The sequence below is a fragment of the Bacteroides cellulosilyticus genome (assembly GCF_020091405.1).
In the GTDB taxonomy this organism is placed as follows: domain Bacteria; phylum Bacteroidota; class Bacteroidia; order Bacteroidales; family Bacteroidaceae; genus Bacteroides.
Genome location: NZ_CP081903.1, coordinates 6,057,480 through 6,115,150 on the forward strand (window position 1 = coordinate 6,057,480; position 57,671 = coordinate 6,115,150).

At 42.5% G+C, this 57,671-nt stretch carries 32 protein-coding genes and 1 pseudogene (2 of these 33 cut by a window edge); 20 read left to right on the forward strand and 13 right to left on the reverse strand.

The annotated features are described in order from the left end of the window. A protein-coding gene (locus K6V21_RS23400) for a diphosphate--fructose-6-phosphate 1-phosphotransferase (protein ID WP_044264258.1) crosses the window boundary here: on the reverse strand, positions 1–1,365 show its 5' portion. The gene continues 282 nt to the left of window position 1, outside the view; 1,365 of the gene's 1,647 nt are visible here — the first part of the coding sequence; the start codon lies at positions 1,363–1,365; the stop codon falls past the left edge of the window. Between the two features lie 182 nt (positions 1,366–1,547). Between K6V21_RS23400 and K6V21_RS23405 the strand changes: the two genes are divergently transcribed. The 6 genes from K6V21_RS23405 to K6V21_RS23430 all read left to right on the forward strand — a co-directional run bounded on the left by K6V21_RS23405 (position 1,548) and on the right by K6V21_RS23430 (position 13,803). Then, complete coding sequence (locus K6V21_RS23405) at positions 1,548–1,817, forward strand: hypothetical protein (protein ID WP_007214429.1); 270 nt, start codon at positions 1,548–1,550, stop codon at positions 1,815–1,817. Positions 1,818–1,826: 9 nt separating this feature from the next. Continuing rightward, complete coding sequence (locus tag K6V21_RS23410) at positions 1,827–2,381, forward strand: 1-acyl-sn-glycerol-3-phosphate acyltransferase (protein ID WP_195653575.1); 555 nt, start codon at positions 1,827–1,829, stop codon at positions 2,379–2,381. A 227-nt stretch (positions 2,382–2,608) separates the two neighbouring features. Then, positions 2,609–3,421 (forward strand): amidohydrolase, encoded by an 813-nt coding sequence (locus K6V21_RS23415; RefSeq protein WP_224320046.1) that lies wholly within the window; start codon positions 2,609–2,611, stop codon positions 3,419–3,421. Positions 3,422–3,441: 20 nt separating this feature from the next. Beyond that, on the forward strand, positions 3,442–9,060 hold the full coding sequence (locus tag K6V21_RS23420) for an alpha-2-macroglobulin family protein (RefSeq protein WP_224320047.1): 5,619 nt from the start codon (positions 3,442–3,444) through the stop codon (positions 9,058–9,060). Between the two features lie 9 nt (positions 9,061–9,069). Continuing rightward, positions 9,070–11,415: a penicillin-binding protein 1C gene (pbpC, locus tag K6V21_RS23425; RefSeq protein ID WP_224320048.1), complete on the forward strand. Its 2,346-nt coding sequence runs from the start codon at positions 9,070–9,072 to the stop codon at positions 11,413–11,415. Between the two features lie 396 nt (positions 11,416–11,811). Then, positions 11,812–13,803 carry a glucosamine-6-phosphate deaminase gene (locus K6V21_RS23430; RefSeq protein WP_044264264.1) on the forward strand — a complete coding sequence of 664 codons (1,992 nt, stop codon included), beginning with the start codon at positions 11,812–11,814 and terminating at the stop codon, positions 13,801–13,803. Positions 13,804–13,943: 140 nt separating this feature from the next. On the opposite strand, the gene K6V21_RS23435 is transcribed toward K6V21_RS23430, so the two are convergent. From K6V21_RS23435 to K6V21_RS23450, 4 genes are read right to left on the reverse strand one after another with little or no spacing between them, the layout of a single operon-like run. Further along, positions 13,944–16,100, reverse strand: coding sequence for a polysaccharide lyase family 8 super-sandwich domain-containing protein (locus K6V21_RS23435; protein WP_224320049.1), 2,157 nt, complete (start codon positions 16,098–16,100; stop codon positions 13,944–13,946). Further along, positions 16,101–18,314, reverse strand: a complete 2,214-nt coding sequence (locus tag K6V21_RS23440; RefSeq protein WP_224320050.1) for a glycoside hydrolase family 3 N-terminal domain-containing protein — start codon at positions 18,312–18,314, stop codon at positions 16,101–16,103. A 4-nt stretch (positions 18,315–18,318) separates the two neighbouring features. Beyond that, positions 18,319–20,103, reverse strand: a complete 1,785-nt coding sequence (locus K6V21_RS23445; RefSeq protein WP_224320051.1) for a glycoside hydrolase family 2 protein — start codon at positions 20,101–20,103, stop codon at positions 18,319–18,321. 13 nt (positions 20,104–20,116) lie between these two features. Then, the gene (locus K6V21_RS23450; protein WP_224320052.1) at positions 20,117–22,117 is read right to left on the reverse strand and encodes a glycoside hydrolase family 97 protein; all 2,001 of its coding nucleotides are present in this window, start codon (positions 22,115–22,117) and stop codon (positions 20,117–20,119) included. A gap of 264 nt (positions 22,118–22,381) precedes the next feature. Here K6V21_RS23450 and K6V21_RS23455 point away from each other — a divergent pair, with 264 nt between their 5' ends. Further along, positions 22,382–23,800 carry a sialate O-acetylesterase gene (locus K6V21_RS23455; protein WP_224320053.1) on the forward strand — a complete coding sequence of 473 codons (1,419 nt, stop codon included), beginning with the start codon at positions 22,382–22,384 and terminating at the stop codon, positions 23,798–23,800. Positions 23,801–23,988: 188 nt separating this feature from the next. Here the strand turns inward: K6V21_RS23455 and K6V21_RS23460 are convergent, their stop codons facing one another. Continuing rightward, positions 23,989–27,873: a hybrid sensor histidine kinase/response regulator transcription factor gene (locus K6V21_RS23460; protein WP_224320054.1), complete on the reverse strand. Its 3,885-nt coding sequence runs from the start codon at positions 27,871–27,873 to the stop codon at positions 23,989–23,991. Between the two features lie 205 nt (positions 27,874–28,078). Here K6V21_RS23460 and K6V21_RS23465 point away from each other — a divergent pair, with 205 nt between their 5' ends. Continuing rightward, positions 28,079–28,486, forward strand: coding sequence for a LacI family DNA-binding transcriptional regulator (locus K6V21_RS23465; RefSeq protein WP_224320055.1), 408 nt, complete (start codon positions 28,079–28,081; stop codon positions 28,484–28,486). 621 nt (positions 28,487–29,107) lie between these two features. Here K6V21_RS23465 and K6V21_RS23470 read toward each other — a convergent pair. Beyond that, complete coding sequence (locus K6V21_RS23470) at positions 29,108–30,280, reverse strand: glycoside hydrolase family 88 protein (RefSeq protein WP_224320056.1); 1,173 nt, start codon at positions 30,278–30,280, stop codon at positions 29,108–29,110. A 32-nt stretch (positions 30,281–30,312) separates the two neighbouring features. After that, positions 30,313–32,154 (reverse strand): heparinase II/III family protein, encoded by a 1,842-nt coding sequence (locus K6V21_RS23475; protein WP_309493859.1) that lies wholly within the window; start codon positions 32,152–32,154, stop codon positions 30,313–30,315. A gap of 407 nt (positions 32,155–32,561) precedes the next feature. Between K6V21_RS23475 and K6V21_RS23480 the strand changes: the two genes are divergently transcribed. The 5 genes from K6V21_RS23480 to K6V21_RS26850 all read left to right on the forward strand — a co-directional run bounded on the left by K6V21_RS23480 (position 32,562) and on the right by K6V21_RS26850 (position 41,696). Next, positions 32,562–35,789, forward strand: coding sequence for a SusC/RagA family TonB-linked outer membrane protein (locus K6V21_RS23480; protein ID WP_224320058.1), 3,228 nt, complete (start codon positions 32,562–32,564; stop codon positions 35,787–35,789). Between the two features lie 12 nt (positions 35,790–35,801). Continuing rightward, complete coding sequence (locus K6V21_RS23485; protein ID WP_224320059.1) at positions 35,802–37,712, forward strand: RagB/SusD family nutrient uptake outer membrane protein; 1,911 nt, start codon at positions 35,802–35,804, stop codon at positions 37,710–37,712. A gap of 88 nt (positions 37,713–37,800) precedes the next feature. Next, a complete protein-coding gene (locus K6V21_RS23490; protein ID WP_224320060.1) occupies positions 37,801–40,155 on the forward strand; it encodes a T9SS C-terminal target domain-containing protein in 2,355 nt (784 codons plus the stop codon). A gap of 51 nt (positions 40,156–40,206) precedes the next feature. Continuing rightward, complete coding sequence (locus tag K6V21_RS23495; protein WP_224320061.1) at positions 40,207–41,367, forward strand: acetylxylan esterase; 1,161 nt, start codon at positions 40,207–40,209, stop codon at positions 41,365–41,367. Between the two features lie 11 nt (positions 41,368–41,378). Continuing rightward, positions 41,379–41,696 carry a hypothetical protein gene (locus K6V21_RS26850; RefSeq protein WP_408912629.1) on the forward strand — a complete coding sequence of 106 codons (318 nt, stop codon included), beginning with the start codon at positions 41,379–41,381 and terminating at the stop codon, positions 41,694–41,696. On the opposite strand, the pseudogene K6V21_RS23500 reads toward K6V21_RS26850, so the two are convergent. The 3 genes and pseudogenes from K6V21_RS23500 to K6V21_RS23510 form a co-directional block, all read right to left on the reverse strand. Further along, positions 41,642–41,815, reverse strand: a pseudogene (locus tag K6V21_RS23500) (nucleoside deaminase); the annotation flags it as partial. The gene K6V21_RS26850 and the pseudogene K6V21_RS23500 overlap by 55 nt on opposite strands. A 67-nt stretch (positions 41,816–41,882) precedes the next feature. Further along, a complete protein-coding gene (locus tag K6V21_RS23505) occupies positions 41,883–44,528 on the reverse strand; it encodes a T9SS type A sorting domain-containing protein (RefSeq protein WP_408912630.1) in 2,646 nt (881 codons plus the stop codon). A 364-nt stretch (positions 44,529–44,892) separates the two neighbouring features. Beyond that, on the reverse strand, positions 44,893–45,153 hold the full coding sequence (locus K6V21_RS23510; RefSeq protein ID WP_224320063.1) for a hypothetical protein: 261 nt from the start codon (positions 45,151–45,153) through the stop codon (positions 44,893–44,895). Positions 45,154–45,579: 426 nt separating this feature from the next. Here K6V21_RS23510 and K6V21_RS23515 point away from each other — a divergent pair, with 426 nt between their 5' ends. The 3 genes from K6V21_RS23515 (at position 45,580) to K6V21_RS23525 (ending at position 49,089) form a co-directional block, all read left to right on the forward strand. Continuing rightward, a complete protein-coding gene (locus K6V21_RS23515; protein WP_224320064.1) occupies positions 45,580–48,480 on the forward strand; it encodes a xanthan lyase in 2,901 nt (966 codons plus the stop codon). Positions 48,481–48,554: 74 nt separating this feature from the next. Further along, positions 48,555–48,869, forward strand: coding sequence for a hypothetical protein (locus K6V21_RS23520; RefSeq protein ID WP_007214455.1), 315 nt, complete (start codon positions 48,555–48,557; stop codon positions 48,867–48,869). 4 nt (positions 48,870–48,873) lie between these two features. Beyond that, positions 48,874–49,089, forward strand: coding sequence for a sulfurtransferase TusA family protein (locus tag K6V21_RS23525; protein ID WP_224320065.1), 216 nt, complete (start codon positions 48,874–48,876; stop codon positions 49,087–49,089). 124 nt (positions 49,090–49,213) lie between these two features. On the opposite strand, the gene K6V21_RS23530 is transcribed toward K6V21_RS23525, so the two are convergent. Beyond that, positions 49,214–50,398 (reverse strand): sensor histidine kinase, encoded by a 1,185-nt coding sequence (locus K6V21_RS23530; RefSeq protein ID WP_224320066.1) that lies wholly within the window; start codon positions 50,396–50,398, stop codon positions 49,214–49,216. 233 nt (positions 50,399–50,631) lie between these two features. Between K6V21_RS23530 and K6V21_RS23535 the strand changes: the two genes are divergently transcribed. Further along, positions 50,632–52,449, forward strand: a complete 1,818-nt coding sequence (locus K6V21_RS23535; protein WP_224320067.1) for a YgiQ family radical SAM protein — start codon at positions 50,632–50,634, stop codon at positions 52,447–52,449. A 17-nt stretch (positions 52,450–52,466) separates the two neighbouring features. Continuing rightward, complete coding sequence (locus tag K6V21_RS23540; protein WP_224322087.1) at positions 52,467–53,108, forward strand: outer membrane beta-barrel protein; 642 nt, start codon at positions 52,467–52,469, stop codon at positions 53,106–53,108. Between the two features lie 11 nt (positions 53,109–53,119). Here the strand turns inward: K6V21_RS23540 and mfd are convergent, their stop codons facing one another. Further along, positions 53,120–56,512, reverse strand: coding sequence for a transcription-repair coupling factor (mfd, locus tag K6V21_RS23545; RefSeq protein ID WP_224322088.1), 3,393 nt, complete (start codon positions 56,510–56,512; stop codon positions 53,120–53,122). 98 nt (positions 56,513–56,610) lie between these two features. On the opposite strand from mfd, the gene K6V21_RS23550 reads away from it, so the two are divergent. Together K6V21_RS23550 and K6V21_RS23555 are read left to right on the forward strand one after the other, a co-directional pair. Beyond that, the gene (locus K6V21_RS23550) at positions 56,611–57,363 is read left to right on the forward strand and encodes a polyprenol monophosphomannose synthase (RefSeq protein ID WP_007217660.1); all 753 of its coding nucleotides are present in this window, start codon (positions 56,611–56,613) and stop codon (positions 57,361–57,363) included. A gap of 26 nt (positions 57,364–57,389) precedes the next feature. Then, on the forward strand, positions 57,390–57,671 hold the start of the coding sequence (locus tag K6V21_RS23555) for a dihydroorotase (RefSeq protein WP_224320068.1). It continues 1,074 nt past the right edge of the window; 282 of the gene's 1,356 nt are visible here — the first part of the coding sequence; its start codon is at positions 57,390–57,392; its stop codon lies beyond the right edge, outside the window.

The window sequence follows — 57,671 nt, forward strand, 5'->3', positions numbered from 1 at the left end:
CATATAGCCTGTCTTGCCGTTAGCAATCAGAGAAGCAGCTGTATAACCCAGTGAATAGCAATAGTCAGCATCGTAGTTAGACGGAGCAGCGCAACGGCCTTCATAACCGAAGAAGTGGTGTTGGGAAGCGAACTTACCTACGAATTTACCTTCTTCTTTCCATGCAGCAAGCTTAGTAGCTACCATTTCCGACAACAGTTTTTCTGTTTCGATCAAAGATACCTGTACGTTTCCGTGCGGGTCGCGGTCCAGCGTCAGCTGACGTGCAACACCCTCAGGCAGACTGGCATAGATAGCCGCATTTTCCGGAGACAGTTTGCGGATGATATAATCACGTTGGTGAGACTTCTTAATCTGAGAGAATTCTTCAGCATTTTCAGCAAGGAAGTCGTTCAACTCAGCGATCAGACGTTTCATAGCCGGAATAAACTCGATCAAACCTTCAGGGATCAAAACCGTACCGAAGTTGTTGCCTTGAGCAGCGCGGTTAGCTACTATCTGAGCAATGTAAGTTACTACATCGTCCAGAGACATATCATTAGCTTCAACTTCTTCTGATACGATACAAACGTTAGGTTGCACCTGCAAAGCACATTCCAATGCAATGTGAGAAGCAGAACGTCCCATCAACTTGATGAAGTGCCAGTATTTACGAGCTGAGTTACAGTCACGTTGAATGTTACCGATAACTTCAGAGTAAACCTTGCAAGCAGTGTCGAAACCGAAAGAAGTTTCAATCATTTCGTTCTTCAAGTCACCGTCGATAGTCTTCGGACAACCAATTACCTGTACGCCGCACTTCTTAGCTGCATAGTACTCAGCCAGTACGCAGGCATTTGTGTTAGAGTCGTCACCACCGATGATAACCAATGCTTTGATATCAAGTTGCTTCAGGATTTCCAGACCTTTTTCAAACTGATCTTCTTTCTCCAATTTAGTACGGCCTGAACCGATGATATCAAAACCACCCGTGTTACGGTATTCGTCAATGATATCTGAAGTCAGTTCCATATAGTTATGGTCAACCAAACCACCGGGGCCAAGAATGAAACCATATAACTTACTGTCTTTATTCAAACTCTTGATACCGTCGAAGATACCGGAAATCACATTGTGACCACCGGGAGCCTGACCACCGGAAAGGATAACGCCCACGTTCATAGCTGGGAAGTTAACCACTTCGTCAGTAGCCTCAAACTTGATCAAAGGCATTCCGTACGTGTTAGGGAACAATTTTTGGATAGCTTCCTGATCGGCTACAGATTGAGTAGCTGCTCCAGCTACCGCCTTAACGGCACCCTTCAGCGCTTTCGGAAGTTTGGGCTGATAAGCAGCCCTTGCAATTTGCAATGCACTTTTTGTCATTTTATCTAATTATTTAAAGGTGTTAGTAAAGTTTCGTTCAAAAGCGTCGCAAATTTCGTGTTTTTTTCTGAATTATGAAAGGAAGCGCACATCAAAAAAAATATGAAATGTTGGTTTATACCGTGGAAAGTACTTATCTTTACCGGAAATATTTCAATTTATTCACTTAAAACGTAAAGATTATGGCAAGTAGAAGAGAACTCAAGAAAAACGTCAATTATATCGCAGGTGAACTGTTCATGGAGTGTTTGGTAAACAGTTTATACGTACCCGGAACCGATAAAACTAAAGCCGACGAGCTGATGGGCAGAATCCTGAGTGTGCAAGATGAATTTATCAGCCGAATCAGCCATACCGAACCTGGAAATGTAAAAGGTTTCTACAAGAAATTCCGCGAAGACTTTAATAAAGAAGTAGACGCAATTATTGACGCTATCGGCAACCTGAAGTAAGCACCGGGAATGAAAAAAGCAATATACAGCTTTATCTACTATCGCATTTTGGGATGGAAGACAAACGTGACGGTGCCGGATTATGATAAATGCGTGATAACTGCAGCACCTCATACATCTAATTGGGATTTATTTATCGGCAAACTATTTTACGGAGCTATCGGACGAAAAACATGCTTCATGATGAAAAAAGAATGGTTCTTCTTTCCGCTGGGATTAATTTTCAAAGCCGTAGGTGGCATACCGGTAGATCGGGGACGCAAAACATCATTGGTAGACCAGATGACGGAAAGATTCGCCAAAAGCAAGAAATTCCAACTCGCCATTACACCGGAAGGAACCCGTAAAGCAAATCCTAATTGGAAAAAAGGATTTTATTTTATTGCATTGAAAGCGCAAGTGCCTATCGTATTGATAGGTATGGATTATACCACTAAAACGATTTCTGCGACAAAGGCGATTATGCCATCGGGAGATATCGAAAAGGATATGCGCGAGGTAAAGCTCTATTATAAGGATTTCAAAGGGAAGAACCCGAAGAACTTTGCTTTAGGAAACATTTAAAGTTCTTAATTCCGTATCTTCCTTGTAGTTTCTCCGTATCAACTCCGTGTCTGCTCCGTAGTATCTCCGTATCCGGTCCGTATCATCTCCGTAGTATCTCCGTACTCTTAGATACGGAGTTGATACGGAGATGATACGGAGCAGACACGGAGCAGACACGAACCGGATACGCTTCTGACTGACAATTGAACGTATAAAACCGATAATCATTTTCTTAACTAAGTATTATGCGTGTAACTCTATTACAGACAGACATCGTTTGGGAAGATAAACAAGAAAATCTCCGCTTGCTCCGGGAAAAGCTGATAAAGCTTCGTGGAGTAGCGGAGATTGTTGTCTTGCCCGAAACCTTCTCTACCGGTTTCAGTATGGATAGCCGAAGACTGGCTGAGCCGGTATCGGGTGAAACCATTACCCTCCTGCGTCAATGGGCGGCAGAATTCCAATTCGCCATTGCAGGCAGTTATATAGCTTGTGATGAAAAAGCAGATGCAAATAAAAATGCTGTTCCCAGTCCTGATAAGTCTTATTATAACCGTGCTTTTTTCCTGACTCCCGAAGGGGAAGCTTATTACTACGATAAACGACATCTCTTTCGTATGGGCCAGGAAACGGAGCATTTTACAGCGGGTAGCCAGCGGTCTGTTATCTCCTACCGGGGGTGGAATATACTGCTGTTAGTCTGCTACGACCTTCGCTTCCCGGTATGGAGCCGGAACGTAAATAATGAATATGACCTTCTGATATACGTTGCCAACTGGCCTGTTCCCCGCCGCCGGGTATGGGACATTCTGTTACAAGCCCGTGCACTCGAAAATATCAGTTATGTTTGCGGTGTCAACCGTATCGGTACGGATGGAAATCAAATGCTATATAATGGCGGCAGCGTCATTTATTCACCAAAGGGCGATTTGCTTGCCAGCGTACCCGACCATGAAGAAGGAACCGCCACTGCAACTCTCGACCTCTCTGTCCTGAGAGAATTCAGACAAAAATTCCCCGCATGGAAAGATGCTGAATGTTTCCAAATTAAGAATTAATAATTAACAATTAAAGCACTATGGGACGAATGAAAGCTAAACACCGCATGGCTGACAGGTTATTCTTTCTGTTACTGACCATCTTAGTTTTTTCCTCTTGCGCAAACAGCAAAAAGGATATTGTTCCTTCTGCCGAGTATGCACCTTTTGTGAATGCATATACGGGAGGAGTTATCTCGCAAACTTCGAACATACGTATAGAACTGACGCAAGATCAGCCTATGGTAGATTTGAACAATGAACTGAAAGAAAATCCGTTTAGCTTCTCCCCGTCCCTGAAAGGTAAAGCGTATTGGATCAGCAACAATACGATTGAATTCGTTCCTGAACCAGGAACTTTAAAGCCGGGAGAGTTCTATGAAGGTACGTTCCAATTAGGCAGGTTTGTAGAAGTGGACAGTCGCCTGAAAGAATTCAAATTCTCTTTCAGAGTACAGGAACCCAATTTCACACTGTATATCGAACCACTGACAACCATCGACATAGATAGCCATGGCGACTTGGTGACATTGAAAGGTGAAGTACGTTTCAGTGATGCCACTCCCAAAGAAGCAGTTGAGAAAATGCTCTCTGCCAAAGGCGGAAACGGGCAAAGCTATCCGGTCAGTATCACTCCGACAGATCATCCGACGCGTTATCAGTTTGAAATAGCCGGTGTCATTCGCGCAGCGGAAGACTACCAGCTGGAAATCACCGCCAACGGCAGTCCTGCAGGAATCGACCGTAAACTGACAGAAAACGTACTGATCCCTGCCAAGAATGATTTCCGTTTCCTCTCTGCCAAACGCATTGACGAACCGGAGAATGGAATTGAAATAGTATTCTCCGATCCTGTTTCTACTACACAAGACCTGAACGGATTGATTGAAATCCCCGAAGTAGCATCTTCCATATTTCAAGTGGAGAATAATAAAGTATATGTCTACTTTGAAGCCAACCAACTGAGCAAACTGACTTTGAAGATACACGAAGGAGTGAAAAACAGCCGGGATAAATCACTCGGAACATCACACTCCATCGCATTCAGCGAACTGAATCTGAAACCACAAGTGAGCATGTCTACATCAGCCGCTATCCTGCCCAACTCCAAAAGTTTGATCATCCCTTTCCGGGCAGTCAATCTCTATGCGGTAGATTTAAGTGTAATCCGTATTTTTGAAAACAATGTACTGATGTTCATGCAGACCAATACGCTCTCATCAGCCAGTGAACTGCGTCGCTCCGGACGATTGGTTTATCAGAACACATTGTGGCTGAGCAAGGACAGTACAAAAGACGTGCACCGATGGGAAGATTATTCGATAGACCTTGCCGGACTGATTCGGCAAGAACCGGGTGCTATCTACCGTGTCATACTTTCTTTCCGGCAAGAATACTCAGCCTATCCTTGCAGCGGAACAGAAAAACAAGAGATGAGCTTTGCAGACAATACTGCTTCAGAGGGATTGACGAAAGTCAGCGGAAGTAGTACTTTCGAAGAAAATGAAGCTGAATGGGATACACCGGAAACTTATTTCTACTATAATGGTAATGTAAAGATGGACTGGAGCCAGTATAACTGGCGGGAACGCAATAATCCTTGTCATGCCTCCTACTATATGGACTCTGACCGGGCAGCATCGTGCAACGTATTTGCCTCCAATGTAGGAATGATTGTAAAACGGAATTCACTGAACAAGCTGTGGATTGCCGTAAGCAACATCTTGGATACCAAACCAATGGAGAAAGCGAAAGTGACCGTTTATAACTTCCAGTTGCAAGCCATAGGAACCGGTGAAACCAATAGTGAAGGATTTACGGAAATCACTCCGAAAGGTGTTCCTTTCATTGTGGTGGCCGAAGTAGAGAAACAGAAAGCTTATGTTCGTGTGGCAGATGGTGAAGAACAATCTGTCAGCCGGTTCGATGTAGGCGGAAAAGATATTCAGAAAGGATTGAAAGGGTTCGTCTATGGCGAAAGAGGGGTATGGCGACCGGGAGATACGCTGCATGTAAGCTTTATTATGGAAGACCGTGAAAAAAGAATTCCGGATAAACACCCTGTAGCATTGGAATTGTATAATCCGAGAGGACAATTCTATACCAAAATGATTTCCACGCAAGGTGTAAACGGTTTCTACACATTTGACCTGCCGACACGTCCGGAAGACCCAACGGGATTATGGAACGCTTACGTCAAAGTAGGCGGAACCGCTTTCCACAAAAGCCTTCGCATAGAAACTGTGAAACCAAACCGCCTGAAAATTAATCTGAAACTACCGGAGAAAGTAATCCAGGCTTCTACCAAAGAAATGCCGGTAATGCTTACTTCCACATGGCTGACAGGCGCCACCGCTTCACGGTTGAAAACCAAAGTGGAAATGTCCCTGTCAAAAGTAAATACGCAATTCAAGAACTACGGGCAATACATATTCAATAATCCGGCTACCGAATTTACAACTGTAAAAAACGATGTATTCGACGGAACACTGGATGCGGAAGGAAAAGCTAACTTTATGTTGAAACTCCCGGCTGCCACCAATGCTCCGGGAATGCTGAATGCAACCTTAACCAGCCGTGTATTCGAACCGGGAGGAGACGCCAGTATTTACACGCAAAGCATTCCATTCTCTCCATTCTCATCTTATGTAGGCATTAATCTGAACCAGCCGAAAGGAAAATACATCGAGACCGACCGGGATCATGTATTCGACATTGTCACCGTAAATGCGGAAGGACAATTAGTGAACCGCTCCAATCTGGAATATAAGATTTACCGTATCTCCTGGAGCTGGTGGTGGGAGAACCGGGACGAATCATTCGGAACTTATGTCAACAGTAGTTCCATCACTCCCGTAGCCAGTGGCAATATACAGACTACAGGCGGAAAGGCAACCTTTAAATTCCGGGTAAACTATCCGGACTGGGGACGTTACCTGGTTTATGTGAAAGATAAGGAAAGTGGGCATGCCACCGGCGGAACTGTTTATATAGACTGGCCGGATTGGCGCGGACGTTCAAGCAAGACGGACCCCAGCGGCATTAAAATGCTCGCTTTCTCTCTGGATAAAGACTCGTATGAAATAGGTGAAACAGCAACAGCCATCATTCCTGCCGCTGCGGGAGGACGTGCACTGGTAGCCCTGGAAAACGGTTCAACCGTTCTGCAACGTGAATGGATTGAAGTTTCCAACAATGGAGATACAAAGTATTCTTTCAAAGTGACTCCGGAAATGGCTCCGAACGTTTACCTGCACATCAGCCTGTTGCAACCTCATGCACAGACGGTGAACGATTTGCCGATACGTATGTACGGTGTGGTTCCGGTATTGGTGACTAATAAACAAACTATACTGCAACCGCAAATTAAAATGCCGGAAGTGCTGCGGCCGGAAACGGACTTCACCGTTACCGTCAGCGAAAAGAACGGCAAGCAGATGACATACACATTGGCCATTGTAGATGACGGATTACTCGACCTGACTAATTTCAAGACTCCCGATCCGTGGAATGAATTCTATGCCCGCGAAGCATTGGGCATCCGCACCTGGGATATGTATGACGATGTACTCGGAGCATCTGCCGGACGCTACAGCTCATTGTTCAGTACGGGTGGCGACGAGACATTGAAACCGTCCGATGCAAAAGCGAACCGCTTCAAGCCGGTAGTGAAATTTATCGGTCCGTTCTATCTGGATAAAGGAAAACAGAAGACGCACACGCTGAAACTACCGATGTACGTAGGTTCTGTACGTACGATGGTGGTAGCGGGGCAAGACGGAGCTTATGGAAAAGTGGAAAAGACTTCTTTCGTGCGGACACCATTGATGTTGTTGTCAACACTGCCCCGTGTGCTGAACACACAAGAAGAGATTACTGTCCCGGTAAATGTCTTTGCCATGGAGAAGGAAGTGAAGAATGTATCGGTATCCATCCAAGCTTCAGGTGGAGGTGTACAAGTGCTCGATCCCAATAAACAATCCATTACTTTCAGTCAACCAGGTGACCAACTCGTTTACTTTAAAATAAAGACCGAAAATAAAACAGGAAAAGCAACGATACATATCACTGCCAGCGGTGGCAGTCAGCAGGCGAAAGAGACCATTGAAATCGAAGTCCGAAACCCGAATCCGGCAGTGACCTTCCGTAACAGCCAATGGGTGGAAAAAGGAGAAAGTGTAACACTTCCTTATTCATTGAATGGTGCTACTCCAGCAAATAGCCGTATGCTGCTGGAAGTCTCACGTATTCCTTCGGTAGATATCAGCCGCAGGTTCGACTACCTGTATAATTATCAGCATCATTGCACGGAACAGCTGACTTCCAAAGCTCTGCCGCTATTGTTCGTCAGCCAGTTTAAAGCAGTGGATGAGGAAGAAACTCAAAAGATTAAGGCCAACGTACAGGAAGCGATACGGCAACTCTACGCACGCCAGCTTCCGAACGGCGGTTTTGTTTACTGGCCGGGAAATGCCAGTGCTGATGAGTGGATTACTTCTTATGCGGGCATGTTCCTTGTATTGGCGCAGGAGAAAGGCTACGCTGTCAACTCGAATGTACTGAATAAGTGGAAACGCTTCCAACGTGCTGCTGCCCAGAACTGGCGGATGCCGGATCAGGATGACAGTTGGGGTTACTGGCAAACGGGAGTGCAACAAGCATACAGATTGTACACACTGGCATTAGCCGGTGCACCTGAGCAGGGTGCCATGAACCGGATGAAAGAACAAGCTAACCTGCCTCTACAAGCCAAATGGAGACTGGCAGCCGCTTATGCCCTGACAGGTAAGATGAAACCGGCTGAGGAACTGGTATTTAAGGCAGAAACCACCGTTGCCCCTTATTCCTCACAGAACTACATCTATGGTTCGTATGATCGTGACGAAGCTATGATATTGGAAACTTTACTCCTGATGAACCGCGACCAGGCGGCATTGCAACAGGCGAAAAAGGTATCCAAGAATCTGGCCGAAGAGAATTGGTTCAGTACACAGTCCACAGCTTTCTCATTGATGGCGATGGGACGCCTGGCTGAGAAGCTTTCAGGTACTTTGGATTTCACCTGGACCTGGAACGGAAAGCAGCAACCCGTAGTGAAATCAGCCAAGGCTGTATTTACAAAGGAACTGTCCACTTCACCGGCTTCGGGTAATATTATAGTAAAGAATGAAGGTAAAGGTGCATTAAGTGTGGATCTCATTACACGCACGCAATTACTTAATGATACGTTACCCGCAATATCCAATAACCTCCGCCTGGACGTAAAATATACGGATATGAACGGAGCGACAATATCCATAGATGATATCAAGCAAGGAACAGACTTTATGGCAGTCATCACTGTAGGTAATATCAGTGGAACCACTGCTTACAGCAATTTAGCATTGACACATATCCTGCCGTCAGGTTGGGAAATTTACAATGACCGGTTAATGACTCCGGAAGCGACGCCTACCCGTGAGTATACCTACCAGGATATTCGTGACGACCGCGTGCTGACTTACTTCGACTTGCGTCGCAGCGAACTGAAAAAGTTCACCATAAGACTGCAAGCTACATATGCAGGTAATTTCATTCTGCCGGCTATCCAGTGCGAAGCCATGTATGACGGTTCGGCACAGGCACGAACCAAGGCGGGAAGAACGACTGTCAGCCGTTAAGTTCATTTCATGGGGACTAAGATTATAAAGTACTTCAAACAACTGTCTATCACCAGAAAAGTAATACTCATACTTATTACAATTCTGGTGATAGCCTATATCTTTTGCCTCCCCCGGCAACTTTTCCATGTGCCCTACTCCACCGTCGTCACTGACCGGAACGGTGAATTACTGGGCGCACGCATTGCATCCGACGGCCAATGGCGCTTTCCACCCCGGACCACTACTCCGGAGAAAATAAAGCAATGCCTCATCACTTTCGAAGACAGGCATTTCTATCACCATTGGGGAGTCAATCCTGTCTCCATTGGCAGAGCCGCCTACCAAAACCTAAAGAATAAGCGCATTGTAAGTGGAGGAAGTACCCTCACCATGCAAACGATCCGTCTGGCAAGAAACGAATCGCGTACTTTTGGAGAAAAGTTCATAGAAATGATCCTGGCCACCCGACTTGAGTTTCGCGCTTCAAAAGAGAAAATCCTGTCCATGTACATTTCACACGCTCCTTTCGGAGGAAACGTAGTAGGGCTCGATGCCGCTGCCTGGCGATATTTCGGACATCCCGCCGAAGAACTGTCCTGGGCAGAAGCAGCCATGCTGGCAGTACTTCCAAACGCGCCCGCTATGATTCATCTCTCCAAATCACGGCAATTATTACTCAATAAAAGAAACCGTCTGCTAAAACAACTATATGCACGAGAGATTATAGACAGCTCCACTTACGAACTGGCTATCAGCGAACCACTCCCCGACGAACCTCATCCACTCCCCCAAACCGCTCCCCATCTAGTCAGTCGCTTCTATCAGGAACGAAACGGGAAATATTCCGTATCAACCATCGACAGGGGTATTCAAACCCAAATAGAGAACGCAGCCAAACGTTGGAGCAATGAATTTAACCGGAGTGATATACGCAACCTGGCAATTCTGGTGATTGATATCCGAACCAATCAGGTTGTGGCTTATTGCGGCAATGTCAATTTCGAACGGAAGCAAGCCGGTAACCAAGTAGATGTTATTCAGGCACCCAGAAGCACGGGAAGTATTCTGAAACCATTTTTATATTACGCCATGTTGCAGGAAGGCAGTCTGCTACCTCATACGCTACTGCCCGATATACCGGTTAATATTAATGGTTTTACACCTCAAAACTTCAGTTTGCAATTCGAAGGTGCCGTTCCTGCTTCGGAAGCGCTTGCACGTTCATTGAATATTCCGGCAGTGACGATGCTACAAAGATATGGTGTTCCCAAGTTTCATACTTTCCTGAGGCAAATAGGCTTAAAAACAATCAACCGCCCGGCTTCCCATTATGGTTTATCACTCATTCTGGGCGGAGCGGAAGCTACCCTGTGGGATGTGACAAATGCGTATGCTTACATGGGGCGGAGTTTATTGCAGCTTCCACAAACAGAATGTAGTTTGCTGCTTGCGGACGCTGAAGGATCAGGAGAATCAGAAGTCTTCGCTTCGGAAAAATCGACGGATACTTTCCAACCGGGAGCCGTATGGCAAACCTTCAATGCGCTAACCGAGGTGAATCGTCCCGAAGAAATAGACTGGAAATCAATCCCCTCCATGCACCCCATTGCCTGGAAGACCGGAACAAGCCACGGATTCCGCGATGCCTGGGCCGTAGGAGTCACTCCTCACTATGCCGTAGGTGTATGGGTAGGAAATGCTACAGGAGAAGGTAAACCTGGTCTTGTAGGAGCACGGACAGCCGGTCCGGTTTTGTTTGATGTATTTAGTCTGCTACCTCCGACACGATGGTTCAGGCGTCCGGGAGATGTCTTTGTCAAGGCTGAGATATGCCGGAAATCCGGACACTTGAAGGGTAGGTTTTGCGAAGAAACAGATACTTTACTGATTCTTCCTGCCGGACTAAAGACGGAAGCTTGCCCTTATCATCACCTTATCACCCTTTCAGCCGATGAAACTCACCGTATCTACGAAAATTGCGCAAATTTGGAACCAACTATCCAGAAGTCCTGGTTCACTTTGCCACCTGTATGGGAATGGTATTACAAACAGCATCATCCGGAATACAATCCGCTCCCTCCCTTCAAACCGGGCTGCGGAGAGGATGCATTGCAACCCATGCAATTCATCTATCCATCTATGAATGCCCATATTGTGTTACCTAAACAAATGGATGGAAGTCCGGGCTTTCTAACCGCCGAACTGGCCCACGGCAATCCGAGTACCACCATCTTCTGGCACCTTGATAACACTTATCTTACCCAGACACAGGACTTTCATAAGATCTCACTACAACCCACGCCCGGAAAACATTCACTAACAGCGGTAGACGAAGCAGGAAATACAGTAACCACTACATTTTATATCAATTAGGGTTAATGAAACCGATTTTCCTAAAGACAGGTACGCGGACGACACGGATTGGGCGGACGAACGCGGATTTTTAATTCATTAATATTATTGTGCAATTCTTCTTTATCTGCGTTCGTCCGCCTAATCCGTGTCGTCCGCGTACCCATCCCCCCCTTGAACAGGTGATGTTTTTGTACAAAAAGATTCCATTTTAGTCTTTTTAATGAAAATACCTAAAAGAAGTGAGTGCATAGTTACCAAAAAGTGGCTACATTTGTATCCCGAAACAGTGTCAGAAGAAAACACCTTGTTCCGAAAAACAACCCCAACACTAGAATTAGTGAACATTGTTTTTTGTATATTTGTTAAATCTTAGAAGCGACAAGCTTTAATCAATTTATTAATACCAATTAAGTTATGAAAACCAATCTTAGTTCTCAAATCACTCTCAACAGAGTCTCCCCCAGGTATTATAGGCCTGAGAATGCATTTGAAAGGTCGGTATTGACCCGACTGGAAAAAATCCCAACCGACATCTACGAATCGGCAGAGGAAGGCGCCAACCACGTTGCCTACGAAATAGCTCAACTTATTCGTGATAAACAGAAAGCCGGACGTTTCTGCGTATTGGCATTACCGGGCGGTAATTCTCCCCGCAACGTATACTCAGCCCTTATCCGTATACATAAAGAGGAAGGTTTGAGTTTCCGCAACGTTATCATATTCAACCTTTACGAATATTATCCTCTTACATCAGATGCCATCAACAGCAACCTGAATGCCTTGAAGGAAATGTTCCTTGATCATGTGGACGTTGACAAGCAGAATATCTTTAGCCCGGACGGTACAATTCCTAAAGATACCATCTTTGAATATTGCCGCCTGTACGAGCAACGCATCGAAAGTTTCGGCGGATTGGATGCCGTATTACTGGGTATCGGGCGCGTAGGTAACATTGGTTTCAACGAACCGGGTTCTCGCCTGAACTCCACCACCCGTTTGATTTTACTGGACAACGATTCACGCAATGAAGCATCCAAAATGTTCGGTAGCATCGAAAGCACTCCGATCAGCTCCATAACAATGGGTGTTTCTACCATCCTGGCTGCCAAGAAAATCTATCTGATGGCATGGGGTGAAGACAAAGCCAAAATGGTAAAAGAGTGCGTAGAAGGTACTGTAACAGATACCATTCCGGCATCTTTCCTGCAAACTCACAACAATGCTCATGTAGTTATCGACCTTTCTGCTGCCGGTAACCTGACACGTATCCACCGTCCATGGCTAGTGACTTCCTGCGAATGGAACGACAAACTGATTCGTAGCGCCATCGTCTGGTTGTGCCAACTGACAGGCAAGCCGATCCTGAAACTGACAAACAAGGATTACAATGAAAATGGTTTGAGCGAACTGCTGGCTCTGTTTGGTTCGGCATATAATGTGAATATCAAGATCTTCAACGATCTGCAACATACCATCACCGGATGGCCGGGTGGTAAACCGAATGCGGACGATACCTATCGTCCCGAACGTGCGAAACCGTATCCGAAACGTATCGTTGTATTCTCTCCGCATCCCGATGATGACGTAATCTCCATGGGTGGTACAATCCGCCGCTTGGTAGAACAAAAGCATGACGTACACGTGGCTTACGAAACTTCCGGTAACATTGCCGTAGGTGACGAAGAAGTAATCCGCTTCCTGCATTTCATCAATGGTTTCAACCAGATCTTCAATAATAGCGAAGACAAGGTAGTTGTTGATAAATATGCAGAAATCCGTAAATTCCTGAAAGAGAAGAAAGACGGTGACATCGATACACGGGACATCCTCACAATTAAGGGTTTGATACGTCGTGGTGAAGCGCGCACCGCTTGTACGTACAATAATATACCTCTGGATCATTGCCACTTCCTTGACCTGCCGTTCTACGAAACTGGCAGAATACAGAAAGGTCCGTTGACCGAAGCTGATGTGGAAATTGTACGTAATCTGCTGCGTGAAGTGAAACCTCATCAGATATTCGTTGCCGGTGACCTCGCCGATCCGCATGGCACACACCGTGTCTGCACAGATGCCGTATTTGCTGCTATCGATCTGGAAAAAGAAGAAGGTGCAAAATGGTTGAAAGATTGCCGTATTTGGATGTATCGTGGTGCGTGGGCCGAGTGGGAAATTGAAAACATTGAAATGGCAGTACCTATCAGTCCGGAAGAACTGCGTGCAAAACGTAATTCAATCCTGAAACACCAGTCTCAGATGGAAAGTGCACCATTCCTGGGCAACGACGAACGTTTGTTCTGGCAACGTAGTGAAGACCGTAATCGTGGTACCGCCGCATTGTATGACAATCTCGGTTTGGCATCTTACGAGGCAATGGAAGCATTCGTGGAATATATTCCGCTGTAAATGTTTGCTAAATAGAAAGAAAAAGGTTGCAATGTTTTGTCACTGCAACCTTTTTCTATTCTACATTTTCATTAATTTTATTTTCACGTCATCTCCATCTCATCAATATTTTCTTCATAACTATGATTTTGTTCCACAAGTTATTCAGAGAACATGGCAACAGTTCCTTTATATTCGCCTTCGGGCAATTTGATTTCTCTTTTATTTCCATTAAGGACCACTTCCATGAATGTTTCTGTCTGAGTTGGATCTGAAGCATACACTTTCCACTTTTTCTTATAAGTACGCAGAATAAAAAGCCCTTTTTTATTGCTTTCAAACTTTAGTTTACCGGATAAGGAAACACTTCCAGCTTCATACAATGCAAGTAAATATGTCTCTTTATTCAGTTGGACTGCCTGACATTGACTGGTATTACTAATTATTTTAAATGAAGATAAGTCAAAGTGTTGTACTTCCTTAGGAGTGGTAGCCGGCAATATCACGTATTGATATGAGTCATTTTTTGGAAGAATTCCATGATTCATATAAATAGTAAACACATCTTTCGTCTGCAACTCGCTTTTAGGATATATCTTCATGATATCATTCCAAGAATTTGTACGCTGTTCAGAGAAAATACGCCCCTCGCCTTCCAACAAGATGTATCCGGTCTGATGGTGAAAAAAGCGCTGGGAATCCCCACAGGAAATTTTCAAATCTTTCACAGCTTCCCACTTTCCTTTATTCCAATACAATAAATTATCTCTTAGTACAGCCTGCTCCACAGAAGTATTCACCTGATAACTGCTATCAGAACGAATACCCGCTCCCAAACATAAGACATAATCTGGTGTAAAAATCCACGTCTTTCTAGCATAAAGCCCATCCCTTACCAAATCCATCGAAGTAAGGCCAATAGTGCCATCATTCACATTTCCCACAAATGAGCCTTTATTTTGCTTTTCAAGCCATCCCATTACATGGACAGCCTTATCTTCCTGATAGCAAGTCACACCAGGCACTTTACGCCAATCCCAACAAGGAAATATATCCGTATATTCATCACCATCCACATACGTGTAGAGAGCACCGTCTGCCAAATAATAACCTTTTACGTTATCCGTACCCGACTCTGTACCGATCACCCTGTCCGATGCCATTCTTACAGATGCCATCCAAGTGGGACGACGATGGATTGTCATATCAGATTTCCAGAAATGGTATTGTCCCAACAACGCAGTTGATGTATTCCCAAGATTTTCATCAATCAACATCTGGTATACATTACGGTCTTTACTATTCACTTGCGCCAATGCATTAGCTGAGAATAAGCTCGAAAAAGCCTTATTCCACTGTGCCTGCCTATAAAGTTGCCTTCCAAGATTATTTACATCCATCTTGTTTTTCCACAAGATTCTCCGCACACCTTCATTCGTATAGTTAGTGATAAGCTTAAAACGCTCCTGATCCAACGCCAATGAAGTGCCGTCAAGAATATATGCCCAAAAACTCATAGTAGCCAAATAAGCTGCACCATAATTCCCGACCTGCTGTTGAGGTCCGTGTTGATGAAAACTATAATCAACCTTGATCCCTTCTGCTTTGCCATAAGCCATTTTTATCTCATCATTCATGGCATTCCTTGCTTCCCGTACCAGTTGAATGTCATTTAGCAATAGTCCTTTCACCAACACATTGCCAGCTAGCCAAACTCTATTCTGGGCCGTCATCCCTATCTTTGCTTGGTTCATCACCTCAATAGCATACTTCTTCTCTTCCATCGACAACTGGTCTTCAAATAAAACAAATGCAGCTCCCAAGACTTTAGGTATACCTATTTCATTATACCACCAATTGGCAGCTACCGGCTTCATCCGGAACCAATACCCCATAGCCTTATGAATGGCCTCTGCAATCTCAGCTGATTTATAAAAGGTATGTTCCGAATTAGCATAAACTTTAGCCAACTCAAGCACACGGGCCGCATGAATCCGCGGAAGCCAACTGGCAGCCTTACTATTAGTGAAATCGAGCCCACTCCAACTACCTTGTTCACTTAAATCAGATAATAATTGACGAACGTGCCCAACTTCTATCGGGCAACGTTCCATTAATTCTACAACCATCTGGTCACCGACTACTTTCTCATGGGATCTCTGACACATCAGTCGTATCAATTGCTGCTCTGATTTATTCTTATATAATATACTCTCTATATACTTCTGCCTGATAACGGATAAATCATCCGCTTTTAGTCCCAAAGTAAACCCCAAAAGCAATAGGATAAAAATAGGACGTACTACATGTGATTCCATTTATTTTTTTATAAGTTCAAATTCCGTTGCTTTTAAATTATCCGAACTGCTTCCGACAAAGAGTTTAAAGTCACCCGGCTCTGTGACAAACTGTTTATCTGAATTAAAGAAACCTAGTTCTTGTTCAGACAAGGTAAATTCAATCTTTCGGGTTTCTCCAGGTGCCAATTCTACCTGCCGGATTCCACATAACTCAATAACCGGACGGGTCACAGAACTGACCACGTCCTGCAAATAGAGTTGAACGGTTTCTTTGCCCGTATATTGCCCCGTATTCGTAACAGAGGTAGTCAGCACTACCGGCTCTCCTGCTTTATATTCTTTTTTCGACATCACAGGAGCCGCAATTTCAAAAGTCGTATAACTCAAGCCATATCCGAACACATAGGCAGGTTTCACACTCTCATCCATATAACCGCTTACCCACAGATTGTTGGGCACCCAGGCACGTCCCGTACTTTTATGATTGTAATATAGCGGACACTGGCCTACGTGACGGGGAAATGTCATTGGCAACTTACCAGACGGATTATATTTACCAGTAAGCACATCCGCAATAGAATTGCCTGCTTCCGTACCAAGCCACCAAGTCATAAGAATAGCATCGGCATAAGGTTCCATATCGGAGAAAATCAACGGGCGCCCCCCCATAACTAAAGTGATAACAGGTTTCCCTGCCTTCTCTTTTATTTGTTTCACCATCAACTGCTGATTAGCATTGATGTTGATATCCACTTTCGATTTCGCTTCTCCAGACTCCATCGCACGCTCTCCTACTGATACAATAATCACGTCATACTCAGAAAAATCCGGTAATGGTTTCAATTCATTCGTTTCCAAATCATAACCTTCAATATAGGTAATTTTAGCTTTTGGTAAGGCCGCTTTCAGACCATCAAAAACAGAAATTACTTCTTCAGCCTTTCCAATGGCGGACCAATTTCCCATCATATCTTTTTTGGCTTTATTCAAAGGGCCGACTACAGCTATTTTACCAGCAGTGGATGTAACAGGCAAAACATTTTGGTTTTTCAGAAGGACGACTGAACCAGCCCCAGCTTCACGAGCCACTTTCCTGTGAGCAGCATTTACTTTCTTGTTTCCGATTTCCTTTTCACGATAGTTATAACGATAAGGATCATCAAACAAGCCTAATTCAAATTTCACTGTCAAAATCCGCTTTACAGCATCATCAATCAAGGTAATGTCTACAGCTCCCTGTTTTACCAAATTGACCAAATGTCTGGCATAAGTCATAGAATGCATATCCATGTCACAGCCTGCAATAGCGGCCAACCGACCGGCGTCCTCATTATCTTTTGCCATCCGATGCTTGGCAATCTCACCAACAGAGCCCCAATCACTGACTACAAAGCCTTTGAATCCCCATTCTCCTTTCAGAACATCTCTTAAAAGAGGCTTATGGGCAGTTGCCGGAATACCGTTTATTTCATTAAAAGCATTCATGAAAGTACCTACTCCGGCTTCTACCGCAGCCCGGAATGGTGGTAAATATACTTGTAGAAGTGTATGTTCCGAGATATCAGCTTCAGCATAATCCTTACCTGCTACCGCTGCTCCATAAGCAGCAAAATGCTTCGCACAAGCAAGAACTGTGTTTCTATCATTATAATCAGTACCCTGAAAACCTTCTACACGAGCCTTTGCTACCTGGCTACCATACCAAGGGTCTTCCCCAGCTCCTTCCATCGAGCGCCCCCAACGGGCATCCCTAGAAATATCGACCATTGGAGCAAACGTCCAGTGAATTCCATGGGCAGAAGTCTCAGCTGCTGCCACACTTGCCGTTTTTTTTATCAGCTCTAGATTAAAACTGGCAGCCTCAGCCATCGGTATCGGGAAAATGGTCCTCATCCCATGTACAACATCCAAACCAAAAATTAATGGGATTCTCAAACGGGACTGCATAGCCAAATCCTGATATTGCCTTGCACGCTCTACAGTCAATATATTGAAAATAGAACCTACCTCACCACGTTTGATTTCTTCCGTATGATTACGACTGTCAAGGGAAGGACCAGTCAGAAGCTTATTATTGGAATACTGAATCATTTGTCCTACTTTTTCTTCCACAGTCATAAGCTTCAGTACAGAATCTACCTGATGAGTATAATCCTTATTCCCTGTCTGGGCGGGCAAGGAAGTTGCCATGATACCCCAAATTATTGCACATAAAAGACTATTCTTTTTCATATCATCACTTATTATTATAGAACTCTTTCATCACATACCAAGCCTTTTTCCTAAATCCCTGATCAGAAATAAGCCCTTTCCGATTCCAACCTTCCTGATTCGTAGGATGAAAACGATACGGAGAACGGAAATCAAATAGTATCCAAGGAGAGATACCGGCCAAATTTTTCACATTGTTGAACATCTCCAGATTATCTCTAAACAGCTTTTCCTGATATTCTTCGCTCCATGAACTGGTTACCGTAGAATCTCCCGATTGCCCGTAAAGGGCTTCACCACCAAATTCAGAAAAAATCAACGGTTTACCAGGAGCCACATTCCAACACACTTCCGAAGGATCTGACGGCCAGGCATGATACCACCCCATATATTTATTAATCGATACTACATCCAACTCTTCGATAAAAGAATCGTTCATTTCAAAAGCCTTCGTTTCAGGATTTAGTTTCGGTAAGTCAAAAGCTGCTGTTATCAGACGGGTAGTGTCCATCTCGTGACAGTGCTCGACAAGGCTCTTCAGAAAAGCATTGCGGGCTTCGGAAGGGGCCGTTTCATTGGCAACTCCCCAAAAGGTCAAGGCACACCTATTCCTGTCACGCATAACCATTTCCGTATACATTCTTTGCGCCTTCATACGCGTCCCGGCATTTTTAAAATCAATTCCTTGCCAGATAGGAATTTCTTCCCATAACATAATACCCATCTTTTCAGCCAGACGAACGATATATTCATTCTGCGGATAATGCGCCAGACGTACTAAATTGGCACCTAATTCCTTTGCTTCAGAAAGTAATGCTACAGCATCCTGCTCTGAAAATGCTCTTCCCTGGCGTTGAGCTATCTCTTCATGGAAACTGATTCCTTTCATAAAGATCGGAGTGTCATTCAGATAAATCCTCGTCCCTTTCACACTAAGATTACGAAAACCTATATTCTCTTTCACATGATCCGTTGCAGAAGAAACTGTGACCTGGTAAAGTTTAGGGTTTTGGGGCGACCAACGTTCCAGTTTCTTAGCACGGAAAGATGTTTTCGCCATTCCTTGTCCGTCAGTCTGTACTTCAGATGCGATTTTCAGTTCAGGAATTTCAATTCTCACTTTCTGACCCGCTTTCTGCTCTGACAGTTGCAAGGTTGCATGAATATAATCCGGCTTGTATTTATCCAGTTGTATAAAGTAATTGCTGATATATACTTTAGGAGTACGTACCAACATCACATCACGCGTTATGCCGCCATAATTCCACCAGTCAAATGACAGCGCAGGAATTGCATCTACCGTCCGGGTATTATTCACTTCCACAGCCAGAAAGTTTTCTCCTGCTTTTACCAAATCAGTGATATTGAACTGAAATGGCGTAAATCCACCTTCATGAGCACCTATCTCTTTTCCATTCAGATAGACCCGGCAACGGTAACTCACAGCTCCGAAGTGGAGAAACAGGTTCTCATCCTGATTTTTACTCACCTCAAATTTACGGGCATACCACACCGTACCTTCATAATATTTAAGCTCTGGAAGCTGCGAATTCCAGTCAGAAGGTACATTCAAACGTAGCCCTCCTTCGAACTCATACTCTTTAAAGTCAGCTTTATTTCTTAAAGGTCTGTTCTTATAGATAGAGGTTCGCCGACCTTGCTGATAAGGATCAATAATAGCATTCCACTTTCCATTCAAGAAAGTGTATTGTCTGCCATATACATTCGTCAGCAACTCCTGAGCACCAACGTACTGGCCATTACAGATAGTTATCAGAAATAAAATCCAACCTAAAAATTTCTTCTTCATAAGTATTTCTCTATTACTTTTTATAAATTTTCATTGCACATCCTCCACCTTCTGCCAAATTCACCGTTAGTTTACGATTTTGGGGAACAAAGATAACAGACTTCCGATAATCAGAAGCTATCTTATCTGCATTTATACCATCTTTATAAAGTTCAATTGTCCATTCACCTCCGCCCAGAAATGACAAATCAAATTCCATTGTACGCTTTTTCCAATTGGTCAACGCTCCCACATACCAAACATCTCCTTTACGACGGGCCATTGAGATATATTCTCCTATTTTTCCATTCAAGGCTTTTGTTTCATCCCACACTGTCGGAATATCTGAAATATAAGAGGTACACTCAGATTCACGTTCATAGAGAACAGGGCTATCACACAACATGGATAACGGAGCTTCGAATATTACATATTCAGCCAGCTGGCGGCAACGAGTTCCCATACTCATAGGTTCTTCATTAATAGCGCGAAAATTACGTTTATTGCCATTTTTCATTGCGCCCTGGGTATAATCTACAGGTCCTGCTATCATACGAATGAAAGGCATAGTCACATCATAGGTAACCTGATCCACATTCTCACTGCCAGAAAATTTCAACTGTTCCAAGCCATGCACGCCTTCAAAATTAACTACATTTGGATAAGTACGATTCATTCCTGTCGGCTTATAAGTACCATGATAATCTAACATTAAATGGTATTTTGCAGCTATCTCAGCCCCACGATAGTGAAAATCAACCATTGCTTGATCGTCACGGTCCATGAAGTCTACCTTGAATCCCTTAATACCCAATTCTGAATAATGCTTGCAGATTCTTTCCAAATCACGTTCAAAAGCATAATAACCGGCCCACAAGATCAGCCCTACATGTTTAGAATCAGCATAAGCAACCAACTCTTTCAAATCTATTTCCGGCACAACCTGAAATAAATCAGCTTTTAGGCCTACGGCCCAGCCCTCATCCAAAATCACATACTCAATACCATGCTTAGAAGCAAAATCAATATATGCTTTATAGGTAACATTATTCACACCAGCTTTGAAATCCACGCCGGACAACCCGCAACTGTTCCACCATTCCCAAGCCACCTTTCCAGGCTTAATCCATGAAGTATCCTCCAAGCGAGAAGGAGCTGCCAGTTTATAAACCATATCATTATCAAGGAGTTCTTTATCATCAGAAGATACAATAGCAATGCGCCAGGGAAAACTTCGTCTGCCGGAACACTTCGCAATATAATCTTCTCTTGCAGTAACCAGCTTTTGTAATTTGTTGTGCCCACCTTGTACCGTTTCTTTCGGATACGGAGCAAAAACACCTTTCAAAGAATTAGACTGATTCGCATTGCGAACAAACATGCCGGGATAACTCTCCACATCTGCTTCTGCAATACAAAGCTTCTTTCCATCTTTCAATTCCACAACAACCGGAGTAAAAGCCAATTGATTAGTACCCATTTCACTTAGATTGACATGTGTATAGACATTCTCAAAAGAATTGAAGAACTGGTCTTCCACCTTTTTATTCTTTCCTCCTCTCACATAGGGAATATACGTCATATAATCATCGTCAAAATTAAATGTAGCTTCTTCAGCTATTACATTAAAAGGTTTATTCTCCGTAACGATGAAGCGATATGCAACTCCTTCGTCATAAGCTCTGAATTCTAATTGGAATCCGTCCTTGAAAGTAAAAGACAACTCATTACAACGATTTTTTATCTCACTCCGTTTGTAGATGGCAGTAGTGATGTTCTCATCAATCACACGCCTACGCATATTCTTGACTTTAGACTTCACGCCTAATATTTTATTATTGCTTAATGACATAGAAATAGGCGAAGAGACAATAATCGCAGTATTTTCATGTTTTAAGGAATAACAAATTTTATCACCGGCTTCGATACTTAATTCAAGCTTCCCGTTCGGTGACTTTAACTGATATTGTTTCTGGGCTATACTAAAACTCAGGAATGCACTCAGAAATGTAAGTGTCAGACAAAATCTTCTCATAAATCAATTTTATTGGTTTTAAGTGATATTTTGATTAATATTAAATTAAATAATACGTCACAAATATAGACATTTACTTAAGTCCGGTTTGTTGTTTATGTATGAAATCATCGGGAACGTTTGCAAATCCAATTTTAGGTTAAAAAGCTATATATAAAATATTTATCTAATATATGAAATACGAAATCGTTTCCGATAATTTTATCTGTATGCCTATTGCATATGTTATAGTATTCACTTATTTTCGCACAAAAACAATTCACTATGAAACATTTATTACTCATTTTTCTATTTGTTTCTTTAAGCGTGCAAGCTAAAGTAACATTACCAGCCATCTATTCTGATGGAATGGTGCTACAAAGGAACCAACCTATTCGTATATGGGGGCAGGCTAATCCAAAAGAGAAAATACAAATCTTATTTGCAGAGCAAAAACAAACAGTAAAAGCCGATGGCAAGGGATACTGGGAAGTGAATTTGAAAGCTCTGGAAGCTGGCGGTTCCTACCAACTGCAAATCATCGGAAAAGAAAACCAAATAAGCATCAAGGATATTCTTATCGGAGATGTATGGTTATGTAGCGGACAGTCTAACATGCAATGGGTAGTAAATAATGTCACTAATGCGGAAGTGGAGAAAAAGAATGCCAATTATCCGCAAATCCGAACTTTAAACATACCTCGCCGCATGGAATTATCCCCTAAAGATACAATCAGCGCAACATGGCTCGTATGTTCACCTGAAACCGTAGGCCATTTCTCTGGAGTTGCTTATTTCTTCGCTAAAAAGGTTTATGAGGAAACAAACGTACCTATTGGTATTATAAATTCATCATGGGGCGGTACAATCGTGGAAACCTGGACAAGCCTGGAAGCTGCCAATACACTGCCGCAAAAACGACTCGACCGATATAACAAAAATGAGAAACTATTTCCCCCTACAGAATACCTTACACGAAAAAATAAGGAAGCAAAGCGTAATGATTATCCATCATTGGTATACAATGCAATGATCCATCCGCTGCTATCCTTCTCTATTAAGGGAGTTCTCTGGTATCAGGGAGAGAATAATGTAGGAAATGCAGAACCTTATACCGATTGGCTCACATGTATGATTGGAGATTGGCGTAACCGCTGGAATTCAGAATTACCGTTTTATATCATCCAACTTCCCAACTTCGATTCTATTAACAAGAAACCTCTTTGGGCGGAAATGCGAGATGCTCAAAGTAAAGTTCTGGCAGTTCCCGGAACCCATCTCATCGTAACCAGCGACTTGGGAGACCCCTATGATCTTCATCCCCGCAACAAACAAAGGGTAGGAATGAGAGCTGCATTACAAGCGTTACATTACGAGTACGGGTATTCAGATATTGTCAGTGAAAGCCCCATGTTTGAACGTATGGAAATCAATGGTGACAAAGTCATAATTACATTCAAAAATACAGGTTCCGGTTTAGAAATACGTAGCCGATATGGATGTCTGCAAGGTTTTGCCATCGCAGGAGAAGACAAAAAATTCCACTGGGCGCTAGGAGAATTCAAAGATAACCGAATTGTTATCTGGAATCCGAAAGTTCCTAACCCCGTTGCTGTACGCTATAACTGGGAAAATAATCCAGACGGAAATCTTTATAATAAGGATGGTCTACCAGCTTGCCTGTTCCGCACAGATAATTGGTAAGCACTATCTATTTCACATTGCCAAAGAATCAAATGAAATTATCTTTTTTAAAGAACTGCTCCTAAGGTTTCGTATCTAACTTTTTTGGGGCAGTTCTAAATTGTGAGGTGCAGTTTATTTTTAGACGACCTTATTATCCCTAAATATACATTTCCAGATCTTTGCAATCGACTCTGTAAACGACTAAATCAGGTGTTCTTATACTTCTCCTTATATACTTTAGGAGAAACACCATAAACACTCTTAAAATAATCACCAAAATGATTATAACTGCCAAATCCTGTTTGATAAGCAATTTCCGTTGCTGTCTGTTGAGAAGTACGAAGCATCTCAGCAGCACATTCCAAACGGATATTACGGATCAACTCTGCCGGAGAAAGATTAGTAATAGCCTTTACCTTACGATATAATTTAGCCCTGCTCACTCCCATTTCCTTGCATAGCATTTCCACATCCAACTCTGGATTAGAAAGGTGTGTTTTCACTACTGCCTCATATTGTTCAGCAAAAGATTTATCTGCAGGTTCCAACTCAATGCCCACACTCTTTAAAGAGAGTTGTTTTCCATAAATCTCCTTCAATTTCTTCCGGCCGCTCAGAATATTATTAATACGGACTATCAAGGTAGAGACTTTGAAAGGTTTTACAAGATAATCATCCGCACCGGCCTGAAAGCCTTCTTCAACATACATGGTCATGGATTTTGCAGTCAGCAATATGACAGGAAGATGGCAAAGAGAAGGGTTCTCCTTAACATATGTACATAATTCCATGCCATCCATTTCAGGCATCATGACATCACTCACTACTAATGACACATTTTCTTTGCCTAATACTTCCAATGCTTCACGGCCATTCTGGGCTGTAACAATTTTAAAGTTTCTCGACAATTCTTTCTGAAGATAAGTCAGAATTTCAATATTGTCATCTACCAACAAAATCGTCTCAGAAATCGAGGTTACTTTAAAAGAAGAAACATCATCTACCACATCCTCACTCCCGTCTAATGTTTCCTGAGCCGCCACTTCATAACGTTTATCATAACTCCACGGCAAATCAATGGAAAAACAAGTACCATGCGGTTCCCTGCGTCTGACCGATATAGTTCCCTGATGTTTTTCTACAATAGCTCTTGCTATGGTCAGACCGACTCCGCTGCCTCCCATCTGTCCATGCAAATCTTGATGAGACAGTGCAAAAGGTTTGAATATCTTGTTTATATCCTCATTGGATATGCCGACTCCGGTGTCTTTCATTTCAACATGTATTTGCGGTTTCTCTCCTTCAATCAGGGAAACAGCCAAAATGACAGTTCCCCCCTCCGGAGTAAACTTCAGAGCATTGGACAATAAATTAAAGAACACTTTCTCTAATGCGTCCTTATCAAATGTAGCTAATATAGGTGTTTCCGGTAGAGAAAGCTGCAATGCTATATCTCTTTGCCGAGCAGTAACCTGAAAAGAGTAATAAATCTCCTGAATAAAATCATTAAAATTAAAAGAAGATAATTCCAGCTCCCCATTGCCATTTTCTATCTTCCTCAAATCCATCAGATCATTTACCAACGTGAGTAAGCGTTTGGTATTACGACGGATTAACAGCAAGTCTTCTTTTACTCCGGAAACATGTATTATCTTTTTCTGTATCTCGTCCAAAGGATTCAGAATCAAAGTTAACGGAGTCCTGAATTCATGCGCCACTTGCGTAAAAAAGGTCTGTAATTCCCGGTTGAACTCCTCAGATTTATCCTTTTCTATTTGTTTGAGGTACAATTCGTGCTCTAACCGTTGTTTTCTTTGCTTATAGGCAATATAACGTTGCAATATGTAGAAAATAATAGCAGCATAAATAGCAAATGCCCACCAACGCGCCCATAAAGGGGGAAGCACTTCAATTTTCAAATGAGTTTCCGGCCCTATCGTTCCATCATTATTAAGTGCTTTAATCCTTAAAAGGTAGTTACCGGGAGCAAGATTACTATAGAATACTTCACGACGATTATCCGCATCCACCCAATCCGGATCCACTCCATCCATTTTATAAAAGAACCGATCGCTATTACCATATATATGGTTATCACTCGCATAAGCTATAGAAATGTTTGTCTGATTGTGCTTCAAGCATAATACAGATGTCTCAGCCAAACATTTATCTAATACCGAATCATCACAAGGTCTTTGCAATTTATTATTAATACGCAACGTAGTAAGAATTACAGAAGCCGGAGTATCATTCAACTCAAAATTCCGATTATCTACCATTACATATCCGGTATTGCCCAAGATCCAAAAACGATTGGCTGAATCTATCAGACTGGAAGCATCCATATCAGTCAGGCGCAAACCATTATTATTATCGAAAGTATGTAATTGATCTTTCTTCGGATCGAACAAATACAATTTGTGCGCGCCAATTACCCATAACCTCCCTTCATTCTGTTTTGCAACAAAGTAAAGTTTATCCGAATGAACTTTAGTATGTGACAAATGTTGCTTCCGCAATTTCCAATCTTTATCTACTGATAAAAGTCCCTGCCTCTCAGTCGTCATCCATAGATTATACTCTGAATCCCGACAAAAAGAGGTTATGCTAAGCAATTTATCTGCAGGAACATCTAGTTCAGCCGCACTTATATGCTTCTTCTGCCCTGAATTCAGATTATAGACATACAATCCATCCTTCTGGGTGGCAAGCACAAGTATTCCGGGATCTATTTCATCAATATAATTCGAGCATGGAAATTGCACGGAGTCCATGCCCAGACAGAAAACGCCCTGATCCTGTACGGATATCCACCAATGCTCTCTGGAGTCTTTGAAGATATACAATATATTTGTATTATCGTACTTTCGCAATAATGAAAACTTATTCCTCTTTATAGAATAATTATAAACTTCTCCCCGTTGATTACCGCACATGATTGTATCACCCGATATACAGATTGATTTAATGATATTATCATTGTGGTGCCTGTTTTCATTCAACCAGAAAGATTCCACTTGGCCTGTTTTCGGACGATGGCAAAGCAAACCATTACCTTCCGTCGCAAACCAGATATTATTTTCAGCATCTTCCTTTGCCATCCTGAAGCGTCCGGCCAAATGGGAAGGAGCAAAGAACCGGAAACGCTGATTATAGCTGTGACTGTAGTTCACACCACCGGCATATGTACCGACCCACACAATACCTTGCCTATCCTTAAACAAAGAATATATGGAATAGTAACTCAAGCCTCCTTCTTCTCCGATTTCCCCTTTTTCTACTATCACTTCCTCCATATTATCCTTATGTAACCTAAACAGACCGTTAAAAGTACCAATCAACATATAGTCCTTATTCAACTCTATGATATCCCTAATCTCCTTATTAAGGAGAGATGTAGAAGAAAGTTTATAAGTTTTCACTTCCTTGGTCTGAGGATTATATTTGTTGATACATATACCTACAATCACGCTCCAAAGACAACCTTCTGAATCTACCCGCAACACATTTATCAATCCGTCAGTCAAGGGACCTTTCTCTATAGACTTAGGATAAATATGCTCAAGCAATTGCCAGTTTTCATCATATACAATAATGCCATGTTGGCGAGTGCCTACATAATATTTCCCACTAGCCTGCACAAATGCAGAATATCGATATTCCTCCGGAGCGTCCTGCAGAACCACAAGAGTATCTTTCTCCATATCATATCTGAATATTTTCTTTTCCGTATAGGCTACCAAGCTCTCCCTCTTATCAACTCCAATCCCAACCCAACGGCTACTTTGGTTCTTGTCATACAGGAAACTTTTTACTTGCTGAGTAGAATATTTCATCCTGTCCAAACCATTTTCATGCAATATCCATAAATTCTTATCCCTATCCTGAATAATACGGCGTATTTTATTACCTCCAAGAGTGGGTTGGGTATTGGTACTGAAAATCTCGATATGCTGTCCGTCATAGCGGTTTAAACCATTATCACTTCCCAACCAGATAAAACCATCCTTATCCTGATATATGGATTGCACATAATTATGAGAAAGTCCGTCTTCGGTAGTCAAATGTTCGAAGAACAATTTGTCAGTCAAAAGCTGGGCACTTCCATTTGACCAACAAACAAAGAATAATATCAATAGTATATATCGGCTAAACATGCTGCAAATATACCTTTTATTCCTTAATGACACAAATCCGGGAGTTTCTGAGACATGTCGTAAAGTCCTAAAATTCATTGCATTCTAACTTTGCAGCAACAATAAAGAAAATAATATTAACCCTAATAAAGTAAATACCATGAAATCTCAAGTAACACTTAAAACAATCGCTAAAGCACTAAATCTTTCTACTTCCACTGTATCCAGAGCTTTGGCAGACCAGTGGGATGTAAATTCGCAGACAAAAGAAATCGTAATGGAGTTGGCCACCAAATTAAACTACAAGCCCAATATCATGGCAGTGAAACTTAAGCAATGCCATAAGAATAATACGGAAGTCAATAAACAACCTAAAATTACCATCAAAGAAATGGCACGCCAACTCAATCTGGCACCATCTACAATATCACGCGCATTAGCCAATAAAAAGGATATTAGCCTGAGCACCAGAAAGGCTGTACAGGCTTTAGCTAAGAAGCTACATTATCGCCCAAATCCTATCGCTATCATCTTAAAACAACAACATACTAAACGTGCATCAGCATAATCTCATATTAATGCGAATCAGGAGTTAAATTTGATTCATAATCGGAAAGAAATGAAGCAAACTTTTGATGCGGTTGTTCTGATTAGGAATAACTAACTTCAAGCTGTGCATCAATTAACTTCCTACAGTGCAATAATTAATTTTCTTTCATGCAAGAAATAAGTAAGATGTTTATAGCCATCCTATAAGCTGTCTATAACCGACTTATTGGCTGTCTATAACCAACCGATAAGTTGCCTATAAACATCTTACTTATTTCTTGCAATAAAAAAACTTAATTGATGGAGCGAAAACAATTAATTCAGGCATCACTTGAAATTGGTTACGCTTAGACGTGCAAACTAATCATGCGAATCAGAAGTTGAAACAGATTCATAACGGTACAGAAATGAGTTTTCACCACAGAGTAACACAGAGTATCACGGAGTTATATTCTTTTGATTTCAAATTGATTAAACTCTGTGAGACTCAGTGTTACTCTGTGGTGAGAAGATTCATAACCCGTCCGAAACGTGCATATCCGGCGGAATATATTAGGAAAAGACAGGAGTTAAATGCATTTTTCTCTCGGAAAGTTGGCCTTGAACAAGCCAACTATTCGAGAGAAAAAACTTTTTAAGCTTATCCCACAGCCTTTTTATAACGCAACAATGCTTCTAAGAAATAATAATCGGCATAAGAAAGCGGTACATCTACTTCGCTCTTTTCCGGAAGATTACCGACACTATGCTTTAGAATAAAATTACAGTTAGTTCCCGGTTCAGCAAGATAATGAGGTGAAGCAAGAGTCCTAAGTTGTTTTTCAGCCATCGAGAGATAATTTTGCCTTGCTTTCTCATCCGTAGCAAAACCACTCAGTTCCACAAAAGCAGAGGCCATTATTGCACCAGCTGAAGCATCGCGATATTCATTACCGTTAGGAGCATCAAAGTCCCAATAAGGAATACCATCAACCGGAAGACGTGAAAGAAGCATATCGACAATACTTTCTGCATGCTCCAAATACTTTTCATCTCCGGTCATACGGAACATCATTGTATAGCCATAAAGCGCCCAGGCTTGCCCTCTCCCCCATGATGATTCATTGGAATAGCCCTGTACTGTTTGCCGGCTACGCACATGCCCATCTTCAGGGTCATAATCTACCAGATGATAAGAAGAATAATCTTTACGAAAATGATTTTTAAGAGTAGTATTTGCATGTGTACGAGCTATATATTCCAAAGTATCATTATCAAAGGTTTTCGATGCAAACATCAGTAATTCCAGATTCATCATATTATCAATGATAACAGGGTATTTCCAACCACGGCGCAAGAAATCCCAGCTCCGGGTTACTCCAGTTATGGAACTAAAGCGGGTCGCCAATGATTGTGCCCCTTGATAAAGAACTTTCTTATAATCTTCATTTCCCGTGAGGCGAAAACCATTACCATAACTACAATTTAACTGGAAACCTACATCATGATCATTGGTTACGTATTGAATAGGATCCAGTTTCAACGTATTCTTTTCGGCCAATGTCTTCACGGCTTCATTTTGAGTATATTCATAGATATACCAGAGTGAACCGGGATAAAACCCACTGCACCACCAATAAATTGTCGAAGATTTGAATGTACTGTCCGGAGCTATGGACTGCGGTAAAGTAGTAGCCTCCAAACGAGTATCCATTGCCAAATACTGTTGTTCGGCAACGGTAAATACACGCGCTGTCAATGCATCCATTGATTCCTGCTTCGAACACGAAACAAGAAAACCAATTAAACTTAATAAGAGCCATTTCTTTTTCATAAATCCTTTTTATAATTTGATTAATAAATAATTCATTTGATAATACTTAGTATCACTTTCAACAAATTCTTCCGGTTTGCGGGAAGATGAGTTTCAAAACCTACACGCATACTTCCCGGATTAGATTCATCAAAAACATGGAGAACTTCATTTGACCAAAGTTTCATTTCAACATCACCCGGTGCAGTCACGGTAAGCAACATTCGGTGTCCATCCTTAGCCAATTCTATTTGATTCTTACCGATGATCTTTGCTTCAGCCGGTGTTACCATAATCCAAGTTACCAAAGCCTCTTTTTCTCCCGTAACCAGTTCATCTTTCACAATCAGATCATCTTCTTCATTCAGATAAATGATGCGGACAACTTTTTCCATATCATCAGCAAAAACACTTGTAAGATCTACTTCTCCCCCTTTCCTATCTTCACTTTTATATATTCTGTTAATAGAAGCATAACTATTCACTAAATGGCGCTTATTGTTTATCGTAAGCGTATTGTGTGCCATATTACCAAGACGGAACACTCCCCACCGTTGTCCTTCTTGAGACTGATCCCATAAATTTATTCCTCTACTCTCCAGACTTAAGTAATTTTGCATTCCGAGATCTATCGCCCAGCGTATTCCCTTCCTTTCATAAATAAACGAACCGGCATCCATATGCGCATGAGAAGTTAGGGGAGAACCTCCTTTTACGGCCAAATAGCTATCCTCTTTACTTTTCCATCCGCCACGATAAATAAAAACCGGGGTCTTTCCACCATTATGCCAGAAATGGCAGGAAGGTGGTTGTATATTATTCAAATCCTGATGAGCACAAAAAATCAACAGACAAGGCAATAAACGATCTTCTGCAAAACTAACTGAAGGATTCTCTAAATATTGATTTTCTAACCATAGTAAAGATAAATCCCCCATTTTCTTAGCAAACCAAAACATCATCATATTACATCTCACTCCATTAACAGCATCCGAAAAATTAAAGTATTCGCCACTTGGAGCAGTCATAAATTCCATAAAGCGAGCTGATTCCAAAAAACCGGGATATTCGGATAATCCGGCATCCGTCCCCAATGCACTTTCAAGGGCAGCAATAAGTAACACCTGAAAACTGGTACCGTATCCCCAATAATGAAAACCCTCCGGATATCCTCCGTCCGGCCCATAAGCCGCTAAAGCTTTAGGATTAGTCAACAAGCACTTCTCTATGATTTTTTTTGCCTTATCCGGCACATCCTCAAAAACTGCAAGTGCACCATACAATAAACCACCATTACAAACAGAATTCCAATTAGAGGCTGCCCTGTAAAACCACTCATCAGGAGCAGCGGCATCCAGGCCTTTTTCTACAATTGCGTCACGTACTATAGAACGTGTTTCCGGTTCCAAATACTCATAAAGCCAATCATAACCTATGGATAATGCCAACACCATTTCTCCCACATCCAAAAAGTGAGATGGATTCCAATCTGGAAAACGGCTTACCGAAAGCATTTCTTGTGTCGCACGATAGGCATACTTTTCTTCCTTCGTCATGCGATAGGCATATGAAAGATAGAAAATACGTTTTAATGACAGACGGGAAACACCCAGCAACCGCTTCCCTTCCATAACTCGTACCGCCATTTGTTGGATAAGTATCTCATCAGATTCTTTCAATATACGCTCATGAATCTTCAATAACGATGGAAACGTTGCTATTGATTTCTTTACAGCCTCTTCTCCTCCTTGCGTTAATAATAAACGAGGATGAGGGTTCATTCTTTCATAATCCAAAGACTGAGCACACAGAACTAAAGAATAAAAAGCTAAAACAAACAATAAGATTATTCGTTGTAGGCGAGGTTTACAAAAAAGGAATAAATATATCATCATATTAATTACTTAAAAGTTCAACAACATGGCAAATATCACAATATTATAGAATAATATAGAATCATTATCTGCAAAATCGACGGGAACGTTTTCCTTAACTAAAGCTAACCATCTTTCTGTGCAAGGTATGCAAAAGTCTGTTTTTACATAGGAATAATCAACTATATAACAAGCTATTAACATTAAAAACCTACAAAATCGTTCCCGATGATTTTCATCATTCTTTGCATAAGTTATCATATTATTTCAGAGATTTGCATGTGTAATTCAATGTATAACATAAAGCAAATCTAGAATGAGTAGAATAAAAACAACATTATTATCCAGCAATTTTGAGGTTGAAAATCATAAAGTTGCAATCAGTAAAAGCCTAATAAATATCTAAATACTAATTATTATTCAGTTATATGAAAAACAATTCATCACATCCATGCATGTGGCAGCAAGGTCACAAACGATGCTATCGTCTGGCCCAATCAGTAGCTCTGACCGCTTTGTTGGGCATTGGTACAGTACAAGCTGGTCAGCCCTTCATTACGACATCTCTTTCAACGCAGATTCATAGTGTTGCTCCGGGACAACAAACGGACAATATATCAATAAAAGGGCATGTAGTAGATAACAAGGGAGAAATCCTCATTGGCGTTACTGTCATGGTAAAAGGTACCAATAACGGTGTCATCACAGATATGAATGGTAACTTTACCATTACCGCAAAAGACGGCCAAACACTGGTTCTTTCTTATATCGGATACAAAGATGTGGAAGTCAAAGTACAGCAAAGCAATCTGAACATTACAATGCAGGAAGATGCTCAAGCACTCGACGAAGTTGTAGTTATCGGATATGGTACAGCTAAAAAGAAGGATCTAACCGGTGCTATTTCAAACATTCGTCCGACCGACTTAAAAGCAGAAATGCCCCGTAATATGCACGACTTATTGCGTGCTAATGCTGCCGGTCTGAATATCTCAGTCAACAACGAAGCAAAAGGTGGCGGCGACTTCCTTATACGTGGTAAAGGTACTTTAAAGGCCGGTTCACAACCGTTACTTGTTGTAGACGGAGTTATTTATAATGGCGAACTTAGCGAATTGAACCCCAACGACATCATCTCAATCGATGTACTGAAAGATGCCAGTTCTGCTGCCGTATATGGTGCAAAAGCAGCAAACGGAGTCATTGCTATCACTACACAAAAAGGTATAGCAGGCAGCAAACCAGTGATTAACGTCAATACAAGTTGGGGATTGGTCACTCCTATTAAGAGCCGCAAACTCAGAAATGCCGAACAATTTCTTGATTTCCGTCAAGCATACGAAATCGGTAGGCAAACGGATGAATACCTTGAACAATATCCGGGAATGTATACCGATCCAAGGAAGCTTAATGGAATAGATAAAGTAGACTGGTACAATTATGACCAGAAGGATAAAGTCACGTCTGTATCAGAAGAAGAACTAATAACGAAATGGTTGTCACGTCTGGACCTATCTACTCCTGAAATCAATAATTATTTCAATGGTAAACTAACCAATTGGCAAGATTTGATGTTAAACAATGCAGTACAACAAAACTATAACGTCAGCATTAGCAAGAAAGGTGAAGATTACCAATACTACTGGTCTATTGGCTATATGGACAATGAAGGTATCAAAGATGGTGATGCGTTTAGCCGTTTCACTACCCGTCTGAATCTGGAATCCAATGTCAACAAGTATATCACAGTGGGGTTGAATATGAACTTTTCCAGCCGTGACGAAAGCGCTATTGCTGTCGATACTAAAGCTCTGACATGGTTTTCTCCGTATTGTAGTAATGATGTTAACAATCCAGAAAGTGCTAACCAGCACTATCCTAATGGTTCAAACACCATCGCCAACCCATTCTATGACCGCAAATATACAGATAAGAAACAAGTATACATGAATCTGGATGGAACTATCTACGGACGTCTGAATTTACCGTTCGGTTTCTCTTACCAGATGAATTTTACTCCGCGCTTGGCCTGGAACGAAAGTTTTGAGCACAAATCAGCCAAGAATGATGCCTGGGCAGGAGAAGGAGGCTCATCCTTCCGCCAGCATAATAAAGCTTTCAACTGGCAGGTAGACAATGTCTTCAACTGGAAATATGAATTCTTCGATAAACATAAAGTAGAAGCTACTTTCCTAATCAATGCCGAAAAGTCACAAAGCTGGATGACTAAGAGCACTAACAAAGGATACAATCCAAGTGACGCATTAGGTTATCATGGTATACACTTGGGCAACAATCCTACTGCATTGAGTACTGACCAATACACTACCGGCGATGCTTTGATGGGACGTTTGTTCTACTCTTTTAGTAATAAGTATATGTTGACCGCTTCGGTTCGTCGTGACGGTTACTCAGCTTTCGGTATGATGAACCCACGTGCTACATTCCCTGCCGTTGCCTTAGCATGGGTATTCACAGAAGAAAAATTCATGAAGAAAACCTCCTCATGGTTAAGCTATGGTAAATTACGTTTCTCTTGGGGTGAAAATGGTAATAGAGACATCGGTATTTACGCTGCCCTTGCAGAATTGACCTCTAACCCAACTTGTTGGATCGACGGAAATGGCAAATTCTATACCACTACTTATACATTGAACCAAAAAATGCCGAATAGCAAATTGAAATGGGAACGTGCTAAATCATATAATATAGGTTTGGACTTCGGACTCTTCGGAGATATCTTAAGCGGTTCTATCGAAGTCTACAAAAAGATGACCAATGATTTGCTCATGGACCGTGCCATCCCGCCCATCACCGGTTTCAGCAAAGTATTGAGTAATATGGGACAACTCCAGAATACGGGTTTTGAATTGACATTGAATGCCAACATCATGAAACGTAAAAACTTTGAATGGAGTGCTACTGGTAATTTCTCACTCAACCGTCGCAAGATCAAGCACTTGTACGGTAACATGAAGAATATTCTTGATGCTGACGGTAATATTATCGGTCAGGTAGAAGACGATGATATCACTAACAAATGGTTTATTGGTGAGGATCCAGACCGCATTTGGGATTATGTAGGAGATGGTGTATGGCAACAAGATGAAGCTGAAGAAGCTGCAAAATACGGTTGCCAGCCGGGTGACTTTAAATATCTGGACCTCAACGAAAATGGGAAATTGGACCAGGATGACAAGAAACACCAGAAATATACAACCCCTCGCTTCCGTTGGACATTCCGTAACAACTTCCAATTGTTCAATGATCTGGATATTTCATTCATGTTGTACTCTTTATGGGGTCACTACGGTTCATATGCTGATGCCGCCAACAATAACTTTGATGCTTCTATCAGTTGCGGTTACGATCAGCCTTACTGGACACCGGAAAATCCGATTAATAACTATGCACGTATCGGTTCAAAGAACTTAGGAACACATTATGTAAACAAGTCATTTATCCGTTTGGACAATATCACTGTTTCATATCGCCTGCCACAAAAATGGACAAAAGTTGTGGGTATCCAAGATTTACGCTTCAACGCATCCATTCACAATGTAGCAGTCTTTGCTCCTCATTACGACGGCTGGGATCCTGAATCAAACAGCCCAATGGGAAGAACATTCAATTTCGGTATTAACTTTACACTCTAATTTGAAAGAACAATGAAAAAGAACAGAATATTCAAAACTATCAGTGGTGCCGCTCTATGTACGGCACTATTAACCGGATGTAGCGAAAGTTGGCTGGAACCTAAACCCCTCTCTTTCCTCACTCCTGAAAATGCATACGTTGATGCTGAGGGTCTGCTCACCTCTCTGGCAGCTGCCGAGCGTTCCATGCGTCATGAATACTTTGGAAACGGAAGTGGATATACTTGTGAACTTATCTTCTCCGATCTCTGTATCAGCGGAACGACTGACAAAGCAGGCCCCTTGCAGGATATGGATCGCCAATTAATGCCGGATGCGAACTTTAATAATGCAGAAAACTCCTATTTGACATCACATAACTGGGATGAGAACTGGAATCAGATAAAATATACGAATGTAGTGCTTTCACGTATGAAGGATACTAAATTCGTCAATGAAGCAGAAAAAAATAAAGTATTGGGCACGGGTTACTTTCAGCGTTGTTACAGATACTGGCGACTGATCAACCAGTTCGGGGATGTCCCCTTCATTGATGTCGAAGTCGCATACCCGCGGTATGATTTTAATACATGTGACCGTTGGAGCATCTTGCGCCGCATGAAAAAAGAACTGGAATTTGCATACCAATGGGTACCCGAACAAATAGACCGTGGACACACCACCAAATCGGCCTGTGGCGTACTGTTAATGAAAATCTATATGTCATTGGGGGAATTCGATAATGCTATCAGAGTTGGAAATGAAATCGTAGCTAAACACCCACTGATGGTAAACCGTTTTACTTCCACTAAAGACAATCACCCCAACCTGATGTTTGATCTGCACAGCGTAGAAGCCAAAAGTGACCCGGCCAACACAGAAGGTATATTATATGGTGTATCCGAACCGAATAATGCCAGTGGTACAGGTTCCGCAAAAACAGAAATCATGGCTAACTGTGTTCCTATGTGGAATAATAACGTAGTAAAAACTCCGAGTGGCAAAACAGGTTTCGCTGTCACTCCCGACAGCAAAGACGTTACAGCCGGCATTGTGGAAGACGTAAACAAAACATATGGACGAGGCATTGCCCGTGTACGTCCCACCAACTACTTCCAATATACCATTTGGACAGAGAAGGAGAAAAACGACTTACGTGGCCGATACAACCGCGACAGTTGGAGACGCATGGAAGACCTGATCTATAATGACCCAGCCCTGAAGAAAGCTAATGATCCCTGGTATGGAAAGAAGGCAGTAAAACCAGTGAATATGTCTTGCGGTGATTCAATCCGATGCTGGTTTTCATGGCCGCACTACAAAGTATATATTCCGGATCCAACAGCAGGTAGCGGTCAATGGAAAGGTGGTTCAAGTCCTATCTATCTGATGCGTAGTGCCGAAGTTTATCTGATGCTTGCCGAATGTTATTATTGGAAAGATAATCTGGGTGAAGCAGCCAACATGCTGAATGTAGTCCGCAAACGCGCAGATGCCGATCCGCTGACTGCTCAGGATATCAATATCGGTGAAATTCTGAATGAACGCGCACGCGAACTTTATTACGAAGAACATCGTCACATTACATTGGTTCGTATAGCTTATACATACGCGCTGACAGGTAAACCTTGTGAGATATTTGACGGACGTACCTACAAAATGGAAAACTTATGTGGTCCGAAGGGTACCAGCAACTTGAAAGATACCGGATACAATTTTTGGTTCGACTGGATCAGCCAATATAACAATTTCTATAACAAAGGTGTAAAGAACAGATTTGCTGAATACACCATGAGTGTTCATCACATGTTATGGCCTATTCCTAACAAAGATATCAGAGCCAACACTAATGGACACATTAATCAAAATAACGGTTATTTAGGTTGTGAAAATAATGTAACTCCCTTGCAGGTACCCGAAGAAGGCCAGTTCATGAAAGATTAATCGTGGATATCCACTTTTATGAAAAATTGCCCCTGCCACATAATATTTGTAGCAGGGGTAAATTTTATAATTTACAAAGAATAAAGATATGTATAAGCTTTTATATAACATTTCATTTGCCGAATTGAAAAGAGAATGGTTACTATTGTTAATAATCAATTTCTGTATAGCACCCATAGAAATGCTGGCAAACTATAAGATTGAATCTTCCAATTATATTTTAAGAATAGCATCCAAAGATAAAGGAAGGTTGCTGTTGCAAAACAAACAATCGGAGACATTGGTACAACTCGGTGAGCTAAAGTTTGACCGGTGGCTTCAACAGGAACTTGAAAACAATTGCAAGTATGAAATAATAGAGGTGGATGGAACAAGTGCCATTCGTATCCATTATTTTTTTTCTCCATCAGTACCGGCTTCGATAAAACTTACAGGTACATTCATAGTACACCAAGACCGGGTGGACGTACAATATTTGCTTTCAGGAGTTCCTGAAAAGTATAAAGCTGACTGGAAAGGATGCCAGTTCCGTTTCTGCCTACCCGAAAACGCCGGTACTCAAAAACTTCCGGAAGCTAAATTGGGGATATGGCAGCGGGATGCTAAAGGAGGACTTCCGTTAGAAACGGCCGATGCCAAAATTTTTCCGTTTTTGGTAAAAAACCGCTTGCTTTGCCTTGCTTATGGAGCCGATAACAGAGTCGACTCAAATTGGAAAGGCGAAGACTACAGACATACGATTCTGTCCCGTCAGGAAGACGGCAGCTATTTCACTCAGTTTTCAATCCTATTTCCTCCTTATGAATGGCCTTACGAAGCTATCAGTGCAAAATGGCAGAAACGTCCGTTTGCCTTGACACTCACCACAGATAAAGTCTATAACTGGTGGGAGGACGCAACTATCCCAATCGGCGTACAAGCTAAAATCATCAATACGTCACCAGTTCCACAAAAATGTATACTTAAGTATTGGATTCGCGACTATGCCGGAAATTACATAGTGAATGACTCCAAGAAATACTTCTTAGAAATAGGAGAAGTACAAGTTCACCCTATTGAATTTACAGCAGACACAGAACGGGAAATTTATTCTGTAGAAGTCTCCGTTGAAGATGAAAACGGAAAAGAACAGATTTTCTCGAGAACAAGTTTGGCTATATTGCCCCCTCATGAGTTTAAAGCCACACCCGATGAAAACATTATGGGGCTTTCAGCCTATTGGGCCATTCCCGATTCCATGAATCTAAAACGTTTATTAAACCGGATGGGAGTCCGATGGGTACGTAACGGAATCACCAGCAGTTTCAAAAACATAGAAGCTACATTTCACAATAACATAAACTGGAAGAAGAAATGGAAAGATACAGAGCGGGAAGAATTGATACGTTCCTTTTTCCGAAAGATTGTGAAAAATGGAAACAAGATATGGGAATTTGGTAATGAACTGAACATGAGTTCACCGGACATTGCCGGTGCCGGTGAAGGCATTGGTAAGGCTAGTTTGGCCGAAGCATATATAGAGTGGTTGAAAGCCATACGCAAAGTTCAAAAAGAAAAAACTGAATGGCAGAACATTCAGATTATCTCATTCGGAATAGCAGGTGCAGATGAAATCTTCCTGGAAAAGATTGTAGAATTAGGAGGATGGGACTTGCTGGACGGAATCGCATTGCATCCGGGCAGAGGTAATTTTACACCTGATTTTCCGGTAATCGCTCCTTGGGAAGACTTCAAAAAGCCCACTTTCGGATATCAATACTGGAATTATTACGGTTCTATCCGAGTAGTCAAGAACTTCATACAAAAGCATGGAGGCGACAAAGATTTGTACCTCACCGAAATATACGCGCTTGATTATCCCAATCATTCATGGAACGACACCCCTCGCGAAGCAGCGGAGAATTTATTATTATCATATGCGCTTGCAGCGGCAGAAGGAGTAAAGAATGCGCTTTACTATCAGCTATTTAACTCCGTATGGTTCGACCATTTAGGAGTAAATGCCACCAACCGGGAGTATTTCTTTGGGATGATCAACAGAGATTTAAGCTTCAAGCCTTCTTTGATGGCCTTTTGCAACACAGCTGAAGTATTGGATAAAGCCGTATTCAAAGGCTGGATACGGATGGACGAAAAGCATCCGCTTAGCAGAGGAATTTTATTTGATACTCCCCGGGGAAGCATGGCTGTACTTTGGGACAGGACAGAAGGAAATATTCTGACTCATCCCAACGGAGATATTTTTCCGGAACCTTGGGTAAGCTCATGGAAAACAAAAAAGAAACTGACATTGCCAAGCAATGTTCCCGAGGTCACCTTACTGAATGCCATCGGACAAAAACAGATAGTGCCTACTACCGATAATCAAGTAACTATAGAATTGACTGGTGCTCCTTGCGTAATATACGGAATAGATGCATCACGAATTCAGCTTTATCATTAATCAAAGATACCATAAAGTTCAAAAGATTAAGAATAATATAAACTATTTACCATGAATACTCCCAAAAAGATTACAGGAATCTTGTGCTTCTTACAGTGTTTTGTGCTTACGGTGTTGGCTGAAAGTCTTCCTAAAGACACTATATTCAGATATCTTGCTTCTAAAGCAAATTATGAAGAAGAAAACATTCCGAATTACGATCTACCTAATCCATTGATAATGAAAAACAGAACCACTATAAATACCCTGAAACAATGGAACCAAAAACGCAGGCCGGAACTACTCCGGCTCTTCGAAACGGAAATGTTCTGCAAAGCACCTAAACATCCGAAAGATATGCACTTCAAAATTCTGACAGAAGACAAAAATGCGTTAGGCGGTATAGCTACACGTAAGGAAGTTTCGATTTATCTGACAAAAAGTGACAAACACTACTTTACAGTCCTCATATATATTCCGAACAAGTGTTCAGGAGCAGTACCTCTATTCTTCGGATTAAACTTCAAAGGTAACCATACCATCAGCCTAGATCCCGGTATATCCTATCCAACTCCCGAAAAACAAAAAGAATTTTTATGGAAGAGATTGCCTCCCCGAGGCATTGCAGTTGCCCGATGGCCCATCGAGATGCTGATGGGAAACGGATACGCCCTTGTCACTATCTATCGCAGAGACATTGACCCTGATTTTGATGATGCATTTAAAAATGGAGTTCACCCTCTATTCTACAAAAAAGGACAACATCATCCGGCTAACGACGAATGGGGAACCATAGCCGCGTGGGCATGGGCCATGAGTTGTGCGATGAACTATTTCGAAGCAGACAAAGATATCAACACATCCCAAGTAGCCGTGTTCGGACATTCACGGCATGGTAAAGCCGCCTTATGGGCAGGAGTCACAGAGCAACGTTTTGCTATGATTATTTCCAATTGCTCCGGTTGCGGAGGGGCCGCCCTTTCCCGACGTGCAATCGGAGAAACCATTCAAGCCGTCAACCAACAGTTTCCCCATTGGTTTTGTCGCAACTTCTGGAAATACAACGGCAAAGAGAACACGCTTCCTTTTGACCAGCATGAGTTGATAGCTCTTTTAGCCCCACGTCCGGTTTATATTGCCAGCGCCACCGAAGATCAATGGGCCGACCCTAAAGGAGAATCGGAGTACATGCTACTCCGGTATATGAGTTTATATTCGGAGAAAAGGGGCTAGATGCCAAAGAGATGCCTCCAAGCGATACTCCTCTACAAGACGGTAGTATCGCCTACCACATTCGTTCCGGCAGGCACGACATCACTCAATATGACTGGAAACAGTATGTGAAGTTTGCAGATCAAATGGTTCAAAAAGTGACCATCACTATTTGCGTATGGAAGAATCAGGTTCCTATGCAAAATGTTTCCATACACTATGAAATCTCAGAAGATTTAATGAAGCCCCATAAAACAAAAAATATGGTTCTGAAAGACGGTACACTAATATTATCCAATATTTCCAACGGTAGTTTACGGTCGACAGGTTTTAAGGCAATCTCGTCATAAATGAAAGAGTCGTCGAAACTTATATTTGGGGCGTCAGTCTTGTTATTTCCGTAATACATTCTGTCCGGTCGTGCCCAATTAACACCGAGGCATATGGGGTATGACCCACAAGATAGATAGAAGTGTTAGCCAAGCAAAAAGATTGCTTTGTGTAACACTTCTATCTTAAGGATAATATGAACTGTTCTATTGCTTGATAATCTTCTTGGTTATGCGTTTGACACCATTTATGTCGAAGACTGCGTAATAGATTCCTGCATTGATCCCGGTCACGTTTATGCTGTGTTCCAAGGTATTACCTGATACCGGAATTGATTGACTTACAATCTGCTGCCCGATTACATTATAAATATAGAGATGCATTTGCTCGATGTCCGACTGAAAACTAGCTTTGATGAACAATCGATCCTTTACTGGATTGGGACTTATTTGTATATCTTTCCCGTTGACGTAAAGGTTCTCTATGCCGGTCGGGGCATCTCCGTGAAGCTGTATCTGAGAGGCATCCATGCCGTAAACAATAACAGGAGCTCCGGTTAGAGTTATTGTAGCTTTATGGTCTTTCACCGGGATCGATTCTTTTTGTCCGATGGCATTCAATACCGTAATGCTTTCTTCTTTGCAAGGCAAAGTCAGTTCCGTTTGTATATTCCATGAACTAATCCAAGGTTCCGGAGAACTGTTCCCATTGGGACGTGGAAGTATATCGCCTTCTATTCTGTCCCAAATAATACTCATAGGACCTTTAGGCGTATCGAACATGATTCCTTTGCTGAAAGGATTATTTTCACTGAACTTGATCCATCCTTTGAAACGGGCCCCATCCAACGCTTCGGATATATTGCAGTAAGCCATAAGGGAAGGCTTGAAACTTAGATCGCGGTTAATTAGACCAAAGAAATATTCGCGGTTGTCTTCTCTCACGCCTAATTGATTGTTCCATACAGAATTGAATAGCTGGTAATAGAGTGCATTCTTTACTCCTTCAGCAGCGGCAAGTGCAAATGAGAGGACCACGTTCTCGGCTGATTCGCGGGGAGTATCATTCCATGAATGGTTCGGAAAGTCAAGTGCGTAGACTTCCGTCAGGTATAAATCTTTATCATTTCCATGTGCTTTGATGAAGTTTTTGAGAGTACGGATGGAACCATAGTAATTCCAGTATTGATATCCTGAAGAAGGTTTCTCAAATTCATTCCATGGAACTGTTACAGGATAATCGGGAGTAAAGTTACCTCTTCCTGGGTGAAGTGCTATCCCATCCAGCAATTCCCAACCTCCTAGTGTGACGAGTTTTTCCAGGAATACTTCGTCAGTACCGGCAAAACCGAAAGATATAATTTTGATTTTTTGCCATTCCGTTTTTTCCGACTGTATCTTGCGAATAGCTTTTAACCATTTCACATAAGGCTCGGCCAATAGTGCTTTTCCGATACCTTCACCGGCTCCACCTATATCAGGAGAACTCATATTCAGTTCATTGCCGAACTCCCAAATTTTGTTTCCGTTCTTCACTATTTCTTGGAAGCAGGTTCGGATTTGTTTATCTTGTTCTGTATCACTCCACTTTTTTGTCCAGTCGATATTGTTATGATACATTGCTTCAATATTCTTGAAACTGCTGTTAATTCCGTTTCTTACCCATCTGACCCCCATTCTGTTTAGTAGCCGTTTCAATTCTGTTGAGTCGGGGATAGCCCAGTAAGCGGAAAGTCCCATGATGTTTTCATCAGGAGTAGATGTGAATTCATGTGGGGGTAGAAACCCTAAATTCGTTCTGTGGAATACTTGCTCCTTGCCAGTTTCATCCTCGATGGAAGCCTCTACAAAGTAGATTTCTCTTTCGCTTTCGGGGGTGAACTCAATGGGGTAGACCTGTAGCTGACCGGCTTCTAAAGTAAGTGACCGGCTTTCATTGACAACATAATTTCCGGCATAGTCTCTGATCCAATATTTGAGTGTGCAATTTTTCTTCTCTTGGGAAGTGTTGGCCAGATTTGCTTTTACGCTTAATGTTCCGGATGCATTCTCCCACCAATTGTAAGGTTTATCGGTACTGAGAGTTAATGCAAAGGGACGTCCTTTCCATTGGGCGCAGATGGCTTCGTACGGCCAGTCCGAAGAAGCCACCAGTACGGAGAACTTCGTGGAGTATGAACCGTCTTTATTATCAATTAAGACTGTGTGCCTGTACCAGTCATCCTTCCAACTGGAATTAGCCTTATTCTCAGGACCATAGGCCAGACATATTATTTTATCTTTTATGAGGAATGGGAAGAAATTGGAGTCTGCGGCTTCAATGGGCAATCCTCCTTGTGCATCCCGTTGCCATAAGCCGAGTTTGGCCTCTGGCAATATTTGGGTATTTGCCTTGTTGGAGAGTATGAAGCGGAATTGTGAGCCTCCCCAGTTGGTGACATATCCGGCAGGAACACCGGAAACCCAATATTGGACATCTACCCGGTCGGGACGTGCAATGAAGGTTCCGGTCAGTGTAATGGAAGAAGGTACAGATGAAGGAAAAGTGTAGGTGGCACGGATGGCCTGATATCCGTTTACTTCAATGATTTCATAACTGCATGTATTTTCCATTGTGATGGCAGGTGTCCATCCGAACTTTAGTTTTCCGAGTTGAATCAGGTTTTCAGATTCCTTGTTTTTGATGTATAAAGTCTCTGTGTTTGTACCTGATGCTTGCAGGATGTAATTGGGCATCTCAATTTTGTATAAAGTTTGTGCATTTAATGGTGCAATGCACAGACTTATCAGACATAATATCCAAACTCGTTTTAATTTGTGAACCGATTGAGGAAGTAGTGTCTTTTTCTGCATAAATTTTAGTAATTTAGTGATTATACAATTACAGCCGGAAACTGGCTGGCAAGACAAAACTAATGATTTGAAGCAGGTTGTTCAAAGAAACAGGGATAAATCATCGGAAACGATTTCATGAGAAAATGTAAAGATAAAAAAGAGGATGCACTGTCGCATCCTCTTCTATCAATACAAAATCTGTATTCTTTTATTTCTTGAAATAACGGTTGTACGGACTTCAACACTACTACGAGGTAATCTGCCGCAGACATGAACATCGGTACTTTCTACTTTGCGTATCACCGCTCTAGCATTTTCCCTTGCCATTCCATGCCTACTTTTCACGTTCCTTCAAAGAGCCTATGACAAGGTCATGGCATCTCTACACCGCACACCCAGCCGTCAGTAAGCAGGTTTCTTCAGCTATTATTCCAAGATTCAAAATAGACCTTGGCCTTGATGTGACTTGATAACTTTGCCAACGATGCTGCATCAATAGTTCATTTTCATTCATCTCCTTGCCATCGACATTGCCATCCTTACGGAAGACTTTCAATTGTCGTTCACCACCTATCAGTTTCCAATTCCAACAAAGCAACACAAAGTGGTTTGCTATCAACTCCTGCGGTAGACCTACTACCATCTCTTTAAAAATTACGAGAATAACATTACTGAGTAGCCAACTCTTTCACGTTATTTCTCTCGTGACACACACTGAAGATGGCAAAGGTAACGACTTTCCCTAACACTGGTTTTGGGAAGGTTTCAAGGCAAGCGGAATACTACCTTTTCGTAACGTTTTATCAATGATAAACGTATCATAACCTTTGGCTATTTATATTCAATGATTCCCCTTTATCAACTTGTACCTTGTTATCTTGTTAACTGCGAAAGCTGAGCTTGCGAAACTTGAGGATATAATAAAAGAACAAGACGGGGGAAATGATTCAAATATATAAAATAAATGAAATGTATATCTCCCAACCAATAAAATACGTAATTTTGTCCGCCTCTGGAGCACAAAATATCTTTTGTTGTTCCCAGATGGCAGAACTAAACCGTATTACGTATGAAAAGAATTGTTTTATTACTTACCATAATTCTATATGGAAGCTCACTCTTTGCACAAGATATCGAGGCGAACGTGCAAGATCGTCTTCAATCTTTCTTCCGGGAATATACTACCACAACCGTAAATATAGGAACTTGTAAACTGGATAGTTTCCGCATCAATCACCAAAAGAAAAAGCTGTTCATCTATGCCGATGAAAAGTTTTCCTATCAGCCTTTTCGGCCGGAAACAGTGGATGCCATTTATCGACATCTGAAACAGATATTACCGGGTCCTGTGAACTACTACGATCTGACGGTAGTAACAAGCGGACAAACTATCGAAAACCTCATTCCAAACTTATATCGGAAAGGAAAGAAAGATAAGTCTCGCCTGTACAGCGGACTGGAATACAAAGGTGAACCTTGGGTGACACGCACTTCCCGTCCTTACGACGTCAGCCGGGGATTAGAAGGGAAGCATATAGCTTTATGGCAAAGCCACGGGAAGTATTTCATCAACAAAACAGGCGAATGGGGTTGGCAACGGCCACGGTTATTCTGCACCACAGAAGACCAGTTCACACAATCCTTTATCCTGCCTTATGTTATCCCTATGCTAGAGAATGCCGGTGCCAACGTATTTACCCCCCGCGAACGGGATACACAAAAGCAGGAAGTCATTGTCGATAATGACGGTGCGCAGAATTCCCTCTACCTGGATGTGAAAAGTCGTAAAGCCAAATGGGAGCAAACAGGACTCCCCGGCTTTGCCTGGCGCAAACAGGTTTATCGGGACGGAGAGAACCCCTTCGTCAGTGGTACCGCACGTTTTGCCCCTACAGAAAAGAAAAAAGACAAAGCCTTTGCCGAGTGGATACCCGATATTCCGGAAACAGGAGAGTATGCTGTATACGTCTCTTATCAAACTTTGCCTAATAGCGTAAGTGATGCCAAATATATTGTTTTCCATAATGGAGGAACCACTGAGTTCAAGGTAAATCAGCAGATAGGTGGTGGTACATGGGTGTATCTCGGTACTTTTTCTTTTGATAAGGGAAAGAATGATTATGGCATGGTGGTACTTAGCAATGAAAGCAAACAGAAAGGGGTAGTCTGCGCTGATGCCGTACGCTTTGGTGGTGGAATGGGCAATATAGAACGCGGTGGAGAAACCAGTGGAATGCCTCGTTATCTGGAAGGTGCCCGTTATTCCGCCCAATGGTCCGGCATGCCTTATCCGGTTTATGGCGGGCGTGAAGGTAAAGATGATATGTCCGATGACATTAATGTACGTTCCAGAATGATTAACTATTTGTCCGGCGGTTCGATATTCAATCCCAAAGACAAAGGTTTAGGAGTACCTTTTGAACTCTCAATGGCATTGCACAGCGATGCGGGTGTCAGCAAAGAAGATAAAATCATAGGTACGCTCGGCATATATACCACTGAATTCAATGACGGAGTACTCGGAGCCGGAACAGACCGCTATGCCTCCCGAGACCTTTCCGACATTCTGCTTACCCAACTCCAGCGGGATATCCGTTCCAGTTATGCCACGGACTGGACTCGCCGCAGCATGTGGAACCGTAATTACAGTGAAACGCGACTGCCCGCCGTTCCTTCCACTATTGTCGAATTACTTTCGCACCAGAACTTTGCCGATATGCGCCTCGGACATGATCCCAACTTTAAATTCACCGTAGGACGCTCTATTTATAAAGCCATTCTGCAATACCTTTGCGATCAGCATGGCAAGGATTATGTGGTACAACCTCTTCCTGTAAGTAACTTCGCAATTCGCTTCGGCAACAAAAAGAACACACTGGAACTTTCCTGGAATGGTGAAGAAGACCCGTTGGAACCAACTGCCAAACCGCGCGAATACATCGTATATACCCGCATTGGTCGTGGGGGCTTTGACAATGGCATACGTGTCAATAGTCCCTCTTATACCGTAAAGATAGAACCCGGTATTGTCTATTCCTTTAAAGTAACCGCGGCCAACCGGGGTGGAGAAAGTTTCCCCTCCGAAATTCTTGCAGCTTATAAAGCAAAAAAAGAAAAAGGACGTGTGTTAATTGTCAATGGATTCGACCGCCTCAGTGGGCCAGCCGCCATTGATACCCCCACTGAAGCCGGATTCGATTTAAGTAAAGATCCGGGTGTACCTTACTTATATGACATCTCACTTTGTGGTGCTCAAACAGAATTCTCCCGTAAACAGACCAGAAAGGAACTGGGACGTAGCGGTAGTGAATGGGAAGGAATGAAAATTGCCGGAAACAGCTTCGATTATCCTTTCATACATGGGAAAGCGATACAGGCATCCGGAGATTATAGTTTTGTATCATGCAGTGATGAAGCCGTAGAAAGCGGACGTATTCCATTGGAAGCTTACGATATCGTAGACTATATCCTCGGACTGGAAAAAGAAGACCGCCAAAGCAATCCGGCAAGCAATGCATATTACAAAACCTTTTCCTCTGCCATGCAGCGAGTACTGACCGCTTATTGCCAATCCGGTGGAAATCTGCTTGTGAGCGGTTCCTATCTTGGCAGCGATATGAACGGTTCGCAAGGAGACCGGGAGTTCACACAAAACATTCTGAAATATGCCTACGGACAGTCCATCACCGATAATCGCTCAGGAAATATTAATGGTCTGGGACGTACATTCAGTATCCCCCGCCTACCCAATGAGTACGCTTATCCTGTAACTGCTCCCGAATGTATTCTACCGACAGGTACTGCTTTCCCGGTACTCACCTATACTGCCGGAAATCAAAGTGCCGCCATTGCCTATCAGGGCAACTACCGTACCTTCGTTATGGGGTTCCCATTAGAGAGTATTGAACAGGAAACGGATCGCAACGCTGTCATGGCTTCTATCCTGCAATTCTTTCAAGCAAAAAAGTAGAAAACAATACGTCTAATTAAAAATAACGCTTATCTTTGCTCTCAGAGTATAAACCTTTAAAAATATAAAACACTATGTATACTATACAAGCAAACCCCAGCGGTACCCGCAGCCTAGAGATATCCGAAGAGAACCTGGCAACCATTGAGAAATACGGACTTTTCCGTCATCTTATTGACAGTAATGGTATTGTAGACGAATCTGTTTTGGAAAAACTGCGACTGAATATCCGCTCCCTCATCGCATCACAGGAAGAAGACAGCAAAGACTTGCTCGACCTCTGCATCGACGTGATATACCATAACAACATGAAAGCCTTCGGATTACAGCAACTGATTAAGCTCTATCTGGAATGGTTTTCAAAGCAGGAACCCATAGAAGAGGAATAATAAAATGAAAACAATCGACACGTGCGGTCAAAAACTTTACAGTCCTCTCATCCCGGCCGTCAAAGCCATGTGCGAAGCTACACCGGGTGAGAAACTGGAAATTATCATGAATGATACTGCTGCCTTCAATGATTTAAAAGAATATCTGGCAGAACAACAAATCGGCTTTCGTGAGATTTACGATGGCGAACAAATGACGGTGCAATTCACCAAAAGATAAATTGTGCAGTAAATAGCAAATCATCATTCATGATCGTATCCGGGAATTAGAGATAAAAAAACGAATCCTGTTTCAGCATAAGAAAGCTTCTAACAGGATTCGTTTTTATATTATTTTCTCTCATTTAATTATATTCCCGATTCATAATCAAGGGTACTACAAACCAAAATGTAGAACCTTTATTGACCTCAGATTCCAAACCTGCCCTACCTCCCAAATTTTGGATAATAGTTTGTGAAAGTGTCAACCCCAGACCTGTTCCCGGTACTTCCCGATCCAACTTTTTAAAACTGGAAAATATCTCTTGCTGTTCTTCTTTCGGAATTCCAATTCCAGTATCGGATACATAAAAGTAAACCTCATCCGTTCCCTCCATACGACAACTAAAGCGTATCTCCCCTGATTTGGTAAACTTGATCGCATTATGAATCAGGTTTGCCATCACCTGAATGATGCGTTGGCGTTCAGAATACATGATAATAGGCTGCACAGAGTCTTCACAAATCAAATCAACTGAAGGATTATTGAATAGTTTCACCTTAAACATACCTTCCAGTTCTCTTAACAAGTCATTGGCATCAAACTCAGAATACTCAAAATTCAGAGTTCCGGCTTCTATCTGCGAAAGATCAAAGATATCATTTATCAAACGTAACAAACGTTCATTGTTCTCTGAAATAATATCCATATACATTTTCTTTTCCTCTTCATCAGAAGCAGTAGCTATCAATCCCGAAAAACCAACAATCGCATTCAGTGGTGTACGGACTTCATGACTTATATTCGCAATAAAAGTGGATTTCAATCTCTCTGCAGATATCGAGTTCTTTCTCTCAATATTCAGCAACCTTTGAACATTCTGTAGTTCCGTCACATCATAAACCGTCAATACCATATGATCTTCCCCGTCAATAACAACATAAGCCCCCGATACTGAAACATCACAAGGGATTACTTTGTCTTCTTCGTCATTCAGAAGATTCATAGAAGCATTTACTTTTTGGAAACTCTCTTTCTTATGAAAAGCTCTTCCAATAGCCGCGCGGATACCACAAAGTTTACACTGCTGATGCATACCACATTCGCCGGCTTCGGCAGCATTCCGGCAATGCAACAGGTCACCGACCTTTTGTGTCATACCAACCTCAGGAGCAGGAAGCTTATTCAAGGAATAGTAATTGGTATCGCAGACTATAAAATCTTTATCAATCAGTAAAAAATAAGCATTGATATTCTGCAAAATCATAGTTGTCTGATCGAGTTTGCGTTGTATCACATCTTTTGATTCTTCATACGGAGGTATTTCCATAATATATAGATTGATTTATATTTTATTTGTGCCATCGGCGTACAAAAGTATAAAATATAAAGATAAAACAGACGATTCTCTGATATTTTTGTTAGCGCTCACCTTACAAGGAGGATTTCGTCGTCTCACGAAGCCGTTTTACCTCGGACTTGGGGACGAACCGCAAGCATCGTCAACAGGAATTTAACTATGCATTTTCTGGCTGAACTTCATTTTATGCGTATCTTTGCGGCATGAAAGAATATCGACTGACTGATTGGTTGCCCACAACGAAAAAAGAAGTGGAGTTACGCGGATGGGACGAACTGGACGTTATCCTGTTCAGTGGTGACGCTTATGTAGACCACCCTTCTTTCGGGGCTGCTGTTATCGGACGTATCCTCGAAGCAGAGGGTTTGCGCGTGGCGATTATACCTCAACCCAATTGGCGGGATGACTTACGCGACTTCAAGAAGTTAGGACGTCCCCGCCTGTTCTTTGGTATCAGTCCCGGATGTATGGACTCTATGGTAAACAAATACACTGCCAACAAGCGTTTACGTAGTGACGATGCCTATACACCGGATGCACGTCCGGATATGCGTCCGGATTACCCTTCAATTGTTTACACTCAAATTCTGAAGAAATTATATCCCGACGTTCCCGTCGTATTGGGAGGTATCGAAGCAAGCATGCGCCGCGTGACGCATTATGATTATTGGCAGGATAAGCTTATGAAAAGCATTCTCATAGAAAGCGGGGCCGACTTGCTGATTTACGGAATGGGAGAAAAACCTGTGGTGGAACTGATAAGAAGATTCAATGATAAGCGGTTATCACTAAATACCATTCCGCAAATTGCTTACCTATGCAAGACAACGGACTTCATCAGTGAAGAAGGAGATATCCGTCTCTTTTCTCATGCTGAATGTCTGAAAGACAAGAAGAAGCAGGCTGCCAATTTCCGCCACATTGAAGAAGAGAGTAATAAATATACTGCCTCCCGTATTACACAGGAAGTGGATAACATGACTGTTGTTGTCAATCCTCCTTACCCACCCCTGACGGAAGCTGAACTCGACCGTTCGTACGATTTGCCCTACACCCGTCTGCCTCATCCCAAATACAAAGGCAAGCGAATTCCGGCATACGATATGATTAAGTTTTCGGTGAATATCCACCGTGGGTGTTTCGGTGGTTGTGCATTTTGCACGATCTCGGCACATCAGGGAAAATTTATTGTAAGCCGCAGTAAAGAAAGCATTCTTAAAGAAGTAAAGGCACTAATGGAGCTTCCCGACTTTAAAGGATACCTGAGTGACCTTGGCGGTCCATCCGCCAATATGTACCGGATGAAAGGGAGGGATGAGAATATTTGTAAGAAGTGCAAACGCCCCTCATGTATCCATCCTAAAGTTTGTCCGAACCTGAATACCGACCATCGGCCTTTACTGGATATTTATCATGCGGTAGACACTCTACCCGGCATCAAAAAGAGTTTCATCGGTAGTGGTGTACGTTACGACTTGCTCTTGCATCAAAGCAAAGATCCGGCGACTAATAAAAGCACTGATGAATATACCCGCGAATTAATAGCCCGCCACGTAAGCGGTCGTCTTAAAGTGGCACCGGAACATACCAGTGACCGGGTATTGAGTATCATGCGCAAGCCCTCGTTCGACCAGTTTCAGGAATTCAAAAAGATATTCGATCACATCAACCGCGAAGAAGGGTTGCGGCAACAGCTGATTCCTTATTTCATTTCCAGCCATCCCGGCTGCAAGGAAGAGGACATGGCAGAACTGGCTGTTATCACCAAGCGCCTTGATTTTCATTTGGAACAAGTGCAAGACTTTACCCCCACCCCCATGACCGTAGCCACTGAAGCTTGGTATACCGGCTATCATCCATACACATTGGAGCCTGTATTCAGTGCCAAAACACCACGTGAAAAGCTGGCGCAGCGTCAGTTCTTCTTCTGGTATAAACCGGAAGAACGAAAGAACATCATCAACGAACTGCGCCGTATCGGACGGATGGATTTGATAGACAAATTATATGGAAAACGATAAATATTAATCTACCAATGATGAAACGACTCTTAATTCTCTTCGCTCTCTTTTTGAGTTATGCAAGCACAACCTTGCAAGCACAAGACTACCTGCCGCAAAACTTCAGTATCTCACTGGGTGGCGGACTAACATTGCCGCGCGTAGAAGGAAACCGTAATGACTTTTTCAGTAAAAATGGCGACCGTGCGGGATACAACCTGATGACAGAAGGACGCTACTACTTCATGCCCAACTTTGCCCTAGGGCTTCAGTATGATTACTTACGGGTAGCTCGTCTGCCGGATAAAATGCACCTCCATTATATACACCCCAATATTACTTACCGCTACTTGTGGAGCGAGGGAAACCAAGGGGTATTTCTTTCATTCGGCATAGGCTACATGAACTATCAGGAACGTACTTACCAACGAGGTGAACGGAATGGAATATCTTTTCAGAGAGGATATTGCGGACTGTCATTCGGCATGGGTTACGAATTCTACATTACCAAGAAATTATCAGGAGTGTTTCGTGCAGATATACTCACAGCCGACTGGTTTGCAAACCCCGACGCACGGCTTTCCAATCCATACGATTATGATGACGGAATAGACCACAGTTGGTTTAAGAACAATGTCACATTCTTTAATCTGGGATTTGCGGTACAGTTTGGACGATAGTCGTCAGGAAACTATCCTTCTTCCACCTGCATCGCCACAATCTCCTGCAAAACACCAACTGCCGTTTCCACATTCTTCACATCCTTCACCAGCATACTACGACGGGTATTCTGTTCGCGCAAATCGCAGCGACGGGTATACTTCATCATGTATGCAATAACTTTACCGAATGCCTGACTCTGATAATAGGGGCTTTCCGGATTGGAAATAAAGAATAACGACATACGCCCGCCTTTAAGAAAAACTTTTTCCGCGCCAAGGCGGGCAGCAAGACGACGCAACGGCACAATACGCAGCAGTTCTTCCGTTTCTGACGGAACAGGACCAAAACGGTCGATAAGCCGATTACGGAAAGCTTCTACATCTTTATCCAATGTCAGGCTATCCAATTCACGGTAAAGTAACATACGCTCACTACTGCCCGTGACGTATGTAGCGGGCAGCAGCAATTCCAGATCACTTTCTACCTGACATTCATCAACAAACTGTTCGCCACTAATGACACCACCTTCGGCTTTCAACTCTTCAGCATAGAGATCGGCAAACTCATCAGTCTTCAATTCGTGAACAGCTTCCGTTAATATCTTCTGATAAGTTTCATAACCAAGATCGGCAATGAAACCGCTTTGTTCTGCCCCCAACATATTGCCTGCACCACGAATATCGAGGTCCTGCATAGCAATATGAATTCCACTACCCAAATCGCTGAAGTTCTCAATAGCCTGCAAACGACGTCTTGCCTCGGGAGTCAAAGAAGAAAGAGGAGGTGCCAGCAAATAACAGAAAGCTTTCTTATTGCTTCTTCCCACGCGACCGCGCATCTGGTGAAGATCGCTTAAACCAAAGTTCTGTGCCTGATTGATAATAATGGTATTAGCATTTGGAATATCAATACCACTTTCTATAATGGTAGTAGCTATCAAGACATCATAGTCATAATTGACAAAGCCAAAGATTATCTTTTCCAGTTCTGTCGGTTCCATCTGCCCATGTCCGATAGCTATTCTGCAATCCGGAATGTGCCGCTCAATCATTGCTTTCAATTCAGGCAAATTGGAAATACGGTTATTCACAAGGAACACCTGCCCGTTACGACTCATTTCAAAGTTGATGGCATCAGCAATCACTTCCTCGTTAAAGGTATGCACTTCAGTCTGAATCGGATAACGGTTGGGCGGAGGTGTTTGTATCACACTCAGGTCACGTGCCCCTATCAATGAGAATTGCAATGTGCGGGGAATAGGTGTAGCCGTCATAGTCAAGGTATCTACATTCACTTTCAGCTGGCGCAGTTTCTCTTTTACAGATACTCCGAATTTCTGCTCTTCATCAATAATCAGTAATCCCAAGTCCTTGAATTGTATATCTTTACCTAAAATACGATGTGTACCGATCAGTATATTCACATCTCCGGTAGCCAAACCTTTTATAACTGCTTTTGCCTGCGCTGCCGTGCGGGCACGGCTTAAATACTCCACCTTGCAAGGCAAATCTTTCAAACGATCCTTGAACGTCTGAAAATGTTGGTAAGCCAGCACTGTCGTAGGTACCAGGACAGCCACCTGCTTATTATCCGCCACCGCCTTAAAAGCTGCACGGACTGCCACTTCCGTTTTACCGAAACCAACGTCTCCACAAACTAAACGGTCCATCGGGCGATTACTTTCCATATCTGCTTTTACATCCGCCGTAGCTTTACTCTGATCAGGTGTATCTTCATAGATAAACGATGCTTCCAACTCCCGCTGCAGGAAACTGTCCACACTAAACTGGAATCCTTTTTCCTCCCGACGCTGAGAATATAGCCTGATAAGATCGCGTGCAATATCCTTAATCTTAGTTTTGGTGCGCTCTTTCAGTTTTTCCCAAGCACCGGTACCTAACTTATTCAGGCGGGGAGCTTCACCATCCTTACCTTTATACTTAGATACTTTATGCAATGAATGAATGGAAACAAACACCACGTCTTCATTCTGATAGACCAGTTTCATCACTTCTTGTGTCGTATCTCCGTTAGGAATACGCACCAGTCCTGAAAAACGCCCTACTCCATGATCGGTATGTACGACATAATCTCCCGGAGTAAACTGGTTCAACTCTTTCAAGCTTAGAGCCACCTTACCGCTACGCGCTTTGTCACTCTTCAGATTATATTTATGAAAACGGTCGAACAACTGATGATCCGTAAAGATACAAAGCCGCAAGACATTATCGGCAAACCCTTCATGCAACGTACGTTCCACGGCCGTAAATGCAATCTGATCCCCCCTGTCTTCAAAGATGGCACGGATACGGTCAGTTTGTTTCATGCTGTCGCTACAGATGTACAACGCATATCCCTTCTCCATATATTCTTTGAAACTCTCAGCTACCATATCAAAATTCTTGCGGAAAATAGGCTGTGCAGACGTATCAAAAGTAATCGTAGCATCCGGTGTACCTGTCGGTTTATTACCAAATTCCATACGACGGAAATCCAATGCACGGAGTGTAAACTCGCTTCCGTCAATCAGCTTGCCATCTAAGGTTATACAGCCACTTTCTTCTGCTTCGCGGGCAGCAATTGCCTGTGGAGTAAGTGTTTCATCATGCACTGTCTGAATGCGCTCACGCAACCAAAGCAAATCACGCATTGCCAGTACGGTATCCGCCGACAGAAAATCCAGAAACGAAACCATGCCACTCGCACCACCCTGCTCCAGACTACGGCTTAAATCGGGGACAATTACAATGCTATCCTTCCTTTCTTTGGAAAGCTGTGTCTCCACCTCAAACGTGCGGATACTTTCCACTTCATCCCCGAAGAAGTCAATACGGTACGGAAACTCAGAAGAAAAAGAAAACACGTCGATAATGCTACCACGTACGGCATATTGTCCCGGTTCATACACATAATCTACATACTCGAAGCCATAACTACGCAACACTTCCATGATAAAGTTCGTGTCCACGTTCTCCCCCGAATGCAGTTTCAGGGTTTTATCCCCCAATTCTTTCCGGGAAACGACCTTTTCGGCCAATGCATCAGGATATGTCACCACACAAAGTCCTTCTTCACCTTTCTGCAAGCGACTCAACACTTCAGTACGAAGTATTTCATTCGCAGCATCTTTCTGTCCGTATTTTATTGCCCTGCGAAATGAAGAAGGGAAAAACAAGACTTTATCTGTTCCCAGCACCTGCGTAAGGTCATGGTAGAAATATCCCGCCTCTTCCAGATCGCCCAGAATAAAAACAAAAGGAAATTCTCCACGCTGCACCAGCACGGACGAAAACAGTGAAGCAGCAGAAGCACATAGCCCGCCACAGAAAAGAGTGCGGACAGACGGATTCTTCAGTAAACCACTCATAGCTTCCACATTGGGATGGGCGGCATATCGTTGTTGTAGCTCGGTAATAGTCATCATAACGGGCGCAAAATTACTAAATAATCCTTAGTTTTATTCGTATGTGGTAGAAAACACTTAACTTTGTTCCCAATTTAGAACCTCCTTTTATGAATATGCAGACATCGGACAGCATCGTTATCATTCCTACATACAACGAACGGGAAAACATCGAGAACATCATCCGTGCCGTTTTCGCCCTGGAAAAAGTATTCCATATCCTGATTATAGAAGATGGCTCGCCTGATGGCACTGCCAACATAGTCAAGACCCTTCAGCAAGAGTTCCCCGAACGTTTGTTCATGATAGAACGCAAAGGCAAACTGGGACTGGGTACTGCCTATATCGCAGGCTTCAAATGGTCGCTGGAACATAATTATGAATACATCTTCGAAATGGATGCCGATTTCAGCCACAACCCTGCCGACCTGCCACGCCTGTACAAAGCCTGCGCCGAAGAAGGTGCCGATGTCTCTATCGGTTCACGCTACGTCAGTGGCGTCAATGTAGTGAATTGGCCTATGGGACGGGTATTGATGTCCTACTTTGCCTCCAAGTATGTACGCCTCATCACCGGACTGCCGATACATGATACGACCGCCGGCTTTAAGTGCTACCGTCGTGAGGTATTGCAGACAATCGACCTGGATGGTATCCGCTTCAAAGGTTATGCCTTCCAGATTGAAATGAAATTCACTGCTTACAAATGCGGTTTCAAGATTGTGGAAGTACCGGTTATCTTTATCAACCGGGAACTGGGTACCTCGAAAATGAACAGCAGTATCTTTGGAGAGGCCGTTTTCGGTGTTATCAAACTGAAAATGCATAGTTGGTTCCATAAATACCCGCAAGCAGTAAAAAACAATTAGTGATTAATGATAAATGATTAGTGAAGATGAAAAGAACACTGATACATAACGCAACAATAGTGAACGAGGGACGCTCTGTACAAGGTTCCGTAGTGATTGAAGGCGACCGGATTGCCGAAATACTTACCTATGGAAAAAAGCTCTCCGTTCCTTGTGATGAAACCATAGACGCTACCGGCTGTTGCCTGTTGCCGGGTATCATCGACGACCATGTACACTTCCGCGATCCGGGATTAACCCACAAAGCGGATATTTTCACCGAAAGTCGTGCAGCCGCCGCAGGTGGTGTCACTTCCATCATGGATATG

Coding starts and splice junctions, on each gene's coding strand:
- K6V21_RS23405 (WP_007214429.1), top strand. CDS start 1,548: ATGGCAAGTAGAAGAGAACTCAAGAAAAACGTCAATTATATCGCAGGT.
- K6V21_RS23410 (WP_195653575.1), top strand. CDS start 1,827: ATGAAAAAAGCAATATACAGCTTTATCTACTATCGCATTTTGGGATGG.
- K6V21_RS23415 (WP_224320046.1), top strand. CDS start 2,609: ATGCGTGTAACTCTATTACAGACAGACATCGTTTGGGAAGATAAACAA.
- K6V21_RS23420 (WP_224320047.1), top strand. CDS start 3,442: ATGGGACGAATGAAAGCTAAACACCGCATGGCTGACAGGTTATTCTTT.
- pbpC (WP_224320048.1), top strand. CDS start 9,070: ATGGGGACTAAGATTATAAAGTACTTCAAACAACTGTCTATCACCAGA.
- K6V21_RS23430 (WP_044264264.1), top strand. CDS start 11,812: ATGAAAACCAATCTTAGTTCTCAAATCACTCTCAACAGAGTCTCCCCC.
- K6V21_RS23435 (WP_224320049.1), bottom strand. CDS start 16,100: ATGGAATCACATGTAGTACGTCCTATTTTTATCCTATTGCTTTTGGGG.
- K6V21_RS23440 (WP_224320050.1), bottom strand. CDS start 18,314: ATGAAAAAGAATAGTCTTTTATGTGCAATAATTTGGGGTATCATGGCA.
- K6V21_RS23445 (WP_224320051.1), bottom strand. CDS start 20,103: ATGAAGAAGAAATTTTTAGGTTGGATTTTATTTCTGATAACTATCTGT.
- K6V21_RS23450 (WP_224320052.1), bottom strand. CDS start 22,117: ATGAGAAGATTTTGTCTGACACTTACATTTCTGAGTGCATTCCTGAGT.
- K6V21_RS23455 (WP_224320053.1), top strand. CDS start 22,382: ATGAAACATTTATTACTCATTTTTCTATTTGTTTCTTTAAGCGTGCAA.
- K6V21_RS23465 (WP_224320055.1), top strand. CDS start 28,079: ATGAAATCTCAAGTAACACTTAAAACAATCGCTAAAGCACTAAATCTT.
- K6V21_RS23470 (WP_224320056.1), bottom strand. CDS start 30,280: ATGAAAAAGAAATGGCTCTTATTAAGTTTAATTGGTTTTCTTGTTTCG.
- K6V21_RS23475 (WP_309493859.1), bottom strand. CDS start 32,154: ATGATGATATATTTATTCCTTTTTTGTAAACCTCGCCTACAACGAATA.
- K6V21_RS23480 (WP_224320058.1), top strand. CDS start 32,562: ATGAAAAACAATTCATCACATCCATGCATGTGGCAGCAAGGTCACAAA.
- K6V21_RS23485 (WP_224320059.1), top strand. CDS start 35,802: ATGAAAAAGAACAGAATATTCAAAACTATCAGTGGTGCCGCTCTATGT.
- K6V21_RS23490 (WP_224320060.1), top strand. CDS start 37,801: ATGTATAAGCTTTTATATAACATTTCATTTGCCGAATTGAAAAGAGAA.
- K6V21_RS23495 (WP_224320061.1), top strand. CDS start 40,207: ATGAATACTCCCAAAAAGATTACAGGAATCTTGTGCTTCTTACAGTGT.
- K6V21_RS26850 (WP_408912629.1), top strand. CDS start 41,379: ATGCCTCCAAGCGATACTCCTCTACAAGACGGTAGTATCGCCTACCAC.
- K6V21_RS23505 (WP_408912630.1), bottom strand. CDS start 44,528: ATGCAGAAAAAGACACTACTTCCTCAATCGGTTCACAAATTAAAACGA.
- K6V21_RS23510 (WP_224320063.1), bottom strand. CDS start 45,153: ATGGTAGTAGGTCTACCGCAGGAGTTGATAGCAAACCACTTTGTGTTG.
- K6V21_RS23515 (WP_224320064.1), top strand. CDS start 45,580: ATGAAAAGAATTGTTTTATTACTTACCATAATTCTATATGGAAGCTCA.
- K6V21_RS23520 (WP_007214455.1), top strand. CDS start 48,555: ATGTATACTATACAAGCAAACCCCAGCGGTACCCGCAGCCTAGAGATA.
- K6V21_RS23525 (WP_224320065.1), top strand. CDS start 48,874: ATGAAAACAATCGACACGTGCGGTCAAAAACTTTACAGTCCTCTCATC.
- K6V21_RS23530 (WP_224320066.1), bottom strand. CDS start 50,398: ATGGAAATACCTCCGTATGAAGAATCAAAAGATGTGATACAACGCAAA.
- K6V21_RS23535 (WP_224320067.1), top strand. CDS start 50,632: ATGAAAGAATATCGACTGACTGATTGGTTGCCCACAACGAAAAAAGAA.
- K6V21_RS23540 (WP_224322087.1), top strand. CDS start 52,467: ATGAAACGACTCTTAATTCTCTTCGCTCTCTTTTTGAGTTATGCAAGC.
- mfd (WP_224322088.1), bottom strand. CDS start 56,512: ATGACTATTACCGAGCTACAACAACGATATGCCGCCCATCCCAATGTG.
- K6V21_RS23550 (WP_007217660.1), top strand. CDS start 56,611: ATGCAGACATCGGACAGCATCGTTATCATTCCTACATACAACGAACGG.